Here is a 55725-nt window from a genome sequence, read left to right on the forward strand (position 1 = left end):
CTCATCAACCTCGACTTCGCCGACATCCGCACCGTCATGGGCGAGATGGGCAAGGCGATGATGGGCACGGGCGAGGCCTCGGGCGAGGACCGCGCCCTGCAGGCGGCCCAGAACGCCATCGCCAACCCGCTGCTGGACGAGACCTCGCTGAAGGGCGCCAAGGCTGTACTGGTGAACATCACCGGCGGCATGGACATGACCCTGCTGGAAGTCGACGAGGCCGCCAACGCCATCGCCGGCGAGGTGGACGCCGACGCCAACATCATCTTCGGCGCCGCCTTCGACCCGGCCCTGGACGGCAAGATCCGCGTCTCCGTCGTGGCTACCGGCATGGAAGATCTGGCCGCGGCCAAGACCACGCCGAATGCGACGACCTCGGCTTTTGACGCCCGCCGCCCGACCCCGGCTTACGCCGCCTCGCGCGCCGAGCCGGTGCGTCATGAGCCGGTCCGCGCCGAGGCGCCGCGCCAGCCCGAGTCCGTGCCGATCGTGCCGACCTTCCAGTCGAGCCAGGCGACCTACGGGACGGCGGCGCGCGCTCCCGAGCCGCGCCCGGAGCCGGTGATCCACGCCGCTGAGGACCGCACGCTGGAGCCGATCGTCGATCCGTGGGTCGAGGAATATGAATCCGCGCCGCGCAGCCGGACGGCGGCCGAAAAGACCGCTCCTGTCGCCCAGGGCGATCTGTACATGGACCGGACCGGCGACCGCGCCGCCGCCCAGGCCGAGCCGCGCCGGGAAGAGCCGGCGTATGACGATTATGACGATCGCGATCATCGCAAGTCGGGCTGGAGCCTGTTCGGGCGCGGCAAGCGCCAGCCGGCGCAGCCGACCTATCCCGGTCCGTCGCGTCCGACCGACGCCCGGATGACCGAGATGCGCTCGACCAGCCAGACCCAGCCCGCCGCCGAACCGGAGCTGAACCAGGCCGAGGACGATCTGGAAATCCCGTCCTTCCTGCGTCGCCTCGCGAACTAGATCCTTCGACCATCAGGAAAGCCCCGGAGTTCGCGCTCCGGGGTTTTTCACGTCCGGTACGGTTACCGCGACCGAAACAATCCGAAACCCGACTTTCATTTCGCTGTTGCAAAGCCGTCGCTAGACGGTTGCTGGGGCGAACTCCGCACGACAGAGGCGGGGCGCAGAAGATGCAGAGAGTTTGAGTTTGCCGGTCCGCAACGACCATCACCAGAGGACGACCGTCGCCCCCGCGATCATCGCGGGCGTGGGCGTGCACACGGGCGACCGGGTGCGTCTGGCCGTGCGTCCGGCGCCGGTCGGCACGGGCATCGTCTTCGTGCGCACCGACATCAAGGACCGCGACAACCGCATTCCGGTCTCGGGCGAGGCCGTCGTAGACGCCCGGCTGAACACCATGATCGAGAACGCCGCCGGCGTTCGCCTGTCGACCATCGAACACCTGATGGCGGCCTTCGCCGCGCTGGGCGTGTCGAACGCCGTGGTCGAGGTCGATGGGCCCGAACTGCCGATCCTGGACGGTTCGGCGCTGCAGTTCGTCCAGCTGCTGGACCGCGCCGGCTTCCGCCGCCAGGAAGCGCCGGTCCGCTATATCGAGATCCTCGAGCCGATCCGGGTCCAGGAGGGCGACAAGTCCGCCGTCCTGCTGCCCTGCGACCGTTATGAGATGCGGTTCGAGATCGACTTCGACACGCCGGTGATCGGCAATCAGGTGGTGGACTTCGTCGTCGACGAGGAGACCTTCCGCAACGAGATCATGGCCGCCCGCACCTTCGGCTTCGCCCATGAGGTCGAGGCCCTGCGCAAGGCCGGTCTGGCGCGCGGCGGTTCGCTGGAGAACGCCGTGGTCATCGACGGCGACCAGATCCTGAACCCCGGCGGGCTGCGGATGGAGCGCGAGTTCGTCAAGCACAAGGCCCTGGACGCGATCGGCGACCTGTATGTGCTCGGCGCGCCCCTGCTGGGCCGCTACGAGGGCGTCAAGGCGGGCCACGCGATCAACAACCTGCTGGTCCGCGAACTGCTGGCCAATCCGCAGGCATGGCGCGAGGTGACGCGCGTGCCCGAGCTGGCGATGGCGGGCTGAACACCCGTCTCGCGGGGTGAGAATTCGACGACTCTTTCAGAGCGACTTCGAATACCGAATGCGAGGAATTGAGAGATTACGGCGACGCCGTACTCGCCTTTCCTTCTCCCATTGGGAGAAGGTGGCGCGTAGCGCCGGATGTGGGCGACTGGTTGAAGCGGCGAAGCCGCCCCCCGACAGACGACCCACACCCTTTCGCGCAAGGACGACGGCTGCGCCGTCGTGCGCTCAAGCCCTCTCCCAATGGGAGAGGGTCATACGAGACTGATCGCGCTCATCAGCCGGCCGAAATCGGCTTCCCCGTCCAGATAGGCCCGACGGTTAGAATAGAACCGCGCCGCATCGACGCGCGTGTCGTCGCCGGTCCAGGCGGCGTCGGCGACGCCGGCCTGTTCCAGCCTCCAGAGGACGAACGCCGGAAGGTCGAACAGGCGTTTGTCGACGGTCTCGCCCGGCGCGAAGAACCGGGCGGCGCCCGGATCGTGGTGCTCGAACCGGTCCTGGAAATCGGCGCCGACTTCGTAAGAGGCCTGGGCGATGCAGGGGCCGACGACGGCGACCATGCGGCGCGGCTCGGCGCCGAGCGCCTGCATGGCGGCGACGGTGGAGTGGACGACGCCGTCCAGGGCGCCCTTCCAGCCCGCATGGGCCGCGCCGACGATCCCGGCCTCGGGATCGGCCAGCAGGATCGGGGCGCAGTCAGCGGTCAGGACGGCGCAGAGGACGCCGGGCGCGGCGCTGACCGTGGCGTCGCCCTCGGGCCGCGCGCCCTTCCAGCCGGCCTCGGCGACGCGGGCGATGGCGGAATGGATCTGGAAACAGGCGGCGAGGTCGTCGGAGACGCCGCCGAGGTGTTCGGCGACGCGGCGGCGGTTCTCGGCGATGGCGGCGGGGTCGTCCTTCGAGCCGACGCCGGTGTTGAGGCCTTCGTAGAGGCCGGTCGAGACGCCGCCTTGCCGGGTGAAGAAGCCGTGGCGGACGCCGGCGCGGTCCAGCAGGGGGTGGGTGATGGGGGACAGCGTCATGGTCAGTCCTCGAACCCGGGCACGACAAGGGAACGCGGCGAGAAGATCGCGCAGGCCTTGAACAGGGTTCCCATCTGGTCGTCGGCGGTCAGCCGGGCCAGCTGACGGTCGATGATCGCGGCGGCGTCGGGGCGGCCCTCTTTCAGACGGTGAGCGCGGGCCTCGATGCCGAGCAGGTTGAGGAACTCGCCCTGACCCATCGTCCCGGTCACGTCGGCCCCGGCGTGGATCGCGGCCTCGAGCACCGAGGGGAAGTCGGCCCACTGGGTCAGGTCGACCTCGCCGGGCGTCTCCAGCGGATCGACCTTCTGGTGGCGGCGCAGGCCCTGGAGGGTGTCACCGGCCTCGCGCCGGGCGCGGCCGTAGTCGATCAGAAGCGCCGCCCCGGAGGCGGCCTTGACCAGCGCGCCGAGGTCACGGCCGAAGGCGGCCTGCTGGTCCGATATCTCGATCGTCTGGCCCGGTTCGACCTCGAAGTCCGGGCGCTTGAAGCCGCCGGTGATCTTGACCAGGCCAAACTGAAGCGCGCCGTCATCGGTGACGCCGATGCGGCGTTCGGCCCAGCCGTCCTCGGTCTTCACGAACTGGCGGGCGGGCAGGCAGTCGAGCACCTCATTGGCGATCAGGATCACCGGGGCATCGGTCTCGATCCGGTCCAGCGAGGTGACCCAGCGCGGGTGGAGGTCGCTGTCGGCCAGCATCCGGGCCTGGGCCTCGCGCAGCGGGGGGCTGGGCTCGATCAGGATCAGGTCGACGGCGCGCAGGAATTCGGGGTCCAGCCGGGCGGCGCGCATCGCGTCGGCCATCAGGGTCCCGTCGCCGGGTCCGACCTCGACCAGCCGCACCCTTTCCGGCGCGCCCAGACGCCGCCACAGCTCGACCGCCCACAGGCCGATCAGCTCACCGAACATCTGGCTGATCATCGGCGCGGTGATGAAGTCGCCGGTCGCGCCGATGGCGGGCCGGGTGGCGTAGTAGCCGTCCTGCGGGTCGTGCAGGCAGCGGCTGACATAGTCGGCCACCGTCATCGGCCCGGTCAGGGCGATCTCGCGCGCCAGACGTTCCTGCAGCGACATAGGCTCAGGCGGCGACCGGCGGCCGGCTCCAGGCGCGCCAGATCAGCCAGGCGCCGATCAGCATCATCGGAACCGACAGCATCATGCCCATGGTCAGGCCGAGCGGCAGTTCGGACAGCTTGCCGGGGTCCGGCTGGCGGACGTTCTCCAGAGAGGCCCGCACCAGGCCGTAGCCGAACAGGAAGATGCCGGTGACATAGCCGGGCTTGGCCAGCAGCTTCGCCTTGTAGACGGCCAGCCACAGGATGACGGCCAGGGCGATGCCCTCGAGGCCCGCCTCATAGAGCTGGCTGGGATGGCGCGGGACGAGGCCGGCCGGGCAGAAGCCGTACATGGTCTCGATGGTGCGGTTGCAGAACACCATGCCCCAGGGCGCGTCGGTCGGGCGACCCCACAGCTCGCCGTTGATGAAATTGGCCATGCGGCCGAAGAACAGGCCGATCGGCGCGACCGGCGCGATCAGGTCGCCGAGGCTGAGCAGCCGGATCCGGTGCTTCCAGGCGAACCAGCCGATCGCCACGCTGACGCCGATCAGACCGCCATGGAACGCCATGCCGCCGTCCCACAGCCGGAACAGGGCCAGCCGCTCGCCCCAGTCCGCGCCCGTGACCAGGTCGACATAGAGCGATGGCTTGTAGAAGAGGGCGAAGCCGAACCGGCCGCCGAGGATGATGCCGAGCGTGATCCACAGCACCAGGTCGTCCAGCTGGACGGACGTGACCGGCGGTTTGCCGGGCTGCCAGACGGCGTTGTCGCGCGCCAGACGGCTGGCGTACCACCAGCCCAGAACAATGCCCGCCACATAGGCGAGGGCGTACCAGCGAATGTCCAGCGGACCGATGCTGAACCAGACGGGTTCGATGTCAGGAAATGGCACGGGCGCTCCACAAAGGCCGGTTCTCGCCAGAGGGGTTTAGCAAGCGTCGCCGCCCCCGTCCCTGAAATTTCCGCAACACGCGCGCGTCGCCCAATTCAGGCCATAGGTCGCATCGACAGCAAGGTTTCGTTCACCATATCGGGTGAACCTTCATTAACGATGCTCGTTGGTCCGAGCCGGAGAGTTTCATGCAGACCCGCAACCCCCTCCTCGACGAGTTCGCCAAGCTGACCACGGGGGCCATGGGCCTGGCCCAGGCGGCGGGCGAGGAGGCGAAGACGGCCTTCCGCGCCGGCACGGACCGGATGGCTGCCGACCTCGATCTGGTCCGCCGCGACGAATTCGATGCGCTGAAGGCCGAAATCGCGGCGCTGCGGGCCGAGATCGCGGCGCTGAAGTCGCCAGAGAAGTCGCCTGCGAAGACGGCAAAAAAGCCTGCCACGGGAACGTCCACAGGCCCCGTTCCCCCTCAGGACGCAGCCGGTTGAGCCGAATCTGCGAACCCGCCTACCGTTCGGTGACAGGGCGTGAGTCGCGCCCGGAGATGACGTAATGGACGCTGTCCGGCCCGAAGAAACCGAAATGCCGCACGATCCGCTGGACGTCGTCGAGCATGTCCTGGTGGCCGAAAACCTGCCGTTCGACCGCACCGACGAGGGCGATCTGGCCTTCGCCCTGGCCGGCGACTGGAAGGACTATGAGTTGTGGTTCGCCTGGCGGCCGGAGGGCGATTGCCTTCAGCTGTGCTGCGCGCTGGACCTGCAGGCCTCGAAGTCACGCCGGGCGGCGGCCTATGAACTGGTCGGCCTGATCAACCAGCGGACCTGGATGGGCCATTTCGAGGTCTGGGCCGAGGACGGCGAGATCGTCTTCCGCCATTCGCTGGCCCTGCCGATGGGCGAACGCCCGACCCTGGCCCAGGCGGCCTCGATGATCGACGCGGCGGTCGAGGCGGCGGACCGCTACTACCCCGCCTTCGACTTCATGATCCGCGGCAACAAGAAGCCGCAGGAGGCGATCGACTCCTGCCTGTTCGAGACCGTCGGCACGGCCTGAGGCCATGAACGCAAACGCGAGAGCCGGAACCGTCGCCCTTGTCGGCTGCGGACGGCTGGGTTCGGCCATTCTGGAGGGATGGTTGAAGACCGGCGCGGTCGACGCGCGCGATCTGATCATCCTGACCCCGTCGGACAAGCCGGCCGCCGAGGCGGCGCGGACGAAGGGCGCGCGGGTCAACCCGGCGTCGGCCGCCTTGAGCGAGGCGCGGGCGCTGGTGCTGGCGGTCAAGCCGGCGATGTGGCGCGAGGCCCTGACGCCGCTGGCCGGTGATCTGAATCCGGACGCCGTGGTCGTCTCCGTGATGGCCGGCGTGGCGGCCGCGGACATCGGCGCCGTGTCAGGCCGCCCGGTTGCCCGGGTCATGCCGACCACGGCCGTGGCGCAGGGACAGGGAGTCGCCGCGCTGTGGTCGGCGGACGCCGGGGCCCGCGAAACGGCGCGAGGGCTGTTCGCGGCCATGGCCGATGTCGTGGATCTCGACCTTGAAGCCCTTATCGACGCCGCCACCGCCAACGCCGGCTCCGCCCCGGCCTTCATCCACGCCTTCGTCCAGGCGCTGGCGCGAGCGGGCGAGGCAGAGGGGCTGCCAGCCGATGCGGCGACGCGACTGGCGCGCGGCGCGTTGCGCTCGGCGGGGGCGAGCGTCGGGACGGGAGAGACGCTGGAGGCCCTGATCGCCCGCATCGCCTCGCCGGGCGGCACGACGCGGGCGGGGCTGGACGCCATGGCGGCGACGGGCGACCTGGACCGGGCGGCCGGGGCCGCGGTCAGGGCCGCCGTGCAACGGGCGCGAAGCTTCTAGTCGGTCACGTAGCCACCGTCGGCGAGGTTGTCGGCCCGCCGCCGCCGGAGGGATATCAGCCCGGCAGGCGGATCAGGGCCCGGAGGCCGCCCATGTCGCTGCGTTCGAGCGTGATGTCGCCGCCGTGCCCGCGCGCCACGTCGCGGGCGATGGCCAGCCCGAGGCCGACCCCCTTGCTGTTCTGGTTGCGCGAGGCGTCGAGGCGGGAGAAGGGGTGGAAGGCCTCTTCATGCATGTCCTCGGGAATGCCGGGCCCGTCATCCTCGACCGCCACCTCCAGCCCGCCGGAGGGCAGGGGGCGGGCGCTGAGGCGGACATGCTCGCCATGGGCGGCGGCGTTGCCGGCCAGGTTGGTCAGGGCGCGCTTGAACGCCAGCGGGCGCAGCGAGGCGGTCAGGTCCGCGGGCGCGCTGACCTCGACCCCGGCCCCGGCGCGGCGGACGTCCTCGGCGGCCGTCTGCAGCAGGTCGGTGATCGACACCGTCTGGGCCGCCTCGCCGGCCTCGCCGCGGGCGAAGGCGAGGTATTCGTCGATCATGTGCTCCATCTCGTCGAGGTCGCCCTGCATGGCGCCAGCGCGCTTGAACGGCGGCGCCAGCGCCAGTTCGAGACGCAGGCGCGTCAGGGGGGTGCGCAGGTCGTGGCTGACCGAGGCCAGCAGGGCAGTGCGCTGGTCGATGTGACGCTGGATCCGCTCGCGCATGGCGAGGAAGGCGACGGCGGCGGCGCGGACCTCGCGGGCGCCGTGCGGCTTGAACCGCGCGTTGGTCTCGCCCCGCCCGAACGCCTCGGCGGCCTCGGCCAGCCGTTCGATGGCCCGGACCTGGTTGCGGATGAACAGGATGGCGACGCTCATCAGCAGGACGGTGGCGATGGTCAGCCACAGGACGAAGATGTGGGCCTGGGTGGCCACGGCGCGTTCCCGGGGCGCGATGATGCGCAGCACTCCCTGCGGCTGCTGCACGCGGATATCGACGTAGGCGGGGTAGCGTGTGGTGTCGAACCAGACAGGCTGGTCAATGCGGTTGGCCAGCGCCCTCTCGAGCGTGCGGTCGACGACGCCGATCGGGCCGCGCCGGGTGGACTCGGGCAGGGCAGCCCCCTCCTGCAGGGCGATGGACAAGGACATCGAGCGCTGGGCGCGCTGGGAGATGACGGCCAGATTCTCCGCCGTCGGATCGTCGCGCCAGCTTTCGGCGGCCCAGGCGATGTCGCCGGCGAGGCCGTCGGAAAGGCGGGCGGTGACCGTCTGCCAGTGCATGTCGAAGAAGGCCCAGGTGACGGCCACCTGCATGACCAGAACGGGCAGGACAATGATCAGCAGCGACCGTCCCCAAAGCGAGGTCGGCAGGCGCCGCTTGAGGAACCGCGGCCACAACGAGGCTGGCAAGAGTCTCAACGTCCTTCCCCCGAGATGGGGGAAGGAAGGTAGAGGGCGCACTCCATCAGTCCGGGGCCAGCATATAGCCGACGCCGCGCACGGTCTGGAGGTAGCGTGGGTTCTTGGGGTCCGCCTCCAGCTTGCGGCGCAGGCGGGTGACCTGCACGTCGACGGCGCGGCCGGTGATGTCGGCGGTGTCGGGCGACAGGCTCATGCGCTCGACGGCGGAATGGGCGTGGATGGCCAGGGTCTTCAGAAGCTGGGCCTCCGCCTCGGTCAGGCGTTGCAGCTTGCCGTCGCGCATCAGCTCCAGCCGCTCCATGTCGAACACGGCCGGCCCCAGCTTGATCTCGCGCGGGGTCAGGGGCTTGCCGCCGGTGCGGCGCAGGATGGCGTCGACGCGCAGGGCCAGTTCCCGCGGGTCGAACGGCTTGGACATATAGTCGTCGGCCCCCCGCGACAGGCCCTCGATGCGGTCGTCGGGATCGCCGCGGGCGGTCAGCAGCAGGACGGGGGTCTTCGAGGTCTCGGCCTTGGAGCGGACCCATGTGGTCAGGTCGAAACCGCTCTCGCCCGGCATCATGACGTCGAGCACGACCAGATCGAATTCGATCAGCTCCATCAGGCGCTTGGCGGCCGCGGCGTGGGCGGCGCCGGTGACGCGATAGCCCTCGCGGGCGAGGAATTCCTTCAGCAGTTCGCGGATGCGGTCATCGTCATCGACGACCAGCAGATGTCGACCGGCGCCCGCGCCGGCGACCGGGCCGGACCGGCCATGCGAGCGCACATCGCTCATGCCGAAGCGACCGACGTAGGGGTCCAGGCGTTGACCTGAGCGATTCCGGCGGCTCTAACCCGGTGATCAGCGCGGGAGACGTTATTCAATGGCCTTCGTTCCTATCGACGATCGTGACGGTTGGATCTGGTTTGACGGCGAATTCGTGCCCTGGCGGGAAGCCCGCGTGCATGTTTTGACCCACGCACTCCACTACGCGTCTTCTGTTTTCGAAGGCGAGCGGATGTACAATGGCCAGATCTTCAAATTGACGGAGCACACGAACCGGCTGTTCCGTTCGGCCGAGGTGCTCGACTTCCAGATTCCGTTCACGGTGGCGCAGATCAACGACGCCTGCAAGGAGACCTGCGCCCGAAACGGCCTGACCGACGCCTATGTGCGCCCGATCGCCTTCCGCGGGTCGGAACAGGTCAGCGTCTCGGCCCAGGAAACCCGGACCCGCGTGGCCATCGCGGTGTGGGACTGGCCCAGCTATTTCGACGCCGATACCAAGGCGAAGGGCATTCGCCTGTGCTGGGCGCCCTACAAGCGGCCGTCGCCGGAAACCGCGCCGACCGAAGCCAAGGCGGCGGGCCTGTACATGATCGGCACCATCAACCGTCACTTCGCCGAGGCGCGCGGCTATGCCGACGCCATGCTGCTGGACTGGCGCGGCTATGTCGCCGAGGCGACGGGCGCCAACGTCTTCTTCGTACAGGACGGCCGGCTGATCACCCCGCCGGCCGACGGGGCGATCCTGAATGGCATCACCCGCCAGACCGTGCTGGAGATGCTGGCCGCGCGCGGGCTCGAGGTCGAGGTGCGCCACATTCTGCCGGAGGAACTGGCCGGGTTCAGCGAATGCTTCCTGTGCGGCACGGCGGCCGAGATCACCCCGGTGAGCGAGATCGGCGACGATCGCTTCACCCCGGGTGACCTCAGCCTCAGCCTGATGGACGAGTACAGCCGGCTGGTCCGCGGCCAGCTCTAGGCCGACGCGGGCTTCCGGCGGCGGATGCCCCACCAGACGGCGCCGCCGATGACGACGATCGGCAGCAGGATCGAGCCGGCGGTGATCAGGATGGCCAGCATGCCCATCGACAGGCCGAAGGCGTCGCCCAGCGCACGGGCGACCGGGCGCGTCGGGCTGTCGGCGGCCATGACGCCGCCCTGGCGGTACTCGAGCGTCAGCCGGGCCGACTGGACCCGGTCGTTGAGTGCGCGCAGTTCGATCTGCTGGGCGTCGTACTGGCGACGCAGCTCGGCCAGGTCGCGCTCGATCTCCAGCCGCTGGGCCATGGTTCCCCCGCGCCGCGCCTGAAGGTCCTCGATGCGTTGGGTCAGGGAGGCTGTGGTGCGTGCGCCGGTCGTGGCCACATCGATGCCGCGCGTGACGTCCTCGCCGTCGGTGACGGCTTCGTCGAGGCGGCCGCCGGCGTTCTGGGCGTCGAGGGCGAGGCCACTGCGGAAGCGGTTGATCCATTCCGGCTGGCCGCGCAGTTCCAGCTGTCCGGCGGGTTCGCGCGCGGTCCAGTCGGCCTGGGCCGAGATCACCTGGCAGTAGCCTGGTCCGGCCGAGGCGCAGGCCAGTTCGTGTCGGCTCATCATCTCGGCGCCCCGGTCGCGCGGCAGGGACAGGGCGTATCGGTAGGCGTAGGCGATCTGCGCCACCGGGGCGAGCGGAGCCGGCCGCGGCGTCGTGACCGGGGCAGGCCCGGCTGGGTTGCGCAGGGTCGTGGCCGCGGCGTCGGCGGGCGCCCCGGCGGCGGCGTCGGCTGACGCGGCTTCATACGACTGAGCCTGTTTGTCATCACTCGGCGGCGAACATCCCGCCAGCACGATCAGTCCGGCCGAGGCCAGCATCAGAGCCTTGCGCATCGTCATTCTCCCTGTCCCGTGGTGATCACGGTTTCGTGATGACGCGCGTGGAAGGCGACGGATTCAGGGCTGGAAACGAGCGAAACGGCGGCTTGCCATTCCCGGCGCCGTGGCGTTCAACAGGGCGGGGCCGGCGGGGAGCCGGCGGGGAAGTCGTCCATGTTCAGCCTGCTGAATCTCCAGAGCCTTCTCGGGCTGGTCGTGATCGTCGCCGCCTGCTGGGGCCTGTCCGAGAACCGGCGCGCCTTTCCGTGGCGGCTGACGCTGGGGGCCATCGCGGTGCAGGCGGCGCTGGTGCTGGCCCTGTTCGCCATCCCGGGCTCTCAGAACGTGCTGGCGGCGGTCACCGGCGCGGTCGACGGCCTGAACGCCGCGACGCAGCGCGGGACCCAGTTCGTGTTCGGCTATCTGGCGGGGGGCGACCAGCCCTATGCGGTGACCAACGACGGCGCGCTGTTCACCTTCGCCTTCCAGGTCCTGCCGCTGATCCTGGTGATCTCGGCCCTGTCGGCGCTGCTGTGGCACTGGAAGGTGCTGAAGTGGATCACCCACGGCTTCGGCATCCTGTTCCAGCGCACCATGGGTCTGGGCGGCGCCTCGGCGCTTGCGGTGGCGGCCAACATCTTCCTGGGCATGATCGAGAGCCCGATCGTGATCCGGGCGTATCTGGACAAGCTGACCCGGTCCGAACTGTTCCTGATGATGGTGGTCGGGCTGGCGACCGTGGCCGGATCGACCATGGTGGCCTACGCCGCCATCCTGGGCCCGGTGCTGCCGAACGCGGCGGGTCACGTGCTGGTCGCCTCGATCGTCTCGGCGCCGGCGGGCATTCTGCTGGCGCGGATCATGATCCCGGAAAAGCCGGGCGAGGGTGGAGCCCATGCCGAGTACGATTCCGCGCTGAAGTACGACAGCGCCATCGACGCCATCGTCAAGGGCACGGCCGACGGGCTGATGGTGGTGCTGAACATCTCGGCGGTGCTGATCGTGTTCGTGGCCCTGGTGGCGCTGGTCAACGTCATGCTGGGCGGCTTCTGGCTGTTCGGGGATCACGTCACGGTCGAGCGGGTGCTGGGCTGGCTGTTCATGCCGGTCGCCTGGCTGACCGGGGTGGAGTGGTCGGAGGCCGGCAAGGCCGGCTGGCTGCTGGGGGTCAAGCTGACCCTGACCGAGTTCGTCGCCTTCATCGAACTGGGCAAGGTCCCGGCCGGCGAGATGAGCGAGCGGACGCGGATGCTGATGACCTACGCCCTGTGCGGCTTCGCCAACATCGGGTCGGTCGGAATCACGGTGACGGGACTGTCGGTGCTGATGCCCGAGCGGCGCGAGGAGGTGCTGGGCCTGGTGTGGAAGGGTCTGTTCGCCGGCTTCCTCGCCACCCTGATGACCGCCTGTGTGGTCGGGGCCTTGCCGGGGCGCGTCTTCGGCCTGTAGCGTTGCGATAAGCAACGGAGACCGGCCCGATGAAGCTCTACACCTCTCACCGCGCGCCCAATCCGCGCCGGGTCCGCTGGGTGATGGCCGAGAAGGGCATTACGGACGTCGAGCTGGTCGAGATCGACATCCTGACCGGCGAGCACAAGACGCCCGACTACCGGGCGCGGGTGGGCGTGCCGCATGTGCCGGCGCTGGAGCTGGACGACGGGACGACGATCTCGGAATCGGTCGCCATCTGCCGCTATCTGGAGGCCCTGCATCCCGAGCCCAACCTGTTCGGCCGGGACCCGCGCGAACAGGCGGTGATCGAGATGTGGACGCGCCGGTGCGAGTTCTACCTGGCCAATCCGATCATGCTGAGCGTGCGGCACTCCCACCCGGCGCTGGCCGCGCTGGAGGCGACGCAGATGCCCCAGCTGGCGGACTACAACCGGGTCGCGGCCGAGAAATTCATGAAGACCCTGGACCGCCGGCTGGCCGAGCATGAGTTCATCGCCACGGACCGGTTCACCATCGCCGACATCGTCGCCGTGGTCGGCCTGGACTTCGCGCGGCTGATCAAATACCGCCCGCCCGAGGAGTTGATCCATCTGGCGCGATGGCTTGAGGCCAGCCGGGCGCGGCCGGCGGCGAAGGCGGGCGCCTAGGCAGGGGCCGCCTCCATCCACAGCCGGCGCCGATCACCGGTTGCACTGCCCGCCCGCCGGTGCTCCTCTCGGACGAGGCGGAGGGGCTCATGTCAAACGGTTTTGAAGGCAGGCGGCGGTTCGATCTGGGCCGCGTTGTCGAACGCACATTCGGAGCCATCGGGGCCAACGGCCTGCCGCTGTTGCTGACGGCCTTGATCTTCGTGGGCCTGCCCCAGGCCGCGCTGGCCTGGGGTCAGGCGCAGTATCTGATGGCCGGGTCCGACATGATGACCGCCGGAGTCGTCGTGACGGCGATCAGCTTTGTGGTCGGCATCGTCTGCAACGTCATTCTGCAGGGCGCGGTGACTCACACGGTGGTCGCCGACCTCCAGGGCCGCAAATCGACCCTTGGCGAGAGTCTGGGCGTGGCGTTGGGCTCCTTCTGGGTCCTGCTGGGCGTCGGCATCGTGTCCGGGCTGGCGATGATGCTGGGGCTGGTCCTGCTGGTGATCCCCGGGATCCTGATCTTCCTGATCTGGCTGGTGGCGGGACCCGTGGTGGTGGCCGAGGGCGCCGGCGTCGGCCGCGCCTTGCAGCGCAGCCGCGACCTGACCCGCAATCATCGCTGGTGGTTGCTGCTGCTGGCCTTCGTCTATCTGGTGATCAGCTGGATCCTCGGCATGGTCATCGGCATGGTGAGTGTGGCCGCGGGCGGCTTCCAGCCCGGATCAGCCCTGAACATCGTGAACCTGTTCGTCGCGCCCCTGATCCAGGCGATCTCGGCGCTGCTGTGGGCCTCGATCATCGCCGCCACCTATGTCGAGCTGCGCAGCGTCAAGGAGGGCGGCGGCCAGACCATCGCGGCGATCTTCGACTGATCGGCTACGACAGGTCGAACTTGTCCTTGCGCCGGCGTCCCATGAGCAGCCGCGATTCCAGCCGGCCGCGGATGGCGTGATAGTAGGCGCGCAGGAACTCCAGATCCGAGGCGTCGCCGCGGGCGTAGCCGATCTTGGCGGCGATCCGGTCCGCCACGGCGCGGACGGTCGGCTTGTCCACGGTCCGCAGCACCTGCTCCAGCACCTGCAGCTCCTTGACGCCATAGGCGTCCAGCTGGGCCGGTGTGAAGGCGAAATTCGGCTGGTGCGCGGCCCCGTCGTCGGCCATGTCGCGCAGCAGCTTCTGTTTCGGCGTCCGCAACACCCAGGTGCCCGCGACCAGATCGCCCGCCCTCAGCTTGTCGGCGTTGAACAGCGGCAGCAGGACAAAGACCGCGCACCAGATCAGGCCGAGGATATAGATCCAGCCGTCGATGTCGCCACCGCCGCCCGACAAAGGCCTGGCCAGCATGACTGACAGCGGCAGGAACAGCTCCAGCTCGCGCAGGACATTGCGGGTGAAGATGGCCTCGAACCGCAGCCTCCCGCCGTCGCGGGTCGCGACCCGCAGGCCCATCGCCCTCTTGCCCGGCGTCGCGGCCCGCGCCGACATCTCGAACCCCAGGAAATAGCCGTTGCGGAGCAGGAACACGCCCAGCAGCCAGATGACCGCGATCATCTCGCCCGCCCGCGCCGTCGATCCGAAGACGAAGCCGGCGGCGATGGTGAAGACGAGGGTCACGCCGAGGATGATCATCATGTCGATGATCAGGGCGCCGAGGCGCTGGCCGACGCTGGCGATCTCCAGCCGCAGGTCGATGCCCTCGGGCGTGACCAGGCTGCGCTGACGCTTGCGCGCCTCTGCGGTGATGTCGACGGCGGTCATCGGGCGCGCCTCGCCGGCCGCGGGGCGTAGAAATACAGGCCCCAGACCAGGGCGGTGGCGGCGGCGATGCCGTAGCGGACCAGATCGTTGCCGATCAGCTGGCGGCCGAAACCCTCCAGCAGCCCGGCCAGCATCAGCATGATGACCACCCCCATCATCGCCGCCCCCGCGCCGCGGCCGGCGCCGGACAGGGCCTCCAGCCGGCTGTGATCGCCCGGGAAGGCGACGGCCCAGCCGATGCGCAGGCCGGCGGCCCCCGCCAGAATGATGGCGAACAATTCGGTGACGCCGTGGATGAGCAGCCAGCCGCCGAACTCGAAGCCGACGCCCTTCGAGAAGAAGACATGCAGCATGGCGCCCAGCATGGCGCCGTTCATCAGCAGCAGGATGATGGTCGGCACGCCCAGCGCGAAGCCGAGCGCGAAGGCGGTCAGGGCCACGCTGGCGTTGTGGGTGAACAGATAGGTGGAGAAGAACGACAGGCCCTCGGAACCCTCCTCGTGGTACAGGGTCGCCCTCAGGGCCGCGGCCGAGGCCGTGGGGTCGCGATCGGCGGCCAGCGCGGGATCGACGAAGGCGTAGAACCAGTCGGCGTCCGCCGCGATCAGCCCCCACGCCACGCCCGCGCCGAGGGCGGTGATCAGCAGGGCGAGCAGGGTCTCGCGCCACAGGCCGCGCACGCCCGCGGGCCAGTCGCGGGCGAAGAAGGCGCCCAGCTGCTCCAGCGGCGTCGACCGCGCGCCATAGACGAAGAAATAGGCGCGGGCGGACAGGCTCTCGAGATAGCCGATCAGGGCCTGGTCCAGAGAGGTGGCGCGCGCCACCGACAGCGCCGAGAGGGTCGAGCGGTAGAGCACCGGCATGGCGAGGATGTCGGTGTCCGACAGGGCCGCGGCCGACCGCTTCTCGGCCTTGGTGACCAGCGCCTCGAGACGGCGCCAGTCGGCCTCGCGCTCGCGGCGGAAACGCTGGCTCTTGAGTTGCAGCTCGCTCACAGCAGGTCCCGCCGTTTGAGGTCGAGATAGACGTTCAACACCTCGGGTCCGATGCGGTCGGCGGGCGTCTCCACGATATGGGCCCCCAGCCGGCGCAGACGGGCGAGGACGAGGTCTCTCTCGCGCAGCAGGCTGGCCGCCACCACCGCCCGGGCGACGTCGTCGGGCGTCTCCGGGGCCGCGGTCACCAGCGCCTCCAGTTCGTCGTCGTGCATGACCACGAACAGGACCAGATGGCGTTTGATCAGCCGGCCGGCGGTCTCGATCATCAGCTCGGCCGACGTCGAATCCGCGAATTCGGTGAAGATCACCACCAACGACCGCCGCTTCAGGCTGGACGACAGGGTCGTCAGGCCGAGGGCGTAGTTGGTTTCCCCGGTCCCGTAGTCGATGGCGGCGGCCTGACGGACCAGCAGGGGGAAGCCGGCGATGCTGGACAGGGCGCCGGTCGACAGGCGGGGCCGGTCGTCGAAGGCGAACAGGCCGGCCCGGTCGCCGCTGCGCAGGGCGGCGTAGGCCAGGATCAGGGCCCCGTGGATGGCGCGGTCGATGCGGGGCGCGCCGTTGATCGGCTCGCTCATCACCCGGCCGCAGTCCAGGGCCATGACGATCTGGTGGTTGCGCTCGGTGCGGAACTCCTTGGCCAGCAGGGTTTGGTGGCGGGCGGACTGTTTCCAGTCGACCGTGCGGCGGTCCATGCCGGAGTGGAAGTCGCTGAGGGCGTGGAATTCGGCGCCCTCGCCGAGGTCCAGCTGGACCTTGGCGCCATGCATGGCGTCGCGGCTGAACATCCGCACCGCCTCGTCCTCGATGCGGCGAATGTCGGCGCCGATCGGGGCGGCGACGGCCAGTTTCTCGCGCGCCTGCCGCCAGATCAGACCCAGCGGCCCCTGCCAGCGGACGACGGCCTCGGAGAAGACCGCCTGGCCGCGGCGCTCGGGCTGGAGGTCGAAGACGAAGGCGCCCGGCTCCACCGGCCGGCCCTGCACATTCAGCAGGCCGGCGCGCGGTTCGGCCTCCAGCGCCGCCTCGAGCGCGCGGGGCGTGCGGCCGTGCTTGCCGAAGCTCGCCTCCAGCCGGGCTGTCGCGGGCGCGGCCACGGCCAGATAGCCCGGCGCCTCGAACGCGATCCGGGCCGACCGGGGCCAGGGCGCCAGCAGGGCGTCCAGCAGCATCAGGGTCCCGACCGCCAGCAGCCAGACGGGGGCGGCGAGCCACAGGCCGGGCTGGATCAGGCCGACCACGAGGGCGACGGGCGCTCCCGCGAGCGCCGCCACCACACACCGGCGCGTGGGATAGATCATCGCGGTGCGGGAACCTGTTCGATCAGGGAGCGGATCGCCTGTTCGACCCGGCGGCCCTCGATCTCGGCCGCCGGCGACAGCACCACCTTGTGGCGCAGGGCGGGCAGGGCGAGACCCTTGACGTCGTCGGGGATGACATAGTCGCGGCCGTCCAGCACGGCGCGGGCGCGGGCCGCCACGGCCAGCATGGCCCCGGCGCGGGGCGAGGCGCCGGTCTGCAGGTCGGCGCTCTCGCGCGTGGCCCGGATCAGGTCGACGACATAGGCGGTGATCTCGGGCGACAGGCGGACGCGCGACACCATCTCGATGGCGGCGGCGACCGTGGCGGCGTCGGCGACCGGCTCGACCCCGAGCGCGGCCGGGTCGGGCATGCCGGCGTGGGCGCCATGGGCCTGGACCACCTTCAGCTCGTCGTCGCGCGACAGGTAGTCGAGGGTCTGTTTGAACAGGAACCGGTCCAGCTGGGCCTCGGGCAGGGGATAGACGCCCTGCTGCTCGATCGGGTTCTGGGTGGCGATGACGGTGAACCGGTCGCTGAGCGCGTGGGTGTCGCCGTCGACCGTCACCGACCGCTCCTGCATCGCCTCAAGCAGGGCCGCCTGGGTCTTGGGCGGGGTGCGGTTGATCTCGTCGGCCAGCAGCAGGTCGCAGAACACCGGGCCCCGCGTCAGGGTGAAGGTCGAGGTCTGGAAGTTGAAGATGTTGGACCCGAGGATGTCGCCCGGCATCAGGTCCGGGGTGAACTGGATGCGGCCGAACTGGAGGCTCAGGGTGCGGGCGAAGGTCTGGGCCAGCAGGGTCTTGGCGGTTCCGGGCGGACCTTCCAGCAGGATGTGGCCGCCGCAGAACAGGGCGGTCAGCATCAGATCGACGGTCTCGGTCTGGCCGATGACCGCCTTGGCCACCTCGGTACGGATGCGGGCTGCGATGGCCCCGACTTCAGTCACGTCCACGGGTCATCTCCAGTTTCCAGCGCATCAGGGATCGGGCGACGCTCATCAGGTCGCCGGCGTTGCGGGCCCGGTCCGCCTGGGCGGACAGGTCTGCAAAGGTGGTCGCGGAGCCCTGCCGTCGGGCGAGGCGGTCGAGCAGGGCGGTGGTCTCGTCCTGCGACAGGGACGACGGCGCGGCGACGGCGCGCGCGGCCTGGGCCCGGACAAGGTCCGCATAGGGTCGGGCCATGCCGTGCTCGCGGCGGGCCAGCCGCACCAGGGCGGCGGTGTTGTCGGCCAGCGCCTTCTTGCCGAGAGCCACCGCGCGGCGCGCGTGGCGGTGCGGCCGGAAGCGGACCATGGCCTGCCATCCGACCAGGGCGGCGGCGAACAGCAGGCACAGGGTGAAGCCCAGCAGCGGCGGCTCCAGCAGCAGGCGCAGCACGCTGCGCGGGCGGGTGAATCCGTGCAGCGACAGGTCGAAGGCGATGGCCTGGTCCGGCGGGCCCAGCGTCTCCAACAGGGCCAGGGCGGCGCGAGCCTTGGCCGGCTGGTCCATGTCCCGGGTGTTCAGCAGGTCGGGATCGGCGAGGACATAGAGGCCAGAGTCGTCGTGGGTCAGCACGAGCGCGCGGCCGGCGCCGTCCATGATCACCGGCGTCCAGCCGGGACCGGACAGGGTGCGCAGCCCCTGCACCGGCGCGCCGGTCGCGATCAGCCGACCGCCGCCGCCGAGCAGGCGCGGCGCGGTCACGGCGGCGCCCTCGGAGAGAACCAGCCCCTCGCGCACGTCCTCGGGCAGGACCGACAGGGTGTTGGCGGGGGACAGGGTCCCGGCCTCCCGCACCCAGCCCTTGCGCGTCAGCTCCGGCGTGACCTGCCATTTGGGCAGGACGACCAGAACGGATCCGGCCTCCCAGCGAAGCGTCTCGAAGGCCTCTTCCTCGCGTCCCATCGGCGGGGTCAGGATCAACAGCCCGTCGCGGGCGCCGCCGCGCAGGGGACCGCGGCTGAGCAGTGCCGGGCGATCCATGCCTTTCAGCAGCTTGACCAGTCCGCCATAGCCGATGGCGGAGCGGGACAGGGCGTGGCCGCGGCCGTCGTCGCCGTTGCTGATCTCGGGCGCATAGGCGCTGAGCGCGCCCAGGGCGGACAGGGAGAAGACCGCCACCAGCACGAGGGCCAGCACCATGCCGGGCCGGAACGGATGGCGGGCCTTGCCGGGCGCGTCGGACAGGGTCGCGTCGGTCATGCCGCCCACGCCTGCGGAAAGGCGAAGGCCTCATAGGCCTGGCGGCAGTCGGCCCAGGTCGCGCTGTCCACCGGGCGGCCACCGAACAGGCTGCTTTCGACCACCCGCGTGATCCGGTCGAAGGCCGGGCGCGCGCCGGAGGGAAGGCGGCCCAGGCCGGCGATGTCGCGGGCAGTCAGGGCCGGGCGCACTGTATTGGGCAGGCGGCCGTCGATGTCGTTGATGCTGCGCAGCAGCAGCAGGTGGACCGCTTCGTCGAACCGCCCCTCGGCCGCCAGGGCGTCGGCGTCCGACAGCAGGGCCAGGGCCGCGGCGGGGGCGGGCCGCCAGGCGTCATCCCGGATGTCAAGCTTGTCCGTCCGCTCGGGCAGGCGGATGCGGATGAGCTCGCGGCCGATGAACCACAGGATGGCCAGGACGATGGCCGCCAGTCCAAGCCAGAAGACAATCTTGAAGAGCGGTCCCATGGCCTGGAGAAATTCGAGCAGCGGCTGCAGCCAGCCGGGCGGCGGGGGCGGGGGCTCGATCCCCTTCATCTCGAACTGAAGGGCCTTGTCCGCCGCGAGCGCCCGGTGCGCGGAAGCGAACGACGCTTCAAACGCGGCCGCCTGATCCGCTCCGGCGGCGGGAAGATTGGCCTCGGTACGCCCCATGTCGCGCCACGATGCCGACTGGATTTCGAGAAGTCGAGGGCGGCGGCGCGGGAAAACGACGCAACCGGCGGTTTACCGGCGCCGGGGTCGCGGTTCAGTCCTGATGCTCGACCACATGTTTGCCCCGGACCATGCGGACATAGGGCAGGGGCCGGTCCGGGCGGGCCAGCCGTTCGGCCACCTCGCCCAGAACGAAGCGGGTGATGGCCGGCAGGTCCTGCGAGCGGGCGTCGGCCAGCGGCAGCCAGGCGATCTCGTCCAGTTCGCCCGAGCCGGCGGTCGGCTCGGGATGCAGCAGGGCGCGGGCGTCGGCCATGAAGAAGCGGGCGTCGAAGCGGCGGGTCCGTCCCGGCGGGGTGATGGCGCGGGCGACATAGGACAGGGCGGCGAGGTCGGGCAGGGCGCCCGCGGCCCGGAACTCGCGCCACGGTCCGGCGACCGAGGCGGCGGGCGCCGGCGCGGCGAGCAGCAGGCCGGTCTCCTCGAAGGTCTCGCGCACGGCGGCCAGGGCGAGGGCGCGGGCGCGGCGGACGGGGACCTCGCGGGTGAGGCGGGCCGTTTCCGCCGCGGGCAGCGCATTGGCCGAGGCGGCGGTGAAATCCGACCGGTCGATCCGTCCGCCGGGAAATACCCATTTGGCGGCCATGAAGACATGACCCGGCGCGCGCCGACCCATCAGCACCTCGGCCTCGCCCTTGCGCACGCGGGTCAGGATCAGGGTGGCGGCGTCCTTCGGCCGCTGGCGTCCGCCGACGCGCGGGGCGTCGGTCAGGTCGCGGTCGGAGTCGAACGGGGTGGTCATGGCCGGGCCATAGCACGCCCGGCGACCGGCGGACGACTGAGTGAAGGCTCAGTCGTCGATACGGGTTCCGGTCAGGATCAGCACCGACAGGTCGCGGGTGGGGGTGTAGTTGCGCCGCCGGATCTCGAACCGGGTCGAGCTGATCTTGCGCACGCCCTCGCCGCAGAAACTGACCAGGTTGTTCGACGAACCCTTGTCGACCACCAGCCGGAACTCGCCGATCGGCTCGGCCCAGTTGGCGCCCGTGGTCAGGATGTAGTCGACCCAGGTCTCGGTCAGATACAGGCCCCGCGCCCGCATCCGGCGGGCGCCGGCGTGGAAGGCGTCGTCGGTGCAATATCGGGCGGCGTCCTCGCTGGCGTATTGGCTCTCCGCCATGGCCGGGTCGCCAAACACGCTCCCCGACGAGCCGCCCACGGCGGGCGTATACTGGTGGCGGACGTCAAGCTCGCGTCCGGCCGGGAAGACCTGGGTCCAGTAATGGGTGGTCTTCAGGGTCCAGAGCGGGACCAGCTCGAGGTGGCGGACGCCCGCGTCAGTCCAGGATCGGTCCTCGATCAGGCCCATCTCGATCAGCATGTCGATCTGCGGCCGGGGCAGGCCGGCCAGCGCCTGAAACGTCGCATCGCCACGCGGCGAGGGCGGCACGCCGAGGCCACGCAACAGGCCGGTATGGTCGACTTCGTTCAGGAGCGCCTTCTGTTCGACATTGGTCGCCACGCGGCGGCCGTTCACCGTCGTGGTGAAGGGCATGCTCAGCGGGTCCTCGAGCGCGACATCGCTTTCGATGCCGCCCTGCAGGTCGGGCAGGGGGAAGGCCACGAGGGTTGAGATGTCCTGGTCGGTGCGGTTGTAGAAGCGATAGCGGACGCGGATTTCCCGCGCCGAGACATAGAGGTCCTCGGACCGCATCTCGATGCCGTCGGTGCGTCCGAGAACCAGTCCGCCGGCGCCCATCGAGGCGACGCTGTCATTGGCCGCCGCTGGTGCGGCGAGCAGGACGGCGGCGAGCAGGGCCGCGGCGGTCCGGTTCAGTCTGGTCATGATGTCCTCCCGCGCCGACGTTAGCCGATCGCCGGCGGCGGAACCATGACGGTTCCTGCTGTCAGCGCCGCTTGCCCTTGCGCACGCCCTTCAGACCGCCGGACGGCTTTGGCCCGCCCGGGCGTCCGGCGCCGCGTTTCGGGAAGCCGCCGCCGCCGGGGCCGCGGGCGCGCTGGCCCAGCCGGGGCGCCGGGGCGTTGGGATCGCGCGGCGCCGGGTCGGAGAGCATTTCGAAGACCAGGCCGCCGGTGATCGGGGTGGCCTCCTTGAGCCGGACCTCGACCGTCCGGCCCAGGGTCCAGCGCGCGCCGCTGCGCTCGCCGACCAGGGCGTGGGACTTGTCGTCGTGGCTGAAATACTCGGTCCCGAGGGTCGACACAGGGACCAGGCCGTCGGCGCCCGTTTCATCCAGCCGGACGAACAGGCCGAACCGGGTGACGCCGGTGATGCGGCCGGGGAAGGTCGCGCCGACCCGCTCCTGCAGGAAGGCGGCCATGTAGCGGTCCATGGCGGCGCGTTCGGCGGCCATGGAGCGGCGCTCGGTCATGGTCACCTGTTCGGCGATAGCAGGCAGTTCGGCGACCTCGCGGTCGGTCAGGCCGTCCTTGCCGAGGCCCAGGGCACGGATCAGGCCGCGGTGGACGATCAGGTCGGAGTAGCGCCGGATCGGCGAGGTGAAGTGGGCGTAGCGGTCGAGGTTGAGGCCGAAATGGCCGACGTTCTCGGCCGAATAGATGGCCTGCATCTGGCTGCGCAGAACGACCTCGTTGACGACCTCGGCGTGGTCGCCGCCGCGGGTCTCATCCAGCAGTTTGTTGAAGCGTTTCGTCGTCGCCGGCTCGCCCTTGGTCCACGGCTTGCCGATGGTCTGGAGGAAGTCGCCGAGGTTGAACAGCTTCTCCTGGCTGGGCGCGTCGTGGACGCGGTAGAGCAGGGGCGTCTTCTTCTGCTCCAGGGTCTCGGCGGCGCAGACGTTGGCCTGGATCATCATCTCCTCGATCAGCCGGTGGGCCTCGAGGCTGACGCGGGGCTCGATCGAGATGATCTGGCCCTGGTCGTTCATGCGGATGCGGCGTTCAGGGCTTTCGATGGCCAGCGGGCTGCGCTTCAGCCGGCCCTTCAGCATGGTGCGGTAGGCGGCCCACAGCGGCTCAAGGATGGCGGCCATGATCGGGCCGGTCGTGTCATCGGTCTGGCCGTCGATGGCGGACTGGGCCTGTTCGTAGGACAGCTTGGCGTGCGACCGCATCAGGCCGCGCATGAATTTGTGCCCGGTCTTTCGGCCGTCCCTGTCGAAGACCATGCGCACGGCCATGCAGGCGCGGTTCTCGCCTTCCTTGAGGCTGCACAGGCCGTTGGACAGGCGCTCGGGCAGCATCGGCTCGACGCGGTCAGGGAAGTAGGTGGAGTTGCCCTTGTCGCGCGCCTCGCGGTCGAGATTGGTGTTGGGGCGGACGTAGGCGGCGACGTCGGCGATGGCGACCCAGACGATCCAGCCGTCGGCGTTCTTCGGATCCTCGTCGCGCATCGCATAGACGGCGTCGTCGTGATCGCGGGCGTCGGCGGGATCGATGGTGATCAGGGGCAGGTCGCGCAGGTCCTCGCGGCCCTTCAGCGAGGGCAGTTCCTGATCTTCCGCTTCCTTCTCGACCAGTTCCGAGAAGCCCATCGGGACGTTGTGGGCGGCGATGGCGATCAGGGAGGCGGCGCGGGCGTCGCCCTCGTGGCCGATCTTCTCGAGAATCTTCCCGCGTTTCGGCCCGTAGCGCTGGTCGCCCTTTTCGATGGCGGCCAGCACCAAGTCGCCGTCGCGCAGGCCCTCGGCCTGGGCGTGGGGGACCAGCAGCACGTCCTTGGACTTGCGGTCGACGGGCTCGACCCGGACCTCCTTGTTGGACTTGCGGATGACGCCCAGCACCTTGTTGGCGCCGGCGTCGAGCCGCTTGATCAGCCGGGCTTCCCAGCCGTCCTCGCCGCGGGCGAATTTGACCAGGACGCGGTCGCCCATGCCGGGGGCGGGGCCGGCCTTGCCGCCGTTGTCGGGGATCAGCAGGGCGCGCGGGGCGTCGGCCGAGGCCTCGACCAGACGGACATAGAGTTCGCCGTCGAGGTCGCGCTCGACCACATCGGCGACGCCGACCGGGGGCAGGGCGCCGACTTCGGAAAAGCCCTTGCGGCCGCGCTTGCCGAGCTTGCCGGCGTCCTCAAGGGCGCGGATCATTTCGCGCAGGGCGCGGCGCTCGCCGCCCTTGAGGCCGAAGTGGCGGGCGATATCGGTTTTTTCGGCTGATCCGGCTTCGCGCAGGAAGGCGATCAGGGTGGCTTCGTCGGGGAGGCCGGCGGGCGGCCTTTTGGGGTTCTTTGTCATTCAGTTCTTCTGTTCGCCGATCGTTTCGGCGGGATTGATGCAGGCCACCCCGAGGGCGCGGGCCGCCTGGGCGAGGCCCCGGTCAAACGTCGCAAGAGCATAACGGCGCCGGAGACACAGGGCTGCGTGGATCGCGTCTGGCGCCCGGAGCTTGAGATCGAAGATGCGTACAAGCCGTTCGGCGAGACGGATGTCCTCGCTCTCGAGCGGCTCGGCGGCCCCTGCCCAGGCCTTGAGGCGATCGAGCCCTTCGAGTCGGGACGTGGCCTGGGCATTCGAATCCACGGCCATGCGAACGCGTCTCGAGATTACGGCGGCAACTTCGGCTGAGGTGAAGTCGCCGATGACGAATTCCTCCTCGCGCCGCAGTATGTCGGCGACATGCGGCGAGGTCGGTTCACTGAGGAGAAGGGCGGCGATCACGTTGGCGTCGAGGTAGATCGCCATCAGGGGCCTTCATCCCGCATTTCCCGAATGAGATCGACCGACGGTCTGTCAGCAGGCGGCAGGCTCTCGCGCATGGTGCGAAGGTCTTCCAGCAGCCGGTCAATCTCCTCAGGGGCCGCCGGTCGCCGGCGGGGTTCCGGAGCCGCTTTCACGATCTCGGCGATCACCTTGCCGTGGCGGGTGATGATGATGCGTTCGCCGTCCTCGACCCGCTCCAGCAGGTGGGTGAATTTGTTCTTCGCTTCGGCGACGCCGTAGTGGGCCAAGGCAGCCTCCTGTTATGGCCATAAATGTAGCCATTCTCTCACGGCTTCGCCAGCCGGGTTGTTCGTCGGTCGCCCCGCGCCTAGCTTCCGGCGCGAACGCACCCGGAGTTTCTGCATGTCCCTCACCGCCGCCCCCGCCCTGTCCGGTCCGACCAGCTCGCTGCTGGACCTGATCGGCAAGACGCCGATGGTGGAGGTGACGAAGATCGACACCGGCCCATGCCGTCTGTTCCTCAAGCTGGAGGCGCAGAACCCGGGCGGGTCGATCAAGGACCGCATCGCCCTGTCGATGATCGCGGCGGCCGAGGCGGAGGGGTTTCTGAAGCCCGGCGGGACCATCGTCGAGGCGACGGCCGGCAATACGGGTCTGGCGCTGACGCTGGTGGGTCAGGCCAAGGGCTATAAGGTGCTGCTAGTCATTCCGGACAAGATGTCCAAAGAAAAAATCCAGCATCTCAGAGCGATGGGGGCCGATGTTCGCCTGACGCGTTCGGATGTGCCGCACGGGCATCCCGAATATTACACCGACATGGCCGAGCGGCTGGCGCAGCAGATCCCGGGCGGATTCTACGTCAACCAGTTCGCCAACGACGCCAACTCGCTGGCGCATTTCCAGACTACGGGGCCGGAGATTTACGAGCAGATGGGGGGCGACCTCGACGCCTTCGTCGCCGGTATCGGCTCGGGCGGGACGATCACGGGCATCGCCCGTTATCTGAAGAGCGTCGGCTCGACGGCCGAGATCATCCTGGCCGATCCGGTGGGCTCGACCTTGGCCGGGATCGTCAACGACGGCGTGCCCGGTCCCGAGGGCAGCTACACCGTCGAGGGCATCGGCCAGAATTTCGTGCCCGACACCGCCGACATGAGCCTGATCGACCGCGCCTATTCCATCCCCGACGCGGAGGCGATCGCCACTGTTCGCGAATTGCTGCTGAAGGAGGGCGTGCTGGCCGGCTCGTCGTCCGGCACCCTGATCGCGGCCGCCCTGCGCTGGTGCCGCGAGCAGACCGAACCGAAACGGGTCGTGACCTTCGTCTGCGACACCGGGGCCAAATACCTGTCCAAGGTCTATAACGACGCCTGGCTGGCCGATCAGGGACTGGGCGATCAGCCGCTGCACGGCGACCTGTCCGACCTGATCTCGCGCAAATACGCGAGGGGCGACGTGATCACAGCTGGACCGGACGACACCCTGGACACGGCGTTCAAACGCATGCGCGGGGCCGATGTCTCGCAGCTTCCGATCATCCAGGACGGTCGTCTGGTCGGCATTCTGGACGAGAGCGATCTGGTGCATGTGATGAACACCGACGAGATCACCCGCAAGGAACGGTTCGCCAAGCCGGTGTCGTCGGCCATGACCCGGGACCTCGACACCGTGCAGGTCTCTGAATCCCTGGACGCCCTGATCCCGCTGTTCGACCGCGACCGGGTGGCGATCGTACTGGACGGCGATGCGTTTGTCGGCCTAATCGCTCGGGTCGATCTCATCAACCATTTGAGCCTGAACCGATGATTCTTCGCGCCGCCTGTCTGGCGTCCCTGCTTGCCCTGTCCGCCGTCGACATCGCCCATGGGCAGACGGTCGAGCCCGCGATCTGCGCGACGGACATCGCGCCCGCGGCCACCGTCGAGGTCTCCAGCTTCCAGACGCGCCGGCGTCCGATCGAGACCCTGGTCGTCCGGCCGACCGGCCCCGCCAATGGCGCCGCGATCGTCATCCTTCATGGCGCCGGAGGACTGCATTCCGACCTGCCGCGCTACGAGACCCAGGCCTACCAGCTGGCCTCGCGCGGCTATCACGTGGTCCTGCCGAACTATTACAGCGCCTCCAACCGCAGCTTCCGCGAAAGCCCGCTGATCACGGAGCGCTGGCGCCAGGTCGCCGACGACGCCGTCGCCTTCGCCGGGGCGCTGCCCGGCGTCTCGCCGGACCGGGTCGGCATCTGGGGCTACTCCCTGGGTGGCTTTCTGGCAGTGGACAGCACGCTGGAGGACGGCCCCGCGCGGGCCGTCGTCGCCGTGGGCGCGGGCGGTCGGGGCGGGCGGCTGGGCAACGGCCGGCATCCGTCGCCGGTCCTGCTGATCGGCGGCGACCAGGACCCCGTCGTACCGATTACCGCGGTGAATGAATGGGCGGACACGCTCCGCGCGCGCGACGTTCCGGTCTCGGTGGAAGCGCTCGACACGGCCAAGCATTTCTTCGACCCGCCCACCTGGTGTGAGGTGTTCCAGCACACGCGGACCTTCTTCGACCGGCACCTGCTGCCGGCGGCCAGCTGAACCCGGCATGGCATCGCTGAAGAACAGTCAGGGCTTCTCGACCCGCGCCATCCACGCCGGCCAGCGGCCGGACCCGACCACGGGCGCGGTCATGACCCCGATCTACGCCACCTCGACCTACGCCCAGGAAAGCCCGGGCGTGAACAAGGGCTATGAATATGCCCGCGGCAAGAACCCGACGCGCGAGGCGTTCGAGGCCTGTCTGGCGGATCTTGAGGGCGGGACGCACGGTTTCGGCTTCGCCTCGGGCATGGCGGCGACCTCGACGGCGCTGGAGCTGCTGGATGCCGGATCGCACATCGTCACCGGCGACGACCTGTACGGCGGCTCGTGGCGGCTGTTCGAGCGGGTGCGGCGGCGCTCGATGGGGCTGGACTTCGCCTATGTCGACATGGCCGACCTTGCGGCCGTCGAGGCGGCGATCACGCCGAAGACGAAGCTGATCTGGGCCGAGACCCCGACCAATCCGCTGATGAAGCTGGCCGATATCGCCGGCCTGTCGAAGATCGCCAGGGCCCATGGCCTGCTGCTGATCGTCGACAACACCTTCGCCACCCCGTGGAGCCAGCAGCCGCTGAAGCTGGGCGCCGATGTGGTCATGCATTCGGCGACCAAATACCTGAACGGCCACTCAGACATCATCGGCGGGGCGTTGGTGACGGCGAACCCGGACCTCGCGAAGGAGATCAAGTTTCTCCAGAACTCGGTCGGCGGGGTGATGGGGCCGTTCGACGCCTTCCTGGCCAACCGGGGCCTGAAGACGCTGGGCCTGCGCATGAAGGCGCACAATGAGAACGCCCTGGCCGTGGCGCGCTGGCTGGAGGAGCGGAAGGGGATCGCCAGGGTGATCTATCCCGGCCTGATCAGCCATCCGCAGCACGACCTGGCGTCGCGCCAGATGAACGGCCGATACGGCGGCATGGTCACCGCCCTGATCGACGGCGATCTGGAGCGGACCAAACGGGTGCTGGAGCGGGTTCAGGTCTTTACGCTGGCGGAATCGCTGGGCGGCGTCGAAAGCCTGGTCAACCACCCCGCCATCATGACCCACGCCTCGGTGCCGAAAGAGGTGCGCGAGGCCGGCGGGGTGACCGAGAACCTGATCCGGCTGTCGGTCGGGGTCGAGGAGGTCGAGGACCTGATCGCGGATCTGGATCAGGCGTTGGCCTGATCAGGGGGCGACCCGCCAGCCATCCTCGCGCCGGACCCACCGGATGGTATCTTCAGCATCGGTGCGAGGCATTCCGTCAACAGTGACGAGGGCGCGGAGTGAGCCATCGGGCTTGGGGTGGTAAGTCGAGCAGTATTCGCCCGACCCGATCGCCTCACGCATGCTGTCAGCGACCATGGACCGCGCCGAGGCGAACTGCTCGCCTTCCAGCGCTACGCCGTTCACTTCGATCGCCTGGACGTGGCCTTCTTCGAAGGCACCCAACGAACACTCGGCGTTGTCCTTGATGTAGACCTCGCTGGTTGCGTACAGGATCACCAGCGGATCAGTGCTGAGCATGTTCTCGGCGTCGTTAATGATCCGGCCGTCCGGCTCAAACCGGTATGCGCCGATGGCGCGGCAGACCCGCCGTTCGACATCGGGCGAGTAGCACTGGACCCGTCCGTCGCGGGCGGGAGCAAGGGGGTTCGGATCGGCGGGCGCGGCCATGGCCAGCGCGGCCAGCATCATCGCAATCATGTTCGGCCTCTATCCCCGGCAATCCGCTCTGATCGCCAGTGACGATCCTCGCAGGGCCGGCCGGGGAAGGGAAGGCGGTTCAGGCGGCCTTGCTGTCCGGCAGCGCGGTCTGGTGGCCGGTCGCGGGGACGACCTTCTTCTTGGCCGGAGCGCGGGGCTTCTTGACGGCGGTGGTCGTCTTGTCCGCGGCGCGTTTGGCGATTTCGTCGTCGATGAGGGGGACCAGTTCGGCGGCGGTGGCCATCTTGGTCGGGGAGCCGCTTTCCGACAGACGGACCGCATTGAGGCGCAGGGCCTTCAGGTCGGGGTCGGTCATGGTCGGGAGCTTTTCGGCCAGCGGGGTCATCGGCATCTCCTGGAGTTGAAAAACAGTCGGGCCGGCGCCTGTTCGGCGGCCGGCCCTTCCGTCAGCCGGAGTTAACTCCAGCAGGGTCGCTTGTCGGAAACTATTCGGCGGCCTTGAGGCGACCGGCCGATTCCTTGCCCGAACGCGAGTCGCGTTCGACTTCGTAGGAAATCTTCTGATTTTCGTTGAGCGTGCCCAGGTCGGACGTTTCAACGGCCGAAGCGTGGACGAACACGTCCTTGCCGCCGTCGTCAGGGGCGATGAAGCCATAGCCCTTGGTGGAGTTGTACCATTTTACAGTGCCGGTAGCCATTTTGAGACCTCCGTTAGGCGTTGACCGCCGGAAGAGGTTCCGGATCGGCCTGTCGGGTCTGAATGGGATCGGCTTTGGACCTCGGTGCGCGATGCAAAGGGGCAGCAGCGTTTCGCAGTGAGATCGACGAAGCCTCAGATGGGCGCTTTGCCCGGCAATAGCAAGCGCAGTGATTCCGGAGGGCGGGGGCGGAGCCCGCGAAAGCGAGCTCCGCCGGGCCTTCGTCAGTTGGGCATGGAGACGGTGTCGGTGACGTGGATCACCCCGTTCGACTGGAACACGTCGGCCTGGGTCACGGTGGCGACGCCGCCCTTTTCGTCCGTGAGGATCACGGAACCGCCGCGCAGCGAGGCGGTGAGAACGCCGCCCTCAACGGTGGTCAGACGCGCCTGTCCGCCGCCCGCGCGGATCTGCGCCATCAGGTCGGCCGCGCTGACCCGGCCCGGCACCACGTGATACGTCAGGATCCTGGTCAGGGTCGCCTTGTTCGACGGCTGGACCAGGGTTTCGACCGTCCCCGCGGGCAGTTTGGCGAAGGCGGCGTTGGTCGGGGCGAAGACGGTGAAGGGGCCGGGGCCCGACAGGGTCTCGACCAGGCCGGCGGCGGTGACGGCGGCGACCAGGGTGGTGTGGTCGCGCGAGTTCACGGCGTTCTCGACGATCGTGCGGTTCGGATACATGGCCGCGCCGCCGACCATCACAGTGGCCTGGGCTTCAGGGCCGGCGCCCATCGCGTCCGTGCCGCCCATGGAAGAACAGGCGGCGGTCAGCAGGGCGCTGCCGGCGATGGCGGCGAGAAGGGCGGCGCGGGTGGGGGTCATGGTCATCGAGGTCTCTCCTGAGCGGCCGTCGTTACGGCTCGGACGGAAGGACGGCGGCGGCCGGGTCCCGGATGCGGCCCTGCGGCCTCTGGCCACGGCCTGCATCCGGGACGTAGGTTTCGCGTTGCGCGGGCGACCGGACAGCAAAACGGCGGCGAAGGCCTTCGCCCTCGCCGCCGTCGAAATCATGCGTCGGTAAGCCCCGACGCGTGAACTCAGCCTTCGGTCTTCAGCTGACCAGCCGATTCCTTGCCCGAACGCTTGTCGCGCTCGATTTCGTAGGAAACCTTCTGGTTTTCATCGAGGCCGCGCAGGCCCGCTTGTTCGACGGCCGAGATGTGGACGAACACGTCCTTGCCGCCGTCGTCAGGCTGGATGAAGCCGTAGCCCTTGGTGGAGTTGAACCATTTTACAGTGCCGGTAGCCATTTTCAGGACCTCCGCTAGCGTTGGCCCCAGGGAAAAGCCCCTGCGGCCTGTCGGGTCTGAATGGAGCGGCTAGACCTCAGTGCGAAAGCAGAGGGTGGCGTTTCGCAGAGAGCTCGACAAAACGCTTTTGGACTGGCGGCGCGCCAAAATCAAGACAGGCGTCCGGCGTGATTGTGGCCCGGCTATTCGGCCGCTTCGCCCTCGGGCGCGGCGACATAGTGTTCCTGGCAGAGCTTGCGCAGGGCGGCCGTCAGGGTCGGCCCATACAGGGAATCCTGGATCCGCTCGAAACCTTCGGCCTGGAGGGCCTGTTTGATCTCGCCGACGGTGCGGCAGCCTCCGCCGCGCGCCAGTTCGTAGGCGCGTTCGAGGGTCGTCGGTCGATGGCTGCTCATTCGTCCTAGATAGGGACCCCGGCGCGAATTGCGAGGGTCCCTGTCGAAGGATCAGAAAGCCAGGCTGATCCCGGCCACCAGACTGTCGGCATATTGCTCGCCCGGCACGTCGGCGTCGGTGGCGTAATAGCGCAGGTCGGCGTCGATATTGTTGGTGAGGGCGTAGGTGAAGCCCGCGTTCCAGGCCGTGTAGTCGAGGCTGTTGTCCTGCTCGCGGCGGCCGATCGCGGCCGTGCCTTCGAGCTTGTTGGTGAAGTCCCAGCCAACACGGGCCTCGACCCAGGTCCAGGCCTCGGTTCCGCCCATGCCGTCGGGCGAATACTGGAAGCGGACGCGCCCGCTGGCCGGCCCGATCGAGCGTTTGACGTCGGCGGTCAGCTCCCAGGCGGTATCGTCGTAGCCGGAGACGGCGTCGATCTGCGACTTGTAGGTGGCGTTCAGGTCAAGGTCGAAGCCCGCGAGCTCGGGCCGCACACCGAAGCCGGCTTCCAGCTCGAGATCAGACCCGCTGGAGCTCTTGATCGTCTGGAACCCGGCGCCGCCGTAGATCAGGCCGGAAGCGCTCTCCCATTCGGCCTCGCCCCAGACATAGGCGTCGCCGTCGGACTTGGACGCGCCCTTGGAGCGGTTGTCCGTGCCGGCGCCGACGGCGAAGGCCCAGCTGCCCGCGGGCGCCTCCTGGGCGGCGGCCGGAACGGCGAAGGCCAGGAGGGTGGTCGCCGCGACGGCGGTCGTCAGGGTGCGGAGCATGTGAGTCGCCTCGTTTGAACGAGGGCGGTCTAGAGCCGCTTCTTGTCGAATTTGTCACAGGCTTGCGAATGTTCCTCGTGCAGGCGCGCGACCAGCGCCGCCACGGGCAGGACGTCATGGACCGCGCCCGAGCCCTGGCCGGCCGACCAGACCGTCTTCCAGGCCTTGGCCTCGTCGGCCATGTCGAGCTTGTGCTCGGGCAGGGATTTCGGGTCGATGCCATTGGCGATCAGCGACGGGGTCAGGAAATTGGCCGGGATGCCCGAGACGGCGGGGGTGTAGGTGATGTCGGAGGCGCCGGCCTCGACGATCATCTGCTTGTACTCGGCCTGGGCCATCGATTCCGTCGTCGAGATGAAGCGGGTGCCCATATAGGCGAAGTCGGCGCCCATCATCAGGGCCGCGGCCACGTCGCCGCCGGTCGACAGGCAGCCGGACAGGACGATGGTGCCGTCGTAGAAGGAGCGGACCTCCTCGACCAAGGCGAAGGGGTTGACCACGCCGGCGTGGCCGCCGGCGCCGTTGGCGACCAGGATCAGGCCGTCGACGCCCGCCTCGGCCGCCTTGCGGGCATGCCGGACATTGGCGATGTCGTGGAAGACCACGCCGCCATAGCTGTGCACCGCCTCGACCACGTCACGCACCGCGCCGAGCGAGGTGATGATCAGCGGGACCTTCTCCTCGACCGAGACCATCATGTCGGCCATCAGCCGGGGATTGGTCGGGTGGACGATATGGTTGACGCCGAAGGCGGCGGCGTCCGGGTTCAGGCGACCCTTGATCTCGTGCAGCCACTCCCGATAGCCCTCGGTGGTGCGCTGGTTCAGCGACGGGAAGGTGCCGATGATCCCGGCGTTGCAGCACTCGACCACCAGGTCCGGCCCGGACACCAGGAACATGGGCGCGGCGATGACCGGCAGCTTCAGACCGTGTTGCAGCGAAGTCGGAATGGCCATGGCGTGTCCCCGGGTTGTCTTTGGCTACGGATAGCGGGGTGTCGCGGGGGAAGGCAAATCCGATCAGGCGTCCTCGAAGGCCGACAAGATCGGGCAGGGGCCCGAGCCCCCCGAAGCGCAGGCGTCGGCGAGCCGTGACAGGGCGTTTCGCGCCGTCTTCAGTTCTGCGATCCGAGCCTCCAGAGCCACGATGCGCTGCCTCGCCAGGTCCCGCGCGCGGGCACGGTCGTCGGCCGCATCGAGGGCGAGGAGGTCTCCGATCTGGTCGAGGGTGAAGCCGGCGCCCTGGGCCGAGCGGATGAAGCGCAGGCGTCGCAAGTCTTCCATGGCGTAGCGGCGCACGCCGTCCGCGGCGGCCGGCGTCGGCAGCAGGCCGCGCCGTTGATAGTAGCGCACCGTCTCCACCCCCACGCCGCCCGCGAGTGCGAGGCCGCCGATCGTCGATGTCTTCATCGCTTGACTCCGTACCATGGTACGGACCTCATAAAGGGTCGCATGTGTTCCACAACAAGGAGAGATGCGATGGATTCCGAAACTCAAAAGACGGCCATCCTGTACCGGATGGTGATGCCGGCCCACACCTGCCCCTACGGGCTGAAGGCCCGGCACCTGCTGAAGGCCAAGGGTTATCAGGTCGAGGACCGCTGGCTGGAGACCCGCGAGGCCGTCGACGCCTTCAAGGTCGAACATGGGGTCGCGACGACGCCCCAGACCTTCATCAACGGCCGGCGGATCGGAGGCTACGACGACCTGCGCCGCTTCCTGGGCCTGAGAGTGCGCGAGCCGGACACGACCAGCTATGGTCCGGTGATCGCGGTGTTTGCGGCGACGGCCCTGCTCGCGGCGGCAGCGACCTGGGCGACGATGGGGACGATCGTCCATCTTCGCACGCTGGAATGGTTCATCGGGTTCAGCATGGTGGTTCTGGCGATGCTGAAGCTGCAGGATATTGAGTCCTTCTCCAGCATGTTCCTCAACTACGACCTGCTGGCGCGTCGCTGGGTTCCCTATGGCTACGTCTACCCGTTCGCGGAGCTGGGAGCCGGGGTGCTGATGGTGGCCGGGGCATTGACCTGGCTGTCCGCGCCCGTTGCGCTGGTGATCGGCGGGATCGGCGCGGTCTCGGTATTCAAGGCGGTCTATCTCGACAAGCGCGAGCTGAAATGCGCCTGCGTCGGGGGCGCCAGCAAGGTCCCGCTGGGGTTCGTGTCGCTGACCGAGAACCTGATGATGGTGGCCATGGCGGTCTGGATGCTGGCCATGTGGCCTGCGCATGGGTGACGGCGATAGCGGTCCGCGCTAGAGCGATGCCATGACCACCGACACTTCAGGCCTGCATCAGCTCGGCCAGCACACTGTCCAGCCGACGTCGCCGGAAACGGCCGAGCTGGAGCGGGTGCCCAATCCGCATCCGGGGATGCTGTACCTGACGCGGTTCACGGCGCCGGAGTTCACCAGCCTGTGCCCGGTGACGGGCCAGCCGGACTTCGCCCATATCGTCATCGACTATGCGCCGGGCGACTGGCTGGTCGAGTCGAAGTCGCTGAAGCTGTACCTGACCGCCTTCCGCAACCACGGCGCCTTCCATGAGGACTGCACCGTGGCCATCGGCAAGAAGATCGCCGACCTGTTGCAGCCGAAATGGCTGCGGATCGGGGGCTACTGGTATCCGCGCGGCGGCATTCCGATCGACGTCTTCTGGCAGACGGGCGCGCCGCCAGAGGGGCTGTGGCTGCCGGACCAGGGCGTGCCGACGTATCGCGGGCGAGGCTGAGGGGCGACTGCCGCGGTCTAGAGGTACGGTCCCCACATGAGGGCGATCGTTCCGAAGACGCCGATCGCCGTGAAGACCGCGGCGGCGAGGACCAGGGCCGCCGCCAGCATCTTCGGCGCGGCGCGCCTGCTCCGGCCCGCCCTGAAATAGAGCTCCAGCAGGGCCAGCGGGATCAGATAGCTGCCGAAGACGAGAACGACGTCGGCCGGGCCGGACAGGGTCCCGGTCATGCCGACCGGCCCCTGGTTGACGATCACCCAGCCCATCAGCCCGACCCTGAGAAACCACACGCCGCTGACCACCATGAAGGTGCGCATGGCCCACAGGCGATGCTGGTCGAAACGGCGCTTGACCGCGTGCCGCCACGCCAGCCCGCCGAAGATGAGGATCAGCAGCCCGTCGATCACGATGGCGGCCGAAGAGACGGCGGACAACGAGGTCCCCCGGACGAGGGTCAGCCAGAAGCCGCTCAACGCCATGAAGCCGGCGACGATGAGGAAAGTCCGTCCGCTCCAGCGGTGCAGGGCCGGGAAGGCGCGCCGGATCGCCGGGACCAGCTGCATCAGCCCGGCGAAGGTGACGACCGACGCCAGCAGGACGTGGGCGGCGAAGACGAAATTCCCGGCCGCGTCGCCGGCGACATAGCCGTCGATCAGCGGCTTGTCGTTCCAGCCGGCGTAGTTCCCGGCCGCGGTCCGCGTGCCGTAAAAGGCGAGGATGAAGCCGACGAAGGCCGCCTGGCCGATGGCGGCGACGACGAACCAGAGAATGCCGGCCCAACGCAGGGCTCCGGCGGCGACGCCCTTCACGGGCGCTGGTGAAGTTGGACTGGACATGACGGCTCCCGACAGGCCCCGGAATGCGGGGCGTCGGCACGGATGCGGGCGACGCCGGCGGGGCGTCTCGCCGATTTGGAAATCGGCCAGAAATTCCTGCGCTGGACCGCCGTGGGCGGGCGGCGGCGCGCTGGACAGGGGCGTGCGGGCGGGTCATGAATCGGCCAGCGCCCCGGGAGGATCGGTGTCCACGCAGCCAGTGCCCAGCCTTCCGGACCTCAGCCGGGCCGCATGGCCCCTGCGGGCGCCCGGTCGTCTTGAGGCCTATGCGGCGCTCTGCGCGGTCTCCTTCGTCTGCTACATCGCGGGCCGGCTGACCGACGGCGCCGCCGGGATCCTGTTTTCGCTCGTCGGAGTCGGGGCCTGCGGATGGGCCTGGCTGCTCACCCGGGCCCTGTTCGATCCCGCGCCCCGCGACGTCTGGTGGCCGCGCATCGTGGCGACATTGATCGCCGTCGCCGGCGCCCTGACGGTGCTCGCGCCGGCCGAAGGCGGTCTCTACCGGTTCGCCGGGAACGTCTATGGGCTCAGCGGCTCCGCGGCCCTCGTGCTGACCTTCATCGAGCCCTTCCAGGCGCGCCGGGGCGATCTGACGCCTTCGGAGAAGCGGTTCCGGCTCGCCTTTCTCGCCCTCTATGCGGTGCTGGTCGTGGTGGCGGTTCTGGGGCTCAGAGCCGCCAGCCCGGTTCCCGCGGAGGCCTGGCGGACCGACCTGATCCGGATCGCCTGCGCGGTCGTCGGTCTGGTGGGGGCGTCGGCGGCGGTCTGGTATCGGCTGCGCCATCCCCTCGTCCAGGCGGATGCGGCGCGGTCGGCGCGCCGGACGCCGACGGATGAGGACAGACGCCTCGCCGAACGGCTGCTGGGCCTGCTGCGGGATGAAGCGATCGACGCCCGGCCCGACCTCAGGATCGGCGACGTCGCCGCCCGCCTGGGCCAGCCGGAATACAAGGTGTCCCAGTGCATCCGCACGGTTCTGGGATTCCCGAACTTCAACCGGCTGATCAACCACCACAGGATCGAGCGCGCGAAACGCCTGCTCGCCGACCCGGATCAGGGCCTGCCGATTCTGGAGGTCGCCTTCGAGTGCGGCTTCGGGTCCGTCGGGCCGTTCAATCGCGCCTTCAGGGACCTGGTCGGGGTGACGCCCCGGGACTTCCGGGCGGCGAGCCGGCGGCCATCTTGACCGAACCCCGACGCCTTCCGCTCGAGGCCTGGGGCCGGCGCTGGCTGGGCCGTCTTCAGACCTGGGCCGACCGCGCCGCATGGTCCCGGTACGGCTTCGAATTCCTGATGTTCGGCATCAAACAGGGATGGGCCTGTCTGTTCGGCGGGGCGATGCTGGCCCTGTTGCTGGCGACGCACCTGTGGTGGCCGGATCAGGCGCCGGTCAGCCGGTATGATTTCCTCGTGGTCGGGGCGCTGGCGATCCAGGCGGCGATGCTGGCGCTGAAGCTCGAGAGCTGGGAGGAGGCGAGGGTGATCTTCGTCTTCCACGTGGTCGGCACCATCATGGAGCTGTTCAAGACCCATGCCGGGTCGTGGATCTATCCGGAGGACAGCCTGCTGCGCATCGGCATGGTGCCGCTGTTCTCGGGCTTCATGTATGCGGCGGTCGGCAGCTACATCGCCCGCATCTGGCGCATCTTCGACATCCGCTTCCGCCATTATCCGCCGCTGTGGACGACCTGGGTTCTGGCGGCGGCGATCTACGTCAACTTCTTCGCCCATCACTGGCTGCCGGACGTGCGGCTGGGGCTGTTCGTCCTGACGGCGGTGCTGTTCGGGCGCGGCTGGTTCTATTTCACGCCGGACCGCACCCGGCGGGCCATGCCGTTCCTGTTGGGGTTCTTCCTGGTCGCGGTGTTCATCTGGCTGGCCGAGAACGTCGGGACGTACGCCCGCGCCTGGGTCTATCCGGGACAGGAAGACGGTTGGGAAGTGGTGTCGCTGGCCAAGCTGGGCAGCTGGTTCCTGCTGATGATGATCAGCGTGGTGCTGGTGTCGCTGGTGCATCGGCCGGAGGAAGAAGGGTCGAGGGTCGGGGGGTGAGGGTCGAGGGGATAGGCGGGGGTGCGTTGGTGGCCGTTCGCTCGCACCCTTCGACCCTCGACCCTCGACCCTCGCCCCTCTAGAGCAGTTTCCATGACCACAACCACCACCGACGTCGTCATCCTCGGCGGAGGCCATAACGGCCTCGTCTGCGCCTTCTACCTGGCCAGGGCCGGGCTGAAGGTGACGGTGCTGGAGCGGCGGCATGTCGTGGGCGGGGCGGCGGTGACCGAGGAATTCCATCCGGGGTTCCGCAACTCGACCGCCAGCTACACCGTCAGCCTGCTCAATCCGAAGGTCATCGCCGACATGGAGCTGGCCCGGCACGGGCTGACCGTGGTCGAGCGCAAGGTGTCGAACTTTTTGCCGTTCGATGATGGGCGCTACCTGCTCGCGGGCGAGGGGCGGACGCAGGGGGAGTTGGCGAAATTCTCGGCGCGCGATGCGGAACGGCTGCCCGACTATGAGGCGCGGCTGGAGGTGGTGGCCTCGGTGCTGCGCGACTGGATCCTGAAGTCGCCGCCGAACATGGTGGAGGGCGGCTGGATGGCCATGCTGCCTGAATTGCTGAAGGGCGCGTCGCTGGGGCGGCAGGCGGCGGGACTGGACACGCAGGGGCGGCGCGACCTGCTCGATCTGTTCGCCAAATCGGCGGGCGACTGGCTGGACGGCTGGTTCGAGAGCGACCCGATCAAGGCCCTGTTCGGCTTTGACAGCGTGGTCGGCAACTATGCCAGTCCCTATACGCCGGGCTCGGCCTATGTGCTGCTGCACCACGTGTTCGGCGAGGTGAACGGGCGCAAGGGCGTCTGGGGCCACGCGCTGGGCGGGATGGGCGCCATCACCCAGGCCATGGCGGCGGCCTGCGCGGAACAGGGGGTCGAGGTGCGGCTGGAGACGCCGATCGCCTCGGTCCTGACCGAGAAGGGCCGGGCGGTCGGGGCGGTGACCGAGGCCGGGGACGTGGTGCGGGCGCGGGCGGTGGTGTCGAATCTGCACCCGCGGCTGCTGTTCGAACGGTTCGTCGATGATGCGGTGGTTCCGGCGGACTTCCGTGAGCGGATCGGCAACTACCAGTCGGGGTCAGGCACCTTCCGCATGAATGTGGCGCTGTCCGAGCTGCCGAATTTCACGGCCCTGCCGGGGCAGGGCGGTCATCTGACCGCCGGCATCATCATCGCCCCGACGCTGGGCTATATGGACCGGGCGCACGCCGAGGCGCGGCTGAACGGCTGGTCGTCGAAGCCGATCGTGGAAATGCTGATTCCCTCGACGCTGGACGACAGCCTGGCCCCGCCGGGACAGCACGTCGCCAGCCTGTTCTGCCAGCATGTTTCGCCCGACCTGGCCGACGAACACCGCGACACGGTGGCGGACCTGATGATCGAGACGGTCGACGCCCATGCGCCGGGATTCAAGGCGTCGGTGGTGGGGCGGCTGGCGCTGGGACCGCGCGATCTGGAGCGACGGTTCGGGCTCGTCGGCGGCGACATTTTCCACGGGCGGTTGAGCCTGGATCAGCTGTTCAGCGCCCGGCCGGTGCTGGGCCACGCCGATCACCGCATGCCGGTGCCCGGCCTGTATCTGTGCGGGTCAGGGGCTCACCCGGGCGGCGGCGTCACCGGCGCGCCGGGGCACAATGCGGCGCGGGCGGTGGTGAAGGATTTGAGGCAGTAGGCAGTAGGACTTAGGCAGTAGGGAGCCGGACGCTGTCGCCCTGCTGCCGACTGCCTGATCCCTCAGACGTCCGCCACCCCCATCGCCTTCATCAGCGCCTCGCGGATGGCGTTTTCGGTGAAGGGCTTCTGCACGGTGGGATGGCCGCGCCAGTCGTCGGGCAGGCCGCCCTCGCCGTACCCCGTCGAGAACACGAAGGGCACGCCGCGCTCCCTGAGCGCATCCGCGATCGGGAAGACCTCGCGGCCGGCGACATTGACGTCGAGCAGGGCGGCGTCCAGCCGTTCGCCGTCGACGGCCATCGCCAGCCCCTCTTCCACCGTCGAGGCGGGCCCGACGGGCAGGCAGCCCATGTCCTCGAGAATGGTTTCCAGCAACATGGCGACGAGCGATTCGTCTTCGACCACCAGAACGCGGCGGCCCGAGAGCGGCTGGCTCATGATTGTTTTCCTCGAACCAGCGGAATGGAAAATTCCGCGCTGAAACCGACGCTTGCGTAGTCGAGTTTGACCTCGCCCGCTAGATCATGACGCACGTTTCGTTCGATCAGCCGACTGCCGAATCCCTTGCGCACCGGCTCGACCGCCGGCGGGCCATCGATCTCGCGCCAGGTCAGGTTCAGAACGGGGCGCGTCTGGTCCGACACGGCCCAGTCCACCAGCACCCGCCCCTCGGGGGCCGACAGGGCGCCGTATTTGGCGGCGTTGGTGGCCAGCTCGTGGAAAATCATGCCCAGTGACAGCGCGGCCGCCGGCTCCAGCGCCACCGGCGGACCGTTCAGACTGACGCGGTGAGAGCCGTGCGCCTCGGTCTCATGTTCGAGGATCGCGCCCACGTCCGCCCCCTCCCAGTGGCTGCGGGTCAGCAGGTTGTGGGTGTGGGACAGGGCCATCAGCCGGGCCTGGAAGCTTTCGGCGAAAGTGGCCGGATCGGGGTGCGAGCGCGCTGTCTGCATGGCGATCGACTGGACGGTGGCCAGGGTGTTCTTCACGCGGTGGTTCAGTTCGTCGATCATCAGCTTCTGGCGTTCGGCGGAACGGACGGTTTCGGTGACATCGTGGCCCTGGACGAAGATGCCGGCGACGGCGCCCTGGGCGTCCCGGATGGGCTGATAGATGAAGTCCAGGAACCGGGACTCGAGCGGCGCGCCCGGCGTCCGCTGGAGCTGGATCCGGCTGGCGCGGCCCTCATAGGGCTCTCCCGTGGCGTAGACGGTGCTGAGAAACTCGAAAAAGCCCTGACCCTGCACTTCGGGCAAAGCCTCGCTGACGGGCTTGCCGCTGATGTCGCGATGGCCGATCAGCTGGGCGTAGGCGCTGTTGTGGATCTGGAACACATGATCCGGACCGGTCAGGACGGCGACAAAGCCCGGCGCCTGCATGAACAGGTCCATGAGCCCCTGCCGCTCGGTTTCGAGGCGGGCGTTGTCGGCCTGGACGCTGCGCGCGCCGCTGAGCAAGGCGCCGCCGACAATGGCGTCGATGGCGTGGAGCGCCGGGGCCGCCGCCCCCTGGATCGCGGAACGCCGCAGGTTTTCCAGTTCCGTGATGTCGATGGCGTACTGGAGCACATGGGCGACGACGCCGTCGCGCATCAGGGGCGTGTGGATGACGCTCCAGTACCGGTCTTCATAGACCAGGGCCCCGTCCGCGCCCGGCACGGGGATCGCGTAGGGGAGCACCGGGATGTCGTTGCGCACGCCGGACACGAAGACCTTTTCGAATGAAGCTCGCAGCCGCCGGGTGCTTTCCGGCGCCTCGATCCCCGGCCCGGCGTCGAACGCCTCGAACACCGGCGTCCCGATCAGATCGGCGGCGGTTCGCTGGGTCACCGCCAGATAGGCCGGGTTCGCCCAGACGAATTTCAGCTCCGGGCCGACAAGGAAATAGGCGTTGGGCGAGGCGTCGAGCGCGGCCGCCAGGTCGGTCTCGATGGCTGTCATTTGTTCCCGAATAGCCCCGCCCGCCGTCGCGCGACAGCCCCCATTCCCAGCCCATGGCAACGCTTGCCGGCCGGAACGGTTTCATCCCCGACGCTTACCGATTGGGCCAAGCTCCCTGCTTTGGCTAGAGTGGCCGAATGACGCCTGTCTCCATTTTCGCCGCGGTCGCCCTGATGATGTCTCCCCCGCAATCCGATCCAGACGCCCCTGTGGCGCGTACGGAGCAGGGGGTGCTGGTCGGCGGGACGGCGCAGGGAGTCGAAAGTTTCAAGGGCGTGCCCTTCGCCGCTCCGCCGGTGGGTGCGATGCGCTGGCGCCTGCCGCAGCCGCCGGAACCCTGGGATGGCGAGCGTTCGGCGGCCGACTACGGCGCGATCTGCATCCAGCCCCCGTCCAACGGTGACCCCGGCGTCGGCCCGCTGCCGATGAGCGAGGACTGTCTGACGCTGAACGTCTGGACGCCGGTTGCGCGGGGCGCAGAGCCGCTGCCGGTCATGGTGTGGATCCATGGCGGCGGGCTCAACAACGGCTCGGGCACGGCGGCGCTGTACGACGGCACGAACCTGGCGAAGCGCGGCGTGGTGGTGGTGACGATCAACTATCGGCTGGGCCGGCTGGGGTTCTTCGGACATCCGGCGCTGACAGCGGAGGCCGGCGACGAGAATCCGGTCGGAAACTACGGACTGGCGGACGTGATCGCCTCGCTGGAATGGGTGAGGGACAATATCGCCGCTTTCGGAGGGGACGCGGGCAATGTCACGGTCTTCGGCGAGTCCGCCGGCGGAATCATGGTGACGCGGCTGATGATTTCGGAACCCGCGCGGGGTTTGTTCCACCGCGCGGTCGTGCAGTCCGGCCTCGGCAGGGACCAGGGCACCGCAACCTTCCGGACCCGTGACGGGTCTCTTTCTCTCGAAGAGCGGGGCGTCGCTTTCGCGGTCGCTGCGGGGCTGCCGGCCGACGCCACGGCCGGGCAGCTTCGGGCCCTGCCAGCCGAGCGCCTGCTGACGCCGGCGCCGAGCTTCTACGGCGGCGATCTGATGATCATCGACGGCTATGACAACGGCGGCCTGATCGAGGAGAACGTCGCCCCGGCCTTCGCCGCCGGACTGGAAGCCCCGGTCCCCCTGATCATCGGCGCCAACAGCGCGGAGTTCTGGTGGATGAAGCCGTCGGACCTGAGCCCGTACGGGGCGATCGACGACGTCATGACGGCCGACGAACGGGCGGCCTTCCTCGCCGCCTATGGCGGGCAGGAGGGCTATGACGCCCATGTGCTCAGCGATCTGGTGTTCAACGAGCCGGCGCGGCATCTGGCGCGACTTCACGCGGCCAACGGGCATCCGACGTATCTGTACCGGTTCGACGTCGTGCCCGAGTCCAATCCGGAGCCCAGTGGCGGCGCGACCCATGCGTCTGAGCGGCCCTATGTGTTCGACAATCTGCACACCGTCGGGCGGCCGATGGGCGAGCGGGACGACCGGGCGGCGACGGCGATGGCCGACTACTGGACGACCTTCGCCGCCAGGGGGGACCCGAACGGGGCAGGGCGGCCTGTCTGGCCCGAGTTCGGGGCCGAGCGCGACCGGCTGCTGGAGTTCACCAACGATGGACCGGTGGCGGGGCCGATCCCGTTCGCCGACCGGCTGGACCTGATCGAGGCCTTCTACAGCCGGGTGCGGTGAGGGTTCAGAGCGTACCCAGCACCGCGCCGTGGGTCTTGATCACCTCGGCGTAGAGCAGGCCGGAATCCTTGATAGTCCGCTCCTGCGTCTGGAAATTGACGTGGGTGATGCCGAACCGCTTGGAATAGCCCAGCGACCATTCGAGATTGTCGAGCAGCGACCACGCCATGTAGCCGCGCACATCGACGCCCTTGCCGATGGCGTCGTGCAGGGCCTTGAGGTGGTTCTTCAGGTATTCGACGCGCATCGGGTCCTGGACGCGGCCGTCGATGGCGTGGGGGGGGTCGTACCAGGCCGAGCCGTTCTCGGTGACCATCAGCGGCAGCCTGCCGCCGGTCTGTTCGTGCAGCCAGACGAGGGTGTCGGTCAGGGCGGGGGGATAGACCTCCCAGCCGGTCTCGGTGTGGGCGTGCTGGATCTGTTTGACCGGGCGCGAGCGCGTCGGCCAGGCGTCGGGCGCGTTTTCCGGCACCGAGCGGGTGTACCAGTTCAGGCCCATCCAGTCGGTGGGGGTGGCGATCAGGTCGAAGTCTTCCTGCGGGAATTCGCGGTAGGCCTCGCCATAGACGTCCTTCAGCTCTTCCGGATAGCCGCGGCCCATCAGGGGATCGAGGAACCAGCGGTTCATCTGGGCCTCGGCGCGTTTGCGCGCGGCCTCGTCCTCGGGCTTGTCCGAGGCGGGGTATTTCGGCTCGATGTTGAGGACGATGCCGATCTGGCCCTCGCCGACTTCACGAAAGCGTTTCACCGCCGCGCCGTGGGCCCGCAGGACGTTGTGACCGGCGATCATGGCCTCGAAGGCCGACTTGTGGCCGGGGGCGAGGGCGCCGTGCAGATAGCCGCCGTCGACGATCACCCAGGGCTCGTTGATCGTGCCCCAGGTCTTCACCCGGCCCTTGAATTTCTCGAACAGGACCTGGCCATAGTCGGCGAACCAGTCGGCGATGTCGGGGTTGAGCCAGCCGCCGCGATCGTCCAGCGCCGCGGGCAGGTCCCAGTGATAGAGGGTGCAGAGCGGCTCGATGCCCTTCTCGAGCAGGCCGTCGATCAGCTTGTCGTAGAAGTCGAGCCCCTTGGCGTTGATGGCCCCGCGGCCGTCCGGCATCACCCGGCTCCAGCTGACCGAGAATCGGTAGGCCTGGAGGTTCAGCCGCTGCATCAGCGCGATGTCTTCGCGCCAGCGGTTGTAATGGTCGCAGGCCACGTCGCCGGTGTCGCCATTCAGCATCATGCCCGGGGTGTGGCTGAACCGATCCCAGATCGAGGCGCCCGCGCCGTCGGCCATGGACGAGCCTTCAATCTGATAGGCGGCGGTTGCGGCTCCCCACAGAAAACCTTCGGGAAACCGATAGTTATCTGTGTTATTTGAAGTCATATCGTAGAGCCTCGGAGCATGGAAACGCAAACTGGATGGTGGGACAGGCGGCGGTCGGTACGCGTATCAATCCGTCAGCACAACCTCGGTGTGGCCAAACTAGGGCACTTGCGGGGGGCATTACTAGTGTGTCATGTAATCGGTTACACGGTTTTTTCGGACGGACCCGCGCAAAGCGGGCCGGGACTGGAAACGCTCAGGGAGGATGGACATTGGCGCTGAGGGCGATCCGGCACACCTGCGTGGAGGCGGCGGCGTGAAGGCCGCCACGATTCGCGATGTCGCCGACCGGGCCAGCGTGTCCGTCGCCTCGGTTTCGCGCGTCCTCAGCGGTACAGGTCCGGTGACCGAAACGACCCGGAACCGGGTGCTCGAGGCCGCCAAGGCGCTGCAATATGTGCCGCACTCCGGCGCCCGCAGTCTGTCCACCAGCAAGACCCAGACGATCGGCGTGATCCTGCCGGACCTGTACGGCGAGTTCTTCTCCGAACTGATCCGCGGCATGGACGTCGCCGCCCGCTCGCTGGGCTATCACCTGATCGTCTCGAGTTCGCATGACGACGCGGAGGAAGCGTCGGCGGCGATCCGCTCGATGCGCGGGCGGGTCGACGGCCTGATCGTGCTGTCGCCCCACCTCGACGCCTCCAACCTGGCTGCCGGACAGGCCGGCCGGACGCCGATCCTGCTGATGAACGGCGGCGCCGACGCCGGCCGTCCGTCCATCGTCGTCGACAACCACGGCGGCGCGATCCAGGCCGTTGAACATCTGGTGGCCACCGGCCGCCGCCGCATCGCCCATATCTCCGGCCCCACCGGCAACCTTGAGGCCGAGACCCGGCTGACGGGCTATCTCGAGGCCATGGCCCGGGCCGGCCTGCCGACCACGGTGGTCGAAGGCGCCTTCACCCAGGCCTCCGGCCACGACGCCGGCGCCGAACTGGCCCGCCGGGCGACGCCGCCGGACGCCGTCTTCGCGGGCAACGACATCATGGCCGTCGGCGCCATGCTGGCCTTGCAGGACGCCGGACTGCGCGTCCCCGAGGACGTCGCCATCATCGGATTCGACGACGTGCCGATCGCCAGCCTGGTCCGGCCCGGTCTGACGACGCTGAGGATCCGCATCGCCGAAACCGGACGGCGCGCGCTTGAGCGCCTGGTCCGTCTCATCAACGCAGCGGGCGAAGCCGTCGCCGACACCGCCTGCGAGGTCATACGCCCCGAACTGGTCGTACGCCCGTCAAGCCACCCGGCGACACCGACCCAGATCAACTCCGGCGGCCGCCCTCGCGCCACCGCCGAAACACCATCTCTGAAGGGGGAGAATACCTGATGACTCGCAAATCCATCCAGTATCTGGGGGCCGCCTCGGCCCTCGCCATGGCCGTATCGCTGGCTTGCGCCGGCGGCGCTTCCGCCCAGGTCGCCAGCTCCACGCTTCGGGGCACGATCTATGAGGGCCAGGCGGTCGAAACCGGCGGCACGGTCACCGCGACCGAAGTCGCCACCGGCTACGTCAGCCGCGGCCGCATCGGAACCGACGGCGGCTATGTGATCCCGGGCCTGCGTCCCGGCACCTACCGGATCAATGTCGCCACGGCGGACGGCCAGTCGGTCGAGGATCTGATCACCGTCTCGCTGGGTCAGGTGGCCACGCTGGATCTTGATGTGGCCCCGGTTGTAACCGGTTCCACGGAGGGCGGAGCCACGGATCTGGGCGATGTGGTCATCACCGGCCGCCGCATCTTCGAGGTGCGCACCTCCGAGGTCGCCACCAACGTCAGCCAGGACCAGATCAACAACCTGCCGCAGATCAGCCGCAACTTCCTCAACTTCGCCGCCCTCGCTCCGGGCGTGCGGGTGACCGAAGGCGACACCGAACGCACCATCTCGGCCGGCGGCCAGGGCGCCTCGGCGATCAACGTCTTCATCGACGGCCAGAACCAGAAGTCGACCATTATCGACGGCGGCGTCGGCGGTCAGGACGACAGCCGCGGCAACCCCTTCCCGCAGGTGGCCATCCAGGAGTTCCGGGTCCTGACCCAGAACTTCAAGGCCGAGTATGAGCAGGCCTCATCCTCGATCATCACCTCGGTGACCCGATCGGGCACCAATGACTTCAGCGGCGACGCCTTCATCACCTACCAGGATGCTGACTGGACCGACGAAGACGACTTCGGTCGCGAGGTCGGCGTCGAGCGGCTGCAGTACGGCGGCTCGGTCGGCGGTCCGATCATCGAGGACCGGCTGCACTTCTTCGGCGCCTATGAGCGCAAGGACGAGACGCGCCGCAATACGGTGGTGCTGAACCGCGCCGCCTACGCGCCCCTGTTCGGCGCCGACACCGGCGCCTTCGACGCGCCGTTCGAGGAGGATCTGTTCTTCGGCAAGCTCTCCTGGTCTATCGATGACCGCCAGCGTGTCGACCTCAGCGCTACCTATCGCACCGAGCAGGACATCCGCGACTTTGGCGGCACCAACGCCTATTCGCGCGCCAACGCCGTCAATGTCGAAACCATTTCGATCGTCGCGCGGCACCAGTACCAGGGCGACGGGTTCCTGAACGAGATCCAGCTGGACTTCTACGAGTACACCTACAACCCCACGGCGCTGAACTTCAGCGACTACGGCCGGTCGTATGTGATCTTCCGCGACGACAACGCCGCGCCAGGCTTCCAGTATAATGTCTTCAACCGCGAAGACACGGTCTTCAACACCGGCGGCCAGAGCAACAACCAGAACATCCGCCAGACGAACTGGACGTTCAAGAACGACCTGACGTTCAACGACATCGACTGGAACGGTCTGCATACGCTGAAACTGGGCTTCAAGTTCTCCAACCAGAACTATCTGGTCGACAAGCGTTTCGGCCGTAACCCCCAGTTCATCTTCGATGTCGACGCCCGCCCGGAGATCAACAACAGCATCGACATTCCGGTCCGTGTCGAGCTGGGCGCCCTGGTGGCGCCGGCGGACGTGACCAACAACGTCATCGGCCTGTACATCCAGGACGACTGGCAGATCTCCGACCAGCTGGAAATCAACCTCGGCATCCGCTGGGACTATGAGGACAACGCGGTCAACAACGAGTACAAGACGCCGCAGAATATCCGCGACATGCTGGCGGCGATCGAGAACCTGCCGGGCTACAGCTTCCCGTCCTACTTCGACTACACCAACTACATCACCGACGGCCGTGACGCCTTCACCGGCGCCTTCCAGCCGCGCATCGGCTTCTCGTACGATGTCTTCGGCGACGAGCGGACGGTGGTCTTCGGCGGCGCCGGCCGGTACTACGACCGGATCGGCTTCAACTTCGCCTTCGACGAGCGCTTCAAGCCGACCCAGTTCAACAAGGAGATCTTCTTCTCGCAGGCCGGCGGCCCCCGCGGCGGCGTCAATACGATCGCCTGGAACCCCATCTACCTGACGGCCGCGGGTCTCGACCCGCTGCTGGCGGCGACGCCGGGCTCGGGCGAGGTGTTCCTGATCAAGAACGACGCCGAGCCCCCGCGCACGGATCAGTTCAACTTCGGCGTCCGCCAGAAGTTCGGCGACTTCCAGACGGCCCTGACCCTGGCCTATGGCAAGACCGAGAACCTGTTCGCCTGGTACATCGCCAACGCGGGTTCGGAGACCGGCGACCGCTTCTCGGGCCCCACCCCGACATCGGTGGGCTATCCCGAGTTCCGCAACCTGATCTTCCACTCCAACCACGATGCGTCGCAGACGTTCAAGGCCCTCTATCTGACCATCGACAAGCCCTACAACGCGGCTGACCGTTGGGGCATGTCGTTCAGCTACACCCTGTCCGACGCCGAGCGGAACGGCAGCCGCGACGGGGGCATTGGCGGCTTCGACTTCGACTACAACCGCCCGGGCCTGTCGCCGACCTTCCCGACCAATCAGGACGAGCGTCACCGGATCGTGGCCTCGGGCATCGTCGACATGCCCTTCGACTTCCGCCTGTCGGGCATCCTGACCCTCGGGTCGGGTCTGCCCTTCACCCAGTTCGTCTGTCCGACGGCGACCAACCCGGACATCTGCTGGAACGGCGGCCGGCCCGAGAAGCACAGCTTCATCTTCCCGGACGCCTGGGCCTATCGCCAGATCGACCTGCGTGTGACCAAGGAGTTCGAAGTCTTCGGCGGCCAGTCGGTCGAACTGATCCTCGACGCGATCAATGTGTTCGGCTTCGAAAACTATTCAAACTTCGAACAATGCCTGTGTTCGGCCCAGTACGGCGATCCGCGCGGTCAGTTCCTGCCCACCCGGAGCTTCCAGGTGGGTCTGCGCTACGCCTGGTGACGATCTCCTGAGCCTGACGGCCGTCCCCCGATCCCACAGGGGGGCGGCCGACTTTTTTGACTGACTTGCGTTTGAGTATGAGGATGGCGTCCATGGATCGTCGGCGGTTTCTGATGGGCTCCACGGTCGCCGGCGTTGCGGCGCTGGGGCTGGCGGCATGCGGCGTTCGAGGCGCCGCGCCCGTCGCGGTGCTCGATCCCGCGATCGACGAACTGCAGGAACGCACCTTCCGCTGGTTCACCCATGTGACCAACCGGGCCAACGGCCTGACGCCGGACCGGTGGCCGACCGAGTCCTTCTCGTCCGTGGCCGCCGTCGGCTTCGCCCTGACCTGCTGGCCGATCGGCGTCGAGCGCGGCTGGATCAGCCGGGACGAGGCGCGCGAGCGCACCCTGACCACCATCCGCTTCTTCCATGACGCGCCGCAGGGGCCGGAGGCGACCGGGGTCGCCGGCTACAAGGGCTTCTTCTACCATTTCCTCGACATGCGGACCGGTCACCGGTTCGGCCAGACCGAGCTGTCGACCGTGGACACCAGCCTGCTGGTGGCCGGCATGCTGTTCGCCGCGCGCTGGTTCGACGGCGATCATGCCGACGAGGTCGAGATTCGCCGGCTGGCCCAGGCCGTCTATGACCGGATCGAGTGGGACTGGGTCATGGTGCGGCCGAACCGCATCTCCATGGGTTGGTATCCCGAGACCGGCTTCATCGAGGCCGACTGGCACGTCTACAATGAGGGCATGCTGGTGCTGCTGCTGGCGATCGGCAGCGCGACCCATCCGGTTCCGGCGACCGTCTGGGACGAGTGGTGCGGAGTCTATGAGCAGAGCTGGACCGACCGCTGGGGCCCGGCACACCTGGCCTTCGCGCCGCTGTTCGGCCACCAGTACAGCCATATGTTCGTCGACTATCGCGGCATCCGCGACGCCTGGATGCGGGCCAAGGCGGCCGAGATCGGCGGCTTCGACTATTTCGAGAACAGCGTGCGCGCCGTCGCGGCGCAGCGGAAATACGGCGTCGACAACCCGATGGGCTGGGCGGGCTATTCCGCCGACGTCTGGGGCCTGACGGCCTGCGACGGGCCGGGCGATTTCAAACAGGTCATCGGCGGGCGCGAGCGCGAGTTCTTCAGCTATTCGGCGCGCGGACCCGGCGACCGCGACGACGGCACCATCGCGCCGACCGCCGCCATGGCTTCCATGCCCTTCGCCCCGGCCGAGGTCACCGCCTGCCTGAAGGCGATGAAGGCGCGCTACGGGGCGGGCATCTATACCGAGTACGGCTTCCTGGATTCCTTCAACCCGACGCTGACCGAGCGGGAAGGCCGGCTGCAGCACGGGCGGATCGTGCCGAATGTGGGTTGGGTCGACGGCGACTACCTCGGCATCGACCAGGGGCCGATCGTCATCCAGATCGAGAACCATCGCTCCGACATCGTCTGGAAGGCCATGCGCGGCGAGCCGAACCTGACGCGCGGCCTCAAGCGGGCCGGGTTCACGGGCGGCTGGCTGGACGACGCATGACCATGCTCCGGCCGGACCGGCGAGCGACGCTCGGCCTGCTGGCCGGGGCGGCCGCGTCCGGTCTGGCGGGCTGCGGGCGGCGCGACGACGGGACGACCCGGCTGTCGTTCTGGGCCATGGGCAATGAGGCGACCAACGTCCCGCAGATTCTGCCGGAGTTCGAGCGGCTGAATCCCGGCATCACGGTCAACGTCCAGGCCCTGCCGTGGACCGCGGCGCACCAGAAGCTGCTGACCGCCTATGCCGGGGACTCGCTGCCGGACCTCAGCCAGGTGGGCAACACCTGGGTGTCCGAGATGGCCGCCATCGGCGCCATCAGCCCGACGCCCGCCTTCGCCGCCGACCTGCTGACCGACCAGTTCCCGGCCGTGCTGGAGACCAACCGGATCGGCGGCCAGGTCGTCGGCACGCCGTGGTATGTCGACACCCGGCTGATCTACTATCGCAGCGACCTGCTCGAGCGCGCCGGCTTCGACGCCGTGCCCCAGACCTGGGACGGCTGGAAGACCGCCATGCACGCCGTCAAGCGGGTGGCGGGGCCGGGGGCCTATGCCGTCCTGCTGCCGGTCAATGAGTTCGAACAACTGCTGACCTTCGGCCTGCAGGGCGCCGAGCCGCTGCTGCGCGACCGCGACACGCGGGGCAATTTCTCCAGCGCCTCCTTCATCGCCGCCCTGGAGTTCTACAAGAGCCTGTTCGACGAGGGCCTCGCCCCGGTCGCGTCCTCGACGCAGATCTCCAACGTCTGGACCGAGTTCGAACGCGGCTGGTTCAGCTTCTACTTCTCCGGTCCCTGGACCATCGGCGACTTCAAGAACCGGCTGAAGCCGACGACGCGGTGGATGACCTCGGGCGTACCGGGACCGGACGGACCGGGGGCCTCCGCGCCGGGCGGGTCGTCGCTGGTGGTCTATCGCCATTCCCCGCACCAGGAGGCGGCGTGGAAACTGGTGCGCTACCTGTCCGATCCGGCGGTGCAGGCGCGATTCAACGGCATCACCGGCAACCTGCCGGCGCGCGAGAGCGCCTGGGCCACGCCCGCGGTGGCCGGCGACCCCTATATCGCCGCCTTCAAGGGCCAGTTGGCGCGCGCCAAGGCCGTGCCCAAGGTGCCGGAGTGGGAGCGGATCGTCACCGAGATGCAGATCGTCGCCGAGCGGATGGTCCGCGGTGAATACACCCCCCGCGCCGCCGCCGCCGAGATCGACCGCCGCGCCGACCGGCTGCTGGAGAAGCGCCGCTGGATGATCGAACAGGGGAGGGCGGTATGACCGCGGTTGATGCGACGATCCTCGCCAAACCCGCCCGCAAGGCCGGCACGCCGCGCTCGCGCGAGCGGGCGGCCTGGGGCTTCGTCGCGCCGTCCCTGATCGCCATCGCCGTCTTCTTCGCCATCCCGGTGTTCTCGGCCCTGCTGCTCAGCCTGACCGATTTCGACATCTACGCCCTGGCCGACATCGGCAATGTCCGCTTCGTCGGCCTGCAGAACTATGAGCGGCTGCTGGGCAATCCGCTGTTCTGGACGGCGATGAAGAACACCGGCCTGTTCGCCGTGATCGGCGTGCCGCTGTCGATTGCGACCTCGCTGGCGGCGGCGGTGATCCTCAACGCGCGGGTGGTGAAGTGGCGGCCCTTGTGGCGGGTGATCTTCTTCGCCCCGTTCGTCACCACCCTCGTGGCCACGGCGGTGCTGTGGAACTATCTGCTGCACACCCGCTACGGCGTGATCAACTGGGCCATGACCAGCCTGGGCCTGCCCGCCGTCGACTGGCTGGGCGACCCCTCGACCTCGATCCCGGCCATCCTGATGTTCGTGGTCTGGAAGAGCTTCGGCTACAATATGCTGATCTTCCTGGCGGTGCTGCAGACCGTGCCCGACGACCTCTACGAGGCCGCGCGCATCGACGGGGCCGGCCCGTGGAAGTCGTTCCTCAATGTGACCCTGCCGGCCATCGCGCCGACCCTGTTGCTGGTCTCGATCATCTCGGTCGCCGGCTTCTTCCAGCTGTTCGCCGAGCCCTATGTGATGACGCAAGGGGGCCCCGCCCAGTCGACCGTGACGGTGCTCTACTTCATGTATGAAGAGGGCTTCAAATGGTGGAACCTCGGCTCCGCCAGCGCCGTCGCCTTCATCCTCTTCCTGTGCATCCTGGCGGTCACCCTGGTGCAGCTGGCCGTGGCCAAGCGGATGGGGGCCTACGAATGAAGGCCCGGACCCTCAACGCGATTTTGCTCAACATCGCCGTGGCGCTGATCGCCCTGGTGGTGATGTTCCCTCTGGCCTGGATGGTGTCGGTCAGCTTCATGTCGACCGGCGAGGCCGCGGTCTTTCCGCCGCCGCTGCTGCCTGAAAACTGGACGCTGGATCACTACCGCGACCTGTTCGTGACCCAGGGCATGGGGCGGTATCTCTGGAACAGCTTCGCCCTGGCCTCGCTGGCCACCGGCCTGGCGCTCGTCTTCACCGTGCCGGCCGGCTACGCCTTCGCCAAACTGGCCTTCAAGGGCCGGGACCGGGTGTTCCAGCTGCTGGTCGCGGCCCTGGTGGTGCCGGCTCAGATCGGCACCCTGCCGCTGTTCCTGATGCTCAAGCACATGGGGCTGGTGAACACCTATGCCGGGGCGCTGGTGCCGTGGCTGGCGTCCATCTTCGGCCTGTTCCTGGTGCGCCAGTATGCGCTGAGCATTCCGGACGAGATGCTGGAGGCGGCCCGCATCGACGGCGCCTCGGAGGGGCAGATCTTCCGCCGCATCGTCCTGCCGACGCTGCAGCCGATCATCGTGACGCTGGCGCTGTTCGTCTTCCTCGGCAGCTGGAACGACTTCCTGTGGCCGCTGATCATCCTGACGGACCAGTCCAACTACACCCTGCCGGTCGCATTGGCGGCGCTGGCGCGGGAGCATGTGCAGGATATCGAGATGATGATGGCCGGCGCCGTGATCACCGTGGCCCCGGTGCTGATCCTCTTCCTCGCCCTGCAGCGCTACTACATCCGCGGCATGCTGGCCGGGAGCGTGAAGGGGTAGGTCCATTCCTCCCCCAACGGGGGAGGGGGACCGCCTGAAAGGCGGTGGAGGGGTGTTTCCGCTCCGCCGGAGTCCGGGGCGGTCGCCTGATCGCATGCGATCAGGCTCCACCCCTCCACCATGCTTCGCATGGTCCCCCTCCCCTGAAGGGGAGGACCGATGGAGTCGAGTTGATGCTGTCTGTTCGTTCGTTGCTGGCCTGTATCGCCGCCCTCGTGCTGCCGTCCGCCGCCCACGCCCAGACCCCGCGCGTCCTCGATCCGTTCGAGACCCTGTCGCCCTGGGCCGCCGACGCCTCGACGGACGTGTCTTCGACCATCTCCGCCGTCGACGGCCACGACGGCCGGGCCATGCGACTGACCTATGATTTCAACGGCCGGTCCGGCTACGCCTTCGCGGCGCGCGCGATCGAACTGGACGTGCCGGACAACTACGAAATCAGCTTCTGGCTGCGCGGCGAAATGCAGCCCAATACGCTCGAGATCAAATTCGTCGACGCCTCGGGCGACAACGTCCACTGGCGGCAGATCCGGGGCTTCCAGGCGACGCCGGAGTGGACGCGCTATGTGATCAAGCGGCGCCAGATCGTCCGCGCCTGGGGGCCGAACCCCGACCATGCGTTCCGCGGCGCCGAGCGGATCGAGTTCGTGGTCACCGCCGGCGAGGGCGGGGCGGGCTGGATCGAGGTCGATCAGCTGGAGCTGCGCGCACTGCCGCCGGAGCCGTCCGTGCCGCCGCGTCCGCTGGCCAGCGCGACCAGCGAGGACGGGCTGAACCTCGCCGCCCGGGCGGTGGACGATGACCTCGGCACGGCCTGGCGGTCGGGTGCGGCGGGCCGGCAGAGCCTGACGCTGGACCTCGGTTATGAGCGTGAGTTCGGCGGCGTCACCCTGCGCTGGGCCGACCGGATGGCCGCCTCAAGCTACCGGCTGATGGCGTCTTCGGACCGCCAGGACTGGCGCGAACTGGCGGCGGTGGACCGGGGAGACGGCGGCGTTGACTGGCTGCGCACGCCCGAGGCCTCGGCGCGCTGGCTGCGGCTCGACCTGCTGGCGCCGCTCGGCGAGGCGGGCGTGGTCGGGCAGGCGGGGGCCGGTCAGCGGCTGGGGCAGGCGGCGGCCGAGGCCTACGCCCTGACCGAACTGGAGATCGAACCCCTGTCGTTCGGCGAGACGCCGACCAGCTTCATCCGCGCCGTGGCGTCGGAAAGCCGCCGGGGCCTGTATCCGCGCGGCTTCCACGGCGAACAGCCCTACTGGACCCTGGTCGGCGTCGACGGCGGCGGCGAGAGCGGCCTGATGGGCGAGGACGGGGCCATCGAGCTGCGCCGCGGCGGACCGTCAATCGAACCGTTCGTGATCGACAACGGTCGGCTGGTCACCTGGGCGGATGCGAGCGTCAGCCAGAGACTTCAGGACGGCGACCTGCCGATCCCGACCGTGACCTGGGCCTTCGACGACTGGACCCTGGCGATCACCGCCTTCGCCGAGGGGACGCCGGAGCAGGCGCAGCTGTACGGACAGTATGTCCTGACCAACCGCTCGAACCGGCCCCGGACGCTGACGCTCGCCCTGATGGCGCGGCCGTTCCAGGTCAATGGGCCGTCGCAGTTCCTCGCCATCCCGGGCGGGGTCGGACCGATCGAACAGATCGACTGGAACGGCTCGACCCTCGTCCTGAACGACTCGATCCGCATCAGCAGCCTCGCCGCGCCAGACGCTTTGGCCATGGCGACGTTCGCGGGCGGGGCAGACCCGCAGAGCCTGCTGGCTGCCGTCGAACGCCGTCGCGATCCGGGCGAGCGCCATGTGGACTCCGATCGCAGCACGCTCATGGCCGGCACCCTGCTGTACGACGTGACGCTGCAGCCGGGAGAGGCGCGAACCTTCGGCCTCGTCGCCCGCCTCGCGGGGCCGACCCCGGACCTCGCGCCGGTCGCCGACGTGGCGGAAACGCTCGACTCCGGCCGCGCCCGCGTCGCCGCTGGCTGGCGTGAAAAGCTTGACCGCTTTGACCTGACCCTGCCGCCCGAGGCGCAGCGGATCGAGGACGTCATGCGGTCCTCCCTCGCCCATATGCTGATGTCGCGGCAGGGGCCGATCCTGCAGCCGGGCACGCGCTCCTATAACCGCAGCTGGATCCGCGACGGAGCCATGATGGCCGAGGGGCTGAACCGGCTCGGCCACGCCGAGCTGTCGGCCGACTATCTGCGCTGGTACGCCCCCTATGTGTTCGACAACGGCAAGGTGCCCTGCTGCGTCGACAGCCGCGGGGCCGATCCGGTGCCCGAGAACGACAGCCACGGCGAGTTCGTCTTCCTCGCCGCCGAGACGTATCGCTACACCGGCGACGCGGCGCTGCTGCGCGAGGTCTGGCCGCAGGTGCAGGCGGCGATCGGTTACATGGACACGCTGCGCGCCTCGACCCGGACGACCGAATTCCAGACGGCGGACAAGCGCCACCTGTTCGGCCTGCTGCCGCCGACGATCAGCCACGAAGGTTATTCGGACCGGCCGGCCTACAGCTACTGGGACGATTTCTGGGGTCTGCTCGGCTACCGCGACGCCGCCTTCATCGCCGATGTGCTGGGTGATGAGGACGCCGCCGCCCGCATCCGCTCGGCCGAGGCCGAGTTCAAGGCCGATGTCATGGCCTCGATCGAGGCGACGGCGCGGGTCCACGGGATCGACTGGATCGCCGGCGCCGCCGACCG

54 protein-coding genes and 1 pseudogene (1 of these 55 only partly in view) are annotated in these 55725 nt (G+C 68.7%); 25 read left to right on the top strand and 30 right to left on the bottom strand.

Annotated elements, in window-relative coordinates; genetic code table 11:
* Window positions 1-978, top strand: a pseudogene (locus tag B2742_RS12790) (cell division protein FtsZ); the annotation flags it as partial.
* 187 nt (window positions 979-1165) lie between these two features.
* Window positions 1166-2065, top strand: coding sequence for a UDP-3-O-acyl-N-acetylglucosamine deacetylase (lpxC, locus tag B2742_RS12795; protein ID WP_292067202.1), 900 nt, complete (start codon window positions 1166-1168; stop codon window positions 2063-2065).
* Window positions 2066-2319: 254 nt separating this feature from the next.
* On the opposite strand, the gene pgeF is transcribed toward lpxC, so the two are convergent.
* The 3 genes from pgeF to lgt are packed head-to-tail and all read right to left on the bottom strand — an operon-like array spanning window position 2320 to window position 5043.
* Window positions 2320-3090, bottom strand: a complete 771-nt coding sequence (gene pgeF, locus B2742_RS12800) for a peptidoglycan editing factor PgeF (protein ID WP_292066914.1) — start codon at window positions 3088-3090, stop codon at window positions 2320-2322.
* A gap of 2 nt (window positions 3091-3092) precedes the next feature.
* Window positions 3093-4166 carry a class I SAM-dependent methyltransferase gene (locus tag B2742_RS12805; protein WP_292066915.1) on the bottom strand — a complete coding sequence of 358 codons (1074 nt, stop codon included), beginning with the start codon at window positions 4164-4166 and terminating at the stop codon, window positions 3093-3095.
* A gap of 4 nt (window positions 4167-4170) precedes the next feature.
* Window positions 4171-5043, bottom strand: a complete 873-nt coding sequence (gene lgt, locus B2742_RS12810; RefSeq protein WP_292066917.1) for a prolipoprotein diacylglyceryl transferase — start codon at window positions 5041-5043, stop codon at window positions 4171-4173.
* 188 nt (window positions 5044-5231) lie between these two features.
* On the opposite strand from lgt, the gene B2742_RS12815 reads away from it, so the two are divergent.
* The 3 genes from B2742_RS12815 to B2742_RS12825 all read left to right on the top strand — a co-directional run bounded on the left by B2742_RS12815 (window position 5232) and on the right by B2742_RS12825 (window position 6904).
* Window positions 5232-5531 carry an accessory factor UbiK family protein gene (locus B2742_RS12815; RefSeq protein ID WP_292066919.1) on the top strand — a complete coding sequence of 100 codons (300 nt, stop codon included), beginning with the start codon at window positions 5232-5234 and terminating at the stop codon, window positions 5529-5531.
* A 64-nt stretch (window positions 5532-5595) separates the two neighbouring features.
* Entirely contained in the window at window positions 5596-6099 is a 504-nt protein-coding gene (locus tag B2742_RS12820; RefSeq protein ID WP_292066922.1) for a YbjN domain-containing protein, read from the top strand.
* A gap of 4 nt (window positions 6100-6103) precedes the next feature.
* Window positions 6104-6904, top strand: a complete 801-nt coding sequence (locus tag B2742_RS12825; protein ID WP_292066924.1) for a pyrroline-5-carboxylate reductase family protein — start codon at window positions 6104-6106, stop codon at window positions 6902-6904.
* Between the two features lie 55 nt (window positions 6905-6959).
* Here B2742_RS12825 and B2742_RS12830 read toward each other — a convergent pair whose 3' ends face one another.
* Together B2742_RS12830 and B2742_RS12835 are read right to left on the bottom strand one after the other, a co-directional pair.
* Window positions 6960-8303, bottom strand: a complete 1344-nt coding sequence (locus B2742_RS12830; RefSeq protein ID WP_292066927.1) for a sensor histidine kinase — start codon at window positions 8301-8303, stop codon at window positions 6960-6962.
* 46 nt (window positions 8304-8349) lie between these two features.
* A complete protein-coding gene (locus B2742_RS12835; protein WP_292066929.1) occupies window positions 8350-9081 on the bottom strand; it encodes a response regulator in 732 nt (243 codons plus the stop codon).
* A gap of 88 nt (window positions 9082-9169) precedes the next feature.
* On the opposite strand from B2742_RS12835, the gene B2742_RS12840 reads away from it, so the two are divergent.
* Entirely contained in the window at window positions 9170-10051 is an 882-nt protein-coding gene (locus tag B2742_RS12840; RefSeq protein ID WP_292066931.1) for a branched-chain amino acid aminotransferase, read from the top strand.
* Here the strand turns inward: B2742_RS12840 and B2742_RS12845 are convergent.
* Window positions 10048-10944 carry a DUF4349 domain-containing protein gene (locus B2742_RS12845; RefSeq protein WP_292066934.1) on the bottom strand — a complete coding sequence of 299 codons (897 nt, stop codon included), beginning with the start codon at window positions 10942-10944 and terminating at the stop codon, window positions 10048-10050. The genes B2742_RS12840 and B2742_RS12845 overlap by 4 nt on opposite strands.
* A gap of 153 nt (window positions 10945-11097) precedes the next feature.
* Between B2742_RS12845 and B2742_RS12850 the strand changes: the two genes are divergently transcribed.
* From B2742_RS12850 to B2742_RS12860, 3 genes are all read left to right on the top strand, one after another.
* Window positions 11098-12372, top strand: a complete 1275-nt coding sequence (locus B2742_RS12850; RefSeq protein WP_292066937.1) for a NupC/NupG family nucleoside CNT transporter — start codon at window positions 11098-11100, stop codon at window positions 12370-12372.
* A 29-nt stretch (window positions 12373-12401) separates the two neighbouring features.
* Complete coding sequence (locus tag B2742_RS12855) at window positions 12402-13022, top strand: glutathione S-transferase family protein (protein ID WP_292066940.1); 621 nt, start codon at window positions 12402-12404, stop codon at window positions 13020-13022.
* A gap of 89 nt (window positions 13023-13111) precedes the next feature.
* The gene (locus B2742_RS12860) at window positions 13112-13882 is read left to right on the top strand and encodes a hypothetical protein (RefSeq protein ID WP_292066943.1); all 771 of its coding nucleotides are present in this window, start codon (window positions 13112-13114) and stop codon (window positions 13880-13882) included.
* Between the two features lie 4 nt (window positions 13883-13886).
* On the opposite strand, the gene B2742_RS12865 is transcribed toward B2742_RS12860, so the two are convergent.
* The 11 genes from B2742_RS12865 to B2742_RS12915 form a co-directional block, all read right to left on the bottom strand.
* Window positions 13887-14768 (bottom strand): RDD family protein, encoded by an 882-nt coding sequence (locus tag B2742_RS12865; RefSeq protein WP_292066946.1) that lies wholly within the window; start codon window positions 14766-14768, stop codon window positions 13887-13889.
* The gene (locus B2742_RS12870; protein ID WP_292066949.1) at window positions 14765-15763 is read right to left on the bottom strand and encodes a stage II sporulation protein M; all 999 of its coding nucleotides are present in this window, start codon (window positions 15761-15763) and stop codon (window positions 14765-14767) included. Before B2742_RS12870 ends, B2742_RS12865 begins: the two co-directional genes overlap by 4 nt.
* Window positions 15760-17067, bottom strand: coding sequence for a DUF58 domain-containing protein (locus B2742_RS12875; protein ID WP_292066952.1), 1308 nt, complete (start codon window positions 17065-17067; stop codon window positions 15760-15762). The genes B2742_RS12870 and B2742_RS12875 overlap by 4 nt, the downstream gene beginning before the upstream one ends.
* Window positions 17064-18020, bottom strand: a complete 957-nt coding sequence (locus B2742_RS12880) for an AAA family ATPase (protein ID WP_292066956.1) — start codon at window positions 18018-18020, stop codon at window positions 17064-17066. The genes B2742_RS12875 and B2742_RS12880 overlap by 4 nt, the downstream gene beginning before the upstream one ends.
* Window positions 18007-19251 carry a hypothetical protein gene (locus B2742_RS12885; RefSeq protein ID WP_292066958.1) on the bottom strand — a complete coding sequence of 415 codons (1245 nt, stop codon included), beginning with the start codon at window positions 19249-19251 and terminating at the stop codon, window positions 18007-18009. The genes B2742_RS12880 and B2742_RS12885 overlap by 14 nt, the downstream gene beginning before the upstream one ends.
* On the bottom strand, window positions 19248-19904 hold the full coding sequence (locus B2742_RS12890) for a DUF4129 domain-containing protein (protein WP_292066960.1): 657 nt from the start codon (window positions 19902-19904) through the stop codon (window positions 19248-19250). The genes B2742_RS12885 and B2742_RS12890 overlap by 4 nt, the downstream gene beginning before the upstream one ends.
* Window positions 19905-19998: 94 nt before the next feature.
* The gene (locus tag B2742_RS12895; protein ID WP_292066962.1) at window positions 19999-20706 is read right to left on the bottom strand and encodes an NUDIX hydrolase; all 708 of its coding nucleotides are present in this window, start codon (window positions 20704-20706) and stop codon (window positions 19999-20001) included.
* A gap of 48 nt (window positions 20707-20754) precedes the next feature.
* Complete coding sequence (locus tag B2742_RS12900) at window positions 20755-21750, bottom strand: DUF4424 domain-containing protein (RefSeq protein WP_292066965.1); 996 nt, start codon at window positions 21748-21750, stop codon at window positions 20755-20757.
* Window positions 21751-21811: 61 nt separating this feature from the next.
* On the bottom strand, window positions 21812-24118 hold the full coding sequence (gene rnr / locus B2742_RS12905) for a ribonuclease R (protein ID WP_292066969.1): 2307 nt from the start codon (window positions 24116-24118) through the stop codon (window positions 21812-21814).
* Entirely contained in the window at window positions 24119-24565 is a 447-nt protein-coding gene (locus B2742_RS12910) for a type II toxin-antitoxin system VapC family toxin (RefSeq protein ID WP_292066971.1), read from the bottom strand.
* Window positions 24565-24831 carry a type II toxin-antitoxin system Phd/YefM family antitoxin gene (locus B2742_RS12915; protein ID WP_292066973.1) on the bottom strand — a complete coding sequence of 89 codons (267 nt, stop codon included), beginning with the start codon at window positions 24829-24831 and terminating at the stop codon, window positions 24565-24567. The genes B2742_RS12910 and B2742_RS12915 overlap by 1 nt, the downstream gene beginning before the upstream one ends.
* 115 nt (window positions 24832-24946) lie before the next feature.
* Between B2742_RS12915 and B2742_RS12920 the strand changes: the two genes are divergently transcribed.
* From B2742_RS12920 to B2742_RS12930, 3 genes are read left to right on the top strand one after another with little or no spacing between them, the layout of a single operon-like run.
* Window positions 24947-26350 (top strand): cystathionine beta-synthase, encoded by a 1404-nt coding sequence (locus tag B2742_RS12920; protein WP_292066974.1) that lies wholly within the window; start codon window positions 24947-24949, stop codon window positions 26348-26350.
* Window positions 26347-27117, top strand: a complete 771-nt coding sequence (locus B2742_RS12925) for a dienelactone hydrolase family protein (protein ID WP_292066977.1) — start codon at window positions 26347-26349, stop codon at window positions 27115-27117. Before B2742_RS12920 ends, B2742_RS12925 begins: the two co-directional genes overlap by 4 nt.
* A gap of 7 nt (window positions 27118-27124) precedes the next feature.
* Window positions 27125-28288, top strand: coding sequence for a cystathionine gamma-synthase (locus tag B2742_RS12930; protein ID WP_292066979.1), 1164 nt, complete (start codon window positions 27125-27127; stop codon window positions 28286-28288).
* On the opposite strand, the gene B2742_RS12935 is transcribed toward B2742_RS12930, so the two are convergent.
* The 9 genes from B2742_RS12935 to B2742_RS12975 all read right to left on the bottom strand — a co-directional run bounded on the left by B2742_RS12935 (window position 28289) and on the right by B2742_RS12975 (window position 33269).
* Window positions 28289-28807: a hypothetical protein gene (locus B2742_RS12935; protein ID WP_292066981.1), complete on the bottom strand. Its 519-nt coding sequence runs from the start codon at window positions 28805-28807 to the stop codon at window positions 28289-28291.
* 79 nt (window positions 28808-28886) lie between these two features.
* Window positions 28887-29153 carry a hypothetical protein gene (locus B2742_RS12940; protein WP_292066984.1) on the bottom strand — a complete coding sequence of 89 codons (267 nt, stop codon included), beginning with the start codon at window positions 29151-29153 and terminating at the stop codon, window positions 28887-28889.
* Window positions 29154-29253: 100 nt separating this feature from the next.
* Window positions 29254-29466 carry a cold-shock protein gene (locus B2742_RS12945; RefSeq protein ID WP_055828885.1) on the bottom strand — a complete coding sequence of 71 codons (213 nt, stop codon included), beginning with the start codon at window positions 29464-29466 and terminating at the stop codon, window positions 29254-29256.
* A gap of 224 nt (window positions 29467-29690) precedes the next feature.
* The gene (locus tag B2742_RS12950; RefSeq protein WP_292067205.1) at window positions 29691-30287 is read right to left on the bottom strand and encodes a fasciclin domain-containing protein; all 597 of its coding nucleotides are present in this window, start codon (window positions 30285-30287) and stop codon (window positions 29691-29693) included.
* Between the two features lie 215 nt (window positions 30288-30502).
* Complete coding sequence (locus B2742_RS12955) at window positions 30503-30715, bottom strand: cold-shock protein (protein WP_055828888.1); 213 nt, start codon at window positions 30713-30715, stop codon at window positions 30503-30505.
* Window positions 30716-30897: 182 nt separating this feature from the next.
* On the bottom strand, window positions 30898-31110 hold the full coding sequence (locus B2742_RS12960) for a hypothetical protein (protein ID WP_292066986.1): 213 nt from the start codon (window positions 31108-31110) through the stop codon (window positions 30898-30900).
* Window positions 31111-31161: 51 nt separating this feature from the next.
* Window positions 31162-31860: a TorF family putative porin gene (locus B2742_RS12965; RefSeq protein WP_292066987.1), complete on the bottom strand. Its 699-nt coding sequence runs from the start codon at window positions 31858-31860 to the stop codon at window positions 31162-31164.
* Between the two features lie 29 nt (window positions 31861-31889).
* On the bottom strand, window positions 31890-32816 hold the full coding sequence (locus B2742_RS12970) for an NAD(P)H-dependent flavin oxidoreductase (RefSeq protein ID WP_292066989.1): 927 nt from the start codon (window positions 32814-32816) through the stop codon (window positions 31890-31892).
* Between the two features lie 63 nt (window positions 32817-32879).
* On the bottom strand, window positions 32880-33269 hold the full coding sequence (locus B2742_RS12975) for a MerR family DNA-binding protein (RefSeq protein WP_292066990.1): 390 nt from the start codon (window positions 33267-33269) through the stop codon (window positions 32880-32882).
* Window positions 33270-33338: 69 nt separating this feature from the next.
* Between B2742_RS12975 and B2742_RS12980 the strand changes: the two genes are divergently transcribed.
* Both B2742_RS12980 and queF read left to right on the top strand, forming a co-directional pair.
* Complete coding sequence (locus B2742_RS12980; RefSeq protein ID WP_292066992.1) at window positions 33339-34097, top strand: glutaredoxin family protein; 759 nt, start codon at window positions 33339-33341, stop codon at window positions 34095-34097.
* 31 nt (window positions 34098-34128) lie between these two features.
* Window positions 34129-34590 (top strand): preQ(1) synthase, encoded by a 462-nt coding sequence (queF, locus tag B2742_RS12985; protein WP_292066994.1) that lies wholly within the window; start codon window positions 34129-34131, stop codon window positions 34588-34590.
* Window positions 34591-34607: 17 nt separating this feature from the next.
* On the opposite strand, the gene B2742_RS12990 is transcribed toward queF, so the two are convergent.
* Window positions 34608-35426: a DUF2306 domain-containing protein gene (locus B2742_RS12990; protein WP_292066996.1), complete on the bottom strand. Its 819-nt coding sequence runs from the start codon at window positions 35424-35426 to the stop codon at window positions 34608-34610.
* 184 nt (window positions 35427-35610) lie between these two features.
* On the opposite strand from B2742_RS12990, the gene B2742_RS12995 reads away from it, so the two are divergent.
* The 3 genes from B2742_RS12995 (at window position 35611) to B2742_RS13005 (ending at window position 39155) form a co-directional block, all read left to right on the top strand.
* Window positions 35611-36612, top strand: coding sequence for a helix-turn-helix domain-containing protein (locus B2742_RS12995; protein ID WP_292066999.1), 1002 nt, complete (start codon window positions 35611-35613; stop codon window positions 36610-36612).
* 44 nt (window positions 36613-36656) lie between these two features.
* Window positions 36657-37478, top strand: a complete 822-nt coding sequence (locus tag B2742_RS13000; RefSeq protein ID WP_292067207.1) for a DUF817 domain-containing protein — start codon at window positions 36657-36659, stop codon at window positions 37476-37478.
* Between the two features lie 93 nt (window positions 37479-37571).
* The gene (locus B2742_RS13005) at window positions 37572-39155 is read left to right on the top strand and encodes a phytoene desaturase family protein (RefSeq protein WP_292067000.1); all 1584 of its coding nucleotides are present in this window, start codon (window positions 37572-37574) and stop codon (window positions 39153-39155) included.
* 62 nt (window positions 39156-39217) lie between these two features.
* Here B2742_RS13005 and B2742_RS13010 read toward each other — a convergent pair whose 3' ends face one another.
* Both B2742_RS13010 and B2742_RS13015 read right to left on the bottom strand, forming a co-directional pair.
* Window positions 39218-39595, bottom strand: coding sequence for a response regulator (locus B2742_RS13010; protein WP_292067003.1), 378 nt, complete (start codon window positions 39593-39595; stop codon window positions 39218-39220).
* A complete protein-coding gene (locus B2742_RS13015; protein WP_292067006.1) occupies window positions 39592-41097 on the bottom strand; it encodes an HWE histidine kinase domain-containing protein in 1506 nt (501 codons plus the stop codon). Before B2742_RS13015 ends, B2742_RS13010 begins: the two co-directional genes overlap by 4 nt.
* A gap of 137 nt (window positions 41098-41234) precedes the next feature.
* On the opposite strand from B2742_RS13015, the gene B2742_RS13020 reads away from it, so the two are divergent.
* On the top strand, window positions 41235-42782 hold the full coding sequence (locus B2742_RS13020) for a carboxylesterase/lipase family protein (RefSeq protein WP_292067008.1): 1548 nt from the start codon (window positions 41235-41237) through the stop codon (window positions 42780-42782).
* Window positions 42783-42786: 4 nt separating this feature from the next.
* Here B2742_RS13020 and B2742_RS13025 read toward each other — a convergent pair whose 3' ends face one another.
* Entirely contained in the window at window positions 42787-44157 is a 1371-nt protein-coding gene (locus B2742_RS13025) for a GH1 family beta-glucosidase (protein ID WP_292067009.1), read from the bottom strand.
* 256 nt (window positions 44158-44413) lie between these two features.
* Between B2742_RS13025 and B2742_RS13030 the strand changes: the two genes are divergently transcribed.
* The 7 genes from B2742_RS13030 to B2742_RS13060 form a co-directional block, all read left to right on the top strand.
* On the top strand, window positions 44414-45487 hold the full coding sequence (locus tag B2742_RS13030; protein WP_292067011.1) for a LacI family DNA-binding transcriptional regulator: 1074 nt from the start codon (window positions 44414-44416) through the stop codon (window positions 45485-45487).
* Window positions 45487-48462, top strand: coding sequence for a TonB-dependent receptor (locus B2742_RS13035; protein WP_292067013.1), 2976 nt, complete (start codon window positions 45487-45489; stop codon window positions 48460-48462). The genes B2742_RS13030 and B2742_RS13035 overlap by 1 nt, the downstream gene beginning before the upstream one ends.
* A gap of 92 nt (window positions 48463-48554) precedes the next feature.
* Entirely contained in the window at window positions 48555-49985 is a 1431-nt protein-coding gene (locus B2742_RS13040; protein ID WP_292067015.1) for a glucoamylase family protein, read from the top strand.
* The gene (locus tag B2742_RS13045) at window positions 49982-51256 is read left to right on the top strand and encodes an extracellular solute-binding protein (protein ID WP_292067017.1); all 1275 of its coding nucleotides are present in this window, start codon (window positions 49982-49984) and stop codon (window positions 51254-51256) included. Before B2742_RS13040 ends, B2742_RS13045 begins: the two co-directional genes overlap by 4 nt.
* Entirely contained in the window at window positions 51253-52191 is a 939-nt protein-coding gene (locus B2742_RS13050) for a carbohydrate ABC transporter permease (RefSeq protein WP_292067019.1), read from the top strand. The genes B2742_RS13045 and B2742_RS13050 overlap by 4 nt, the downstream gene beginning before the upstream one ends.
* Window positions 52188-53012, top strand: coding sequence for a carbohydrate ABC transporter permease (locus tag B2742_RS13055; RefSeq protein WP_292067047.1), 825 nt, complete (start codon window positions 52188-52190; stop codon window positions 53010-53012). Before B2742_RS13050 ends, B2742_RS13055 begins: the two co-directional genes overlap by 4 nt.
* Window positions 53013-53185: 173 nt before the next feature.
* Window positions 53186-55725, top strand: partial view of a discoidin domain-containing protein gene (locus tag B2742_RS13060; RefSeq protein ID WP_292067049.1) — the 5' portion only. It continues 682 nt past the right edge of the window; 2540 of the gene's 3222 nt are visible here — the first part of the coding sequence; its start codon is at window positions 53186-53188; the stop codon falls past the right edge of the window.

Source organism: Brevundimonas sp. UBA7664, from assembly GCF_002483305.1.
In the GTDB taxonomy this organism is placed as follows: domain Bacteria; phylum Pseudomonadota; class Alphaproteobacteria; order Caulobacterales; family Caulobacteraceae; genus Brevundimonas.

Excerpts from the sequence above, each read along its gene's own strand:
- pgeF (WP_292066914.1), bottom strand. The coding sequence starts at position 3,090 with ATGACGCTGTCCCCCATCACCCACCCCCTGCTGGACCGCGCCGGCGTC.
- B2742_RS12805 (WP_292066915.1), bottom strand. The coding sequence starts at position 4,166 with ATGTCGCTGCAGGAACGTCTGGCGCGCGAGATCGCCCTGACCGGGCCG.
- B2742_RS12815 (WP_292066919.1), top strand. The coding sequence starts at position 5,232 with ATGCAGACCCGCAACCCCCTCCTCGACGAGTTCGCCAAGCTGACCACG.
- B2742_RS12820 (WP_292066922.1), top strand. The coding sequence starts at position 5,596 with ATGGACGCTGTCCGGCCCGAAGAAACCGAAATGCCGCACGATCCGCTG.
- B2742_RS12825 (WP_292066924.1), top strand. The coding sequence starts at position 6,104 with ATGAACGCAAACGCGAGAGCCGGAACCGTCGCCCTTGTCGGCTGCGGA.
- B2742_RS12835 (WP_292066929.1), bottom strand. The coding sequence starts at position 9,081 with ATGAGCGATGTGCGCTCGCATGGCCGGTCCGGCCCGGTCGCCGGCGCG.
- B2742_RS12840 (WP_292066931.1), top strand. The coding sequence starts at position 9,170 with ATGGCCTTCGTTCCTATCGACGATCGTGACGGTTGGATCTGGTTTGAC.
- B2742_RS12845 (WP_292066934.1), bottom strand. The coding sequence starts at position 10,944 with ATGACGATGCGCAAGGCTCTGATGCTGGCCTCGGCCGGACTGATCGTG.
- B2742_RS12850 (WP_292066937.1), top strand. The coding sequence starts at position 11,098 with ATGTTCAGCCTGCTGAATCTCCAGAGCCTTCTCGGGCTGGTCGTGATC.
- B2742_RS12855 (WP_292066940.1), top strand. The coding sequence starts at position 12,402 with ATGAAGCTCTACACCTCTCACCGCGCGCCCAATCCGCGCCGGGTCCGC.
- B2742_RS12860 (WP_292066943.1), top strand. The coding sequence starts at position 13,112 with ATGTCAAACGGTTTTGAAGGCAGGCGGCGGTTCGATCTGGGCCGCGTT.
- B2742_RS12865 (WP_292066946.1), bottom strand. The coding sequence starts at position 14,768 with ATGACCGCCGTCGACATCACCGCAGAGGCGCGCAAGCGTCAGCGCAGC.
- B2742_RS12875 (WP_292066952.1), bottom strand. The coding sequence starts at position 17,067 with ATGATCTATCCCACGCGCCGGTGTGTGGTGGCGGCGCTCGCGGGAGCG.
- B2742_RS12885 (WP_292066958.1), bottom strand. The coding sequence starts at position 19,251 with ATGACCGACGCGACCCTGTCCGACGCGCCCGGCAAGGCCCGCCATCCG.
- B2742_RS12890 (WP_292066960.1), bottom strand. The coding sequence starts at position 19,904 with ATGGGGCGTACCGAGGCCAATCTTCCCGCCGCCGGAGCGGATCAGGCG.
- B2742_RS12895 (WP_292066962.1), bottom strand. The coding sequence starts at position 20,706 with ATGACCACCCCGTTCGACTCCGACCGCGACCTGACCGACGCCCCGCGC.
- B2742_RS12900 (WP_292066965.1), bottom strand. The coding sequence starts at position 21,750 with ATGACCAGACTGAACCGGACCGCCGCGGCCCTGCTCGCCGCCGTCCTG.
- rnr (WP_292066969.1), bottom strand. The coding sequence starts at position 24,118 with ATGACAAAGAACCCCAAAAGGCCGCCCGCCGGCCTCCCCGACGAAGCC.
- B2742_RS12910 (WP_292066971.1), bottom strand. The coding sequence starts at position 24,565 with ATGGCGATCTACCTCGACGCCAACGTGATCGCCGCCCTTCTCCTCAGT.
- B2742_RS12920 (WP_292066974.1), top strand. The coding sequence starts at position 24,947 with ATGTCCCTCACCGCCGCCCCCGCCCTGTCCGGTCCGACCAGCTCGCTG.
- B2742_RS12925 (WP_292066977.1), top strand. The coding sequence starts at position 26,347 with ATGATTCTTCGCGCCGCCTGTCTGGCGTCCCTGCTTGCCCTGTCCGCC.
- B2742_RS12930 (WP_292066979.1), top strand. The coding sequence starts at position 27,125 with ATGGCATCGCTGAAGAACAGTCAGGGCTTCTCGACCCGCGCCATCCAC.
- B2742_RS12935 (WP_292066981.1), bottom strand. The coding sequence starts at position 28,807 with ATGATTGCGATGATGCTGGCCGCGCTGGCCATGGCCGCGCCCGCCGAT.
- B2742_RS12940 (WP_292066984.1), bottom strand. The coding sequence starts at position 29,153 with ATGACCCCGCTGGCCGAAAAGCTCCCGACCATGACCGACCCCGACCTG.
- B2742_RS12945 (WP_055828885.1), bottom strand. The coding sequence starts at position 29,466 with ATGGCTACCGGCACTGTAAAATGGTACAACTCCACCAAGGGCTATGGC.
- B2742_RS12950 (WP_292067205.1), bottom strand. The coding sequence starts at position 30,287 with ATGACCCCCACCCGCGCCGCCCTTCTCGCCGCCATCGCCGGCAGCGCC.
- B2742_RS12955 (WP_055828888.1), bottom strand. The coding sequence starts at position 30,715 with ATGGCTACCGGCACTGTAAAATGGTTCAACTCCACCAAGGGCTACGGC.
- B2742_RS12960 (WP_292066986.1), bottom strand. The coding sequence starts at position 31,110 with ATGAGCAGCCATCGACCGACGACCCTCGAACGCGCCTACGAACTGGCG.
- B2742_RS12965 (WP_292066987.1), bottom strand. The coding sequence starts at position 31,860 with ATGCTCCGCACCCTGACGACCGCCGTCGCGGCGACCACCCTCCTGGCC.
- B2742_RS12970 (WP_292066989.1), bottom strand. The coding sequence starts at position 32,816 with ATGGCCATTCCGACTTCGCTGCAACACGGTCTGAAGCTGCCGGTCATC.
- B2742_RS12975 (WP_292066990.1), bottom strand. The coding sequence starts at position 33,269 with ATGAAGACATCGACGATCGGCGGCCTCGCACTCGCGGGCGGCGTGGGG.
- B2742_RS12980 (WP_292066992.1), top strand. The coding sequence starts at position 33,339 with ATGGATTCCGAAACTCAAAAGACGGCCATCCTGTACCGGATGGTGATG.
- queF (WP_292066994.1), top strand. The coding sequence starts at position 34,129 with ATGACCACCGACACTTCAGGCCTGCATCAGCTCGGCCAGCACACTGTC.
- B2742_RS12990 (WP_292066996.1), bottom strand. The coding sequence starts at position 35,426 with ATGTCCAGTCCAACTTCACCAGCGCCCGTGAAGGGCGTCGCCGCCGGA.
- B2742_RS13005 (WP_292067000.1), top strand. The coding sequence starts at position 37,572 with ATGACCACAACCACCACCGACGTCGTCATCCTCGGCGGAGGCCATAAC.
- B2742_RS13010 (WP_292067003.1), bottom strand. The coding sequence starts at position 39,595 with ATGAGCCAGCCGCTCTCGGGCCGCCGCGTTCTGGTGGTCGAAGACGAA.
- B2742_RS13015 (WP_292067006.1), bottom strand. The coding sequence starts at position 41,097 with ATGACAGCCATCGAGACCGACCTGGCGGCCGCGCTCGACGCCTCGCCC.
- B2742_RS13020 (WP_292067008.1), top strand. The coding sequence starts at position 41,235 with ATGACGCCTGTCTCCATTTTCGCCGCGGTCGCCCTGATGATGTCTCCC.
- B2742_RS13025 (WP_292067009.1), bottom strand. The coding sequence starts at position 44,157 with ATGACTTCAAATAACACAGATAACTATCGGTTTCCCGAAGGTTTTCTG.
- B2742_RS13035 (WP_292067013.1), top strand. The coding sequence starts at position 45,487 with ATGACTCGCAAATCCATCCAGTATCTGGGGGCCGCCTCGGCCCTCGCC.
- B2742_RS13040 (WP_292067015.1), top strand. The coding sequence starts at position 48,555 with ATGGATCGTCGGCGGTTTCTGATGGGCTCCACGGTCGCCGGCGTTGCG.
- B2742_RS13045 (WP_292067017.1), top strand. The coding sequence starts at position 49,982 with ATGACCATGCTCCGGCCGGACCGGCGAGCGACGCTCGGCCTGCTGGCC.
- B2742_RS13050 (WP_292067019.1), top strand. The coding sequence starts at position 51,253 with ATGACCGCGGTTGATGCGACGATCCTCGCCAAACCCGCCCGCAAGGCC.
- B2742_RS13055 (WP_292067047.1), top strand. The coding sequence starts at position 52,188 with ATGAAGGCCCGGACCCTCAACGCGATTTTGCTCAACATCGCCGTGGCG.